Annotated in this window: 34 protein-coding genes and 1 riboswitch (1 of these 35 cut by a window edge); of the genes, 18 read left to right on the top strand and 16 right to left on the bottom strand. The window is 72.9% G+C overall.

The window, feature by feature from the left end:
• Positions 1 to 182: 182 nt before the first annotated feature.
• The 7 genes from ACFRAV_RS08775 to glgX all read right to left on the bottom strand — a co-directional run bounded on the left by ACFRAV_RS08775 (position 183) and on the right by glgX (position 13,073).
• Positions 183 to 695 (bottom strand): DUF1990 family protein, encoded by a 513-nt coding sequence (locus ACFRAV_RS08775; protein ID WP_382552837.1) that lies wholly within the window; start codon positions 693 to 695, stop codon positions 183 to 185.
• Positions 696 to 784: 89 nt separating this feature from the next.
• The gene (locus tag ACFRAV_RS08770) at positions 785 to 2,434 is read right to left on the bottom strand and encodes a M4 family metallopeptidase (RefSeq protein ID WP_382552835.1); all 1,650 of its coding nucleotides are present in this window, start codon (positions 2,432 to 2,434) and stop codon (positions 785 to 787) included.
• Positions 2,435 to 3,206: 772 nt separating this feature from the next.
• Complete coding sequence (locus ACFRAV_RS08765) at positions 3,207 to 5,087, bottom strand: ABC transporter ATP-binding protein (protein ID WP_382552833.1); 1,881 nt, start codon at positions 5,085 to 5,087, stop codon at positions 3,207 to 3,209.
• Positions 5,084 to 6,892 carry an ABC transporter transmembrane domain-containing protein gene (locus ACFRAV_RS08760; protein WP_382552831.1) on the bottom strand — a complete coding sequence of 603 codons (1,809 nt, stop codon included), beginning with the start codon at positions 6,890 to 6,892 and terminating at the stop codon, positions 5,084 to 5,086. The genes ACFRAV_RS08765 and ACFRAV_RS08760 overlap by 4 nt, the downstream gene beginning before the upstream one ends.
• Complete coding sequence (locus ACFRAV_RS08755) at positions 6,889 to 8,808, bottom strand: ABC transporter ATP-binding protein (protein ID WP_382552829.1); 1,920 nt, start codon at positions 8,806 to 8,808, stop codon at positions 6,889 to 6,891. The genes ACFRAV_RS08760 and ACFRAV_RS08755 overlap by 4 nt, the downstream gene beginning before the upstream one ends.
• The gene (locus ACFRAV_RS08750) at positions 8,805 to 10,685 is read right to left on the bottom strand and encodes an ABC transporter ATP-binding protein (protein ID WP_382552827.1); all 1,881 of its coding nucleotides are present in this window, start codon (positions 10,683 to 10,685) and stop codon (positions 8,805 to 8,807) included. The genes ACFRAV_RS08755 and ACFRAV_RS08750 overlap by 4 nt, the downstream gene beginning before the upstream one ends.
• Before the next feature lie 132 nt (positions 10,686 to 10,817).
• Positions 10,818 to 13,073 (bottom strand): glycogen debranching protein GlgX, encoded by a 2,256-nt coding sequence (gene glgX, locus ACFRAV_RS08745; protein ID WP_382552825.1) that lies wholly within the window; start codon positions 13,071 to 13,073, stop codon positions 10,818 to 10,820.
• Positions 13,074 to 13,473: 400 nt separating this feature from the next.
• On the opposite strand from glgX, the gene ACFRAV_RS08740 reads away from it, so the two are divergent.
• The 5 genes from ACFRAV_RS08740 (at position 13,474) to ACFRAV_RS08720 (ending at position 17,651) form a co-directional block, all read left to right on the top strand.
• Entirely contained in the window at positions 13,474 to 14,637 is a 1,164-nt protein-coding gene (locus tag ACFRAV_RS08740; protein ID WP_382552823.1) for an Ig-like domain-containing protein, read from the top strand.
• Positions 14,638 to 14,741: 104 nt separating this feature from the next.
• A complete protein-coding gene (locus ACFRAV_RS08735) occupies positions 14,742 to 15,509 on the top strand; it encodes an enoyl-CoA hydratase/isomerase family protein (RefSeq protein ID WP_382552821.1) in 768 nt (255 codons plus the stop codon).
• Positions 15,510 to 15,722: 213 nt separating this feature from the next.
• Positions 15,723 to 16,229 carry an ATP-binding protein gene (locus ACFRAV_RS08730; protein WP_382552819.1) on the top strand — a complete coding sequence of 169 codons (507 nt, stop codon included), beginning with the start codon at positions 15,723 to 15,725 and terminating at the stop codon, positions 16,227 to 16,229.
• A 202-nt stretch (positions 16,230 to 16,431) separates the two neighbouring features.
• The gene (locus ACFRAV_RS08725) at positions 16,432 to 17,364 is read left to right on the top strand and encodes a MerR family transcriptional regulator (protein ID WP_382552817.1); all 933 of its coding nucleotides are present in this window, start codon (positions 16,432 to 16,434) and stop codon (positions 17,362 to 17,364) included.
• A 74-nt stretch (positions 17,365 to 17,438) separates the two neighbouring features.
• Complete coding sequence (locus ACFRAV_RS08720; RefSeq protein WP_108954299.1) at positions 17,439 to 17,651, top strand: EF-hand domain-containing protein; 213 nt, start codon at positions 17,439 to 17,441, stop codon at positions 17,649 to 17,651.
• Between the two features lie 135 nt (positions 17,652 to 17,786).
• Here ACFRAV_RS08720 and ACFRAV_RS08715 read toward each other — a convergent pair whose 3' ends face one another.
• Entirely contained in the window at positions 17,787 to 18,983 is a 1,197-nt protein-coding gene (locus tag ACFRAV_RS08715; protein WP_382552815.1) for a spore photoproduct lyase family protein, read from the bottom strand.
• Positions 18,984 to 19,082: 99 nt separating this feature from the next.
• A complete protein-coding gene (locus tag ACFRAV_RS08710) occupies positions 19,083 to 19,643 on the bottom strand; it encodes a glycoside hydrolase family 25 protein (RefSeq protein WP_382552813.1) in 561 nt (186 codons plus the stop codon).
• Positions 19,644 to 19,829: 186 nt separating this feature from the next.
• Here ACFRAV_RS08710 and ACFRAV_RS08705 point away from each other — a divergent pair, with 186 nt between their 5' ends.
• Positions 19,830 to 20,411, top strand: a complete 582-nt coding sequence (locus tag ACFRAV_RS08705; RefSeq protein ID WP_382552811.1) for a nucleosidase — start codon at positions 19,830 to 19,832, stop codon at positions 20,409 to 20,411.
• A 43-nt stretch (positions 20,412 to 20,454) separates the two neighbouring features.
• Here the strand turns inward: ACFRAV_RS08705 and ACFRAV_RS08700 are convergent, their stop codons facing one another.
• The 6 genes from ACFRAV_RS08700 to gcvT form a co-directional block, all read right to left on the bottom strand.
• Entirely contained in the window at positions 20,455 to 21,096 is a 642-nt protein-coding gene (locus tag ACFRAV_RS08700) for a hypothetical protein (RefSeq protein ID WP_382552809.1), read from the bottom strand.
• Positions 21,097 to 21,149: 53 nt separating this feature from the next.
• Positions 21,150 to 22,343, bottom strand: a complete 1,194-nt coding sequence (locus tag ACFRAV_RS08695) for a hypothetical protein (protein ID WP_382552807.1) — start codon at positions 22,341 to 22,343, stop codon at positions 21,150 to 21,152.
• 205 nt (positions 22,344 to 22,548) lie between these two features.
• Complete coding sequence (locus ACFRAV_RS08690; RefSeq protein ID WP_382552805.1) at positions 22,549 to 23,916, bottom strand: L-serine ammonia-lyase; 1,368 nt, start codon at positions 23,914 to 23,916, stop codon at positions 22,549 to 22,551.
• A gap of 173 nt (positions 23,917 to 24,089) precedes the next feature.
• Entirely contained in the window at positions 24,090 to 25,361 is a 1,272-nt protein-coding gene (gene glyA, locus ACFRAV_RS08685; RefSeq protein ID WP_382552803.1) for a serine hydroxymethyltransferase, read from the bottom strand.
• 5 nt (positions 25,362 to 25,366) lie between these two features.
• A complete protein-coding gene (gene gcvH, locus ACFRAV_RS08680; RefSeq protein WP_382552801.1) occupies positions 25,367 to 25,744 on the bottom strand; it encodes a glycine cleavage system protein GcvH in 378 nt (125 codons plus the stop codon).
• A 107-nt stretch (positions 25,745 to 25,851) separates the two neighbouring features.
• Entirely contained in the window at positions 25,852 to 27,024 is a 1,173-nt protein-coding gene (gcvT, locus tag ACFRAV_RS08675) for a glycine cleavage system aminomethyltransferase GcvT (RefSeq protein ID WP_382552799.1), read from the bottom strand.
• A 166-nt stretch (positions 27,025 to 27,190) separates the two neighbouring features.
• Positions 27,191 to 27,313, bottom strand: a riboswitch (glycine riboswitch).
• A gap of 284 nt (positions 27,314 to 27,597) precedes the next feature.
• On the opposite strand from gcvT, the gene ACFRAV_RS08670 reads away from it, so the two are divergent.
• From ACFRAV_RS08670 to ACFRAV_RS08620, 11 genes are all read left to right on the top strand, one after another.
• Positions 27,598 to 28,272, top strand: a complete 675-nt coding sequence (locus tag ACFRAV_RS08670; RefSeq protein ID WP_382552879.1) for an AAA family ATPase — start codon at positions 27,598 to 27,600, stop codon at positions 28,270 to 28,272.
• Between the two features lie 83 nt (positions 28,273 to 28,355).
• Positions 28,356 to 29,129, top strand: coding sequence for an enhanced serine sensitivity protein SseB (locus ACFRAV_RS08665; RefSeq protein ID WP_382552797.1), 774 nt, complete (start codon positions 28,356 to 28,358; stop codon positions 29,127 to 29,129).
• Positions 29,130 to 29,284: 155 nt separating this feature from the next.
• Positions 29,285 to 30,070, top strand: a complete 786-nt coding sequence (locus ACFRAV_RS08660) for an enhanced serine sensitivity protein SseB C-terminal domain-containing protein (protein WP_351111917.1) — start codon at positions 29,285 to 29,287, stop codon at positions 30,068 to 30,070.
• A 409-nt stretch (positions 30,071 to 30,479) separates the two neighbouring features.
• Positions 30,480 to 32,147 carry an ABC transporter substrate-binding protein gene (locus ACFRAV_RS08655; RefSeq protein WP_382552795.1) on the top strand — a complete coding sequence of 556 codons (1,668 nt, stop codon included), beginning with the start codon at positions 30,480 to 30,482 and terminating at the stop codon, positions 32,145 to 32,147.
• 108 nt (positions 32,148 to 32,255) lie between these two features.
• Positions 32,256 to 33,260: an ABC transporter permease gene (locus ACFRAV_RS08650; protein WP_351111921.1), complete on the top strand. Its 1,005-nt coding sequence runs from the start codon at positions 32,256 to 32,258 to the stop codon at positions 33,258 to 33,260.
• A gap of 8 nt (positions 33,261 to 33,268) precedes the next feature.
• Positions 33,269 to 34,219, top strand: coding sequence for an ABC transporter permease (locus ACFRAV_RS08645; RefSeq protein ID WP_382552877.1), 951 nt, complete (start codon positions 33,269 to 33,271; stop codon positions 34,217 to 34,219).
• 6 nt (positions 34,220 to 34,225) lie between these two features.
• Positions 34,226 to 35,248, top strand: coding sequence for an ABC transporter ATP-binding protein (locus ACFRAV_RS08640; RefSeq protein ID WP_382552793.1), 1,023 nt, complete (start codon positions 34,226 to 34,228; stop codon positions 35,246 to 35,248).
• Positions 35,245 to 36,384, top strand: coding sequence for an ABC transporter ATP-binding protein (locus ACFRAV_RS08635; protein WP_382552791.1), 1,140 nt, complete (start codon positions 35,245 to 35,247; stop codon positions 36,382 to 36,384). The genes ACFRAV_RS08640 and ACFRAV_RS08635 overlap by 4 nt, the downstream gene beginning before the upstream one ends.
• A gap of 218 nt (positions 36,385 to 36,602) precedes the next feature.
• On the top strand, positions 36,603 to 37,280 hold the full coding sequence (locus ACFRAV_RS08630; RefSeq protein WP_382552875.1) for a trimeric intracellular cation channel family protein: 678 nt from the start codon (positions 36,603 to 36,605) through the stop codon (positions 37,278 to 37,280).
• Between the two features lie 62 nt (positions 37,281 to 37,342).
• The gene (locus ACFRAV_RS08625) at positions 37,343 to 38,203 is read left to right on the top strand and encodes a thioesterase family protein (protein ID WP_382552789.1); all 861 of its coding nucleotides are present in this window, start codon (positions 37,343 to 37,345) and stop codon (positions 38,201 to 38,203) included.
• 263 nt (positions 38,204 to 38,466) lie between these two features.
• Positions 38,467 to 39,636, top strand: coding sequence for a cysteine desulfurase family protein (locus ACFRAV_RS08620; RefSeq protein ID WP_382552787.1), 1,170 nt, complete (start codon positions 38,467 to 38,469; stop codon positions 39,634 to 39,636).
• Between the two features lie 48 nt (positions 39,637 to 39,684).
• Here the strand turns inward: ACFRAV_RS08620 and ACFRAV_RS08615 are convergent, their stop codons facing one another.
• Positions 39,685 to 40,365, bottom strand: coding sequence for an N-acetylmuramoyl-L-alanine amidase (locus tag ACFRAV_RS08615; RefSeq protein WP_382552785.1), 681 nt, complete (start codon positions 40,363 to 40,365; stop codon positions 39,685 to 39,687).
• Positions 40,366 to 40,426: 61 nt separating this feature from the next.
• Between ACFRAV_RS08615 and mnmA the strand changes: the two genes are divergently transcribed.
• Positions 40,427 to 40,644: the start of a tRNA 2-thiouridine(34) synthase MnmA gene (gene mnmA / locus ACFRAV_RS08610; protein WP_382552783.1), read on the top strand. The gene runs 913 nt beyond the window's last position; only the first 218 of its 1,131 coding nucleotides appear in the window; its start codon is at positions 40,427 to 40,429; its stop codon lies beyond the right edge, outside the window.

Below are 40,644 nucleotides of genomic sequence, written 5' to 3'. Positions count from 1 at the left end.
TCCCCCTGGGGGGGGGGCGGGCGGTTGGCCGCCGCCGGCGGGGCCCCGGGGGGGGCGCGGGGGGGCCCCCCCGCGGCCCCTCGGCACCTGAGCCGGCGGGTCGGCGCCGCGCCGCCGCGTCGCGCCGTCGGCCCCGCCGCCGCGGCGACGGGTCGGACCGGAACCCGGTCGGCGGGCTCGGCTCAGAACTCGGCCGGCGGGTCGGCGAGGCGGCGCAGCACCACGCCGCAGCGCCGGGCGTAGGCCTGCTGGAAGCCGCGGGTAGCCGGTCCGCCGGCCTTGGCGTACCACTTGGCGGGGCGGGAGAACGCGGTGACGGTGAGCCAGACGGTGCCGTCGCCGGTGCGGCTGACCACGAAGGCCTCCTCGCCGCTCTCGGGGTGACCGGGCAGCGTCCCGTAGGCCCAGCCGACGCGGCGCGGCTCGTCCACCGTCCACACCACCCGGCAGGGCGCCCTGACGATGCCCGCCAGGGTCACCGTGACGTCGACCCCGGGCGCCGCCCGCTCGGCCGAGGTGGTGATCCCCACGCCCATCTCGCGGTGCATCCGCCAGGTCGTCAGGGCCTCGGCGGCGCGGCGGAACACCTCCTCGCCCTCGCCGAGCCGGGCGCGCTCGTGCAGGGAGTGGAAGCCGGGCGGGCAGGGGACGCCGCCGTCGCGCGTGGCGCCGACGTCCTCGTAGGTGAACGACATGAGGCCCAAGACTAAGCGGCACCCGGGGGCATATGCCCTCCGGGTGCCGCTCAGTCGTTCGAGATTTTCCGGTCAGTTCCCGACCGGCGTCACTTGACGTTGATCGCGGCCCAGGCCGCGTTCACCGCGGTGTACTCCGCGCTGCCCGAGCCGTACAGCGAGGTGGCGGCGTTCAGCGTGGCGGTGCGGGCGCCTGCGTACTTGGTGCTGGACGTCATGTAGGTCGTCAGCGCCTTGTACCAGATCTGCAGGGCCTTGGCCCGGCCGATGCCGGTGACCGCGGTGCCGCTGTAGGTCGGCGAGTTGTAGCTCACGCCGTTGATCGTCTTGGCGCCGCTGCCCTCGGAGAGCAGGTAGAAGAAGTGGTTGGCCGGGCCGGACGAGTAGTGCACGTCCTTGGAGCCGAGGCTGGAGGACCAGTAGTCGGCGGAGGCGCCGTCCTTGCTGGGCTTGTCCATGTAGCGCAGCGGCGTGCCGTTGCCGTTGATGTTGATCTTCTCGCCGATGAGGTAGTCGCCGGCGTCGGTGGCGTTGGCGGCGTAGAACTCGGTGCCGGTGGCCAGGATGTCCGAGGTGGCCTCGTTGAGGCCGCCGGACTCGCCGCTGTAGGTGAGCTTGGCGGTGACCGAGGTGACGCCGTGGCTCATCTCGTGGGCGGCCACGTCCAGCGAGGTCAGCGGGTGGGTGTTGCCCGAGCCGTCGCCGTAGGTCATGCAGAAGCAGGAGTCCTGCCAGAAGGCGTTGACGTAGGCGCTGCCGTAGTGGACGCGGGAGTAGGCGGCCTTGCCGTCGTTCTTGATGCCGGTGCGGCCGAAGGTGTTCTTGTAGAAGTCCCAGGTCACCTGGGCGCCGTAGGCGGCGTCCGCGGCGGCGGTCTGGTCGGTGGTGGCGCTGGAGGCGGCGCCGGTGCCCCAGACGTCGTCGGCGTCGGTGAACAGGGTGCCGGTGCCGGAGGTGGCGCGGGCCAGGTTGTACGTCTTGTGGCCGCCGCGGGTGCCGTCGGTCAGCTGGTACGTCGAGCCGGAGAGCGTGGTGTTCAGCGTGACGCTGCCGGAGTACATGGTCTTGCCGGTGCCGGTGTGCACGCCCTGGAACTCGGAGATCTTCTCGCCGGAGACGGCGTCGGTGATCACGTGGAGTTCGTTGGGGGTGCCGTCGGCCTGCAGACCGCCGACCACCGTCTCGTAGGCCAGTCTCGGCTCGCCGTCGGCAGCCCAGATCACCTTGCGGGAGGACTCGACGGCCGACTTCTCGGCGTCGGCGGCCTCGGAGGCGGAGAGCGCCTGGCCCTTCGCCTTGGCCACGGAGACCTCGGCGGTCAGGTCGGCCTTGATCTCGGCCTTGACGTTCTTGGTGACGCCCAGGTGCTTGCCGGCGCCCGAGGTGTGGACGACGAGGTCGCCGCCGAGGACCGGGAGGCCGCCGAAGGTGCGCTCGTAGCGGGTGTGCACCGAGCCGTCGCCGTCCTGGACCACGTCCCGGACGACCAGCTCCTCCTGGGCGCCCAGGCCGATCTTCTCGGCCGTGTCGGCGGTGCGGCCCTCGGCCGCCTTGAGCAGGGCGGTGCGGGCGGCGGGGGACAGCTGCACCGGCATCGCGGCGGGGACGGCCGCGGTCTGCGCGGAGCCCGTGGTGGGGGAGGGGGCTCCGGTGGCGGTGCCGGCGGTGACGAGCAGCGAGCCGGTGGCGAGGGCGATGGCAGCGGCCATCGCGGTGCGACGCGCGTAGAAGGCGGACACGCGATCTCCTTGTGTGGATGTCCGGGCGGCGGCCGGGGTCGGGCCGGTCCGGACGGCTTGCAGGGGGAAGGCAAGGCGGGAGGTGCGGTGGTGCTGGTGCTGGTGCTGGTGCTGGTGCAGCGGGCTGCGGTGGAACTGTGACACCGGGGGCGCGTACATGTCATGACCGCGGAGTCAGGTTGGCCGGAAAGCGGCAGGCAGATGAATGTTTCGGGGGTGTGACGCGGAGCGGCGATCGGTAAAGCCGCAACCAAGAGCGACCCGGTCCCCCGCAAAGGAAGATCAAAGAGGTGGACCGCCGCCGCCCGCCCGCCCTTGGGGAAGGTGGGGCGAACGGGCCGGGGGCGTCACGGCCGGGTAAATGGGCCGGGGTCCGGAATCGGCGGGCGGACGGTGAGGGCCTTGGCCGAAAATCGCCGCAACCTGAGGGCCTGCCGGGAGGTCCGCGTCGCGCGGCGCGTGTGGTCCGGCCCCGGAGAGGCGGGCGCGGGGAGTCGCGGCGCGGCTCGACGAGGTGCCGCTGCCGTTCGCCCTGGCCGGCTCCTCGGCCCCGCAGGTCCGTCGGGGCACGACGCGGGCCGTCGTCCCCTTCTCCGCCCGCGTCTTCTCCGCCCACGTCGTGGTGGACGGGGACCGCCGTGGGCCTCGGAGGCCTGGGAGAGCGGTGCGGGGACGCGGGGCGGCCCGCCGCACCCGCGCGCTGAGGTGGGGGCGGTGACGGCGAGGCAGCGGGGCCGCCGGCGGGGTCGCCGGCGGCCCCGCGGGCGTGGCGTCAGCGCAGTGCGGGGGCGCCGTGCCAGGTGTGCCAGAGGGCGGCGTAGTCGCCGCCCGCGGCGACCAGTTCGTCGTGCGGGCCCAGTTCCGTGAGCCGGCCGTCCCGCATGACGGCCACCCGGTCCGCGTCGTGCGCGGTGTGCAGCCGGTGCGCGACGGCGATCACCGTCCGGCCCTCCAGCACCGCGGCCAGCGCGCGCTCGGTGTGCCGGGCGGTGGCCGGGTCCAGCAGCGCCGTCGCCTCGTCCAGGACCAGCGTGTGCGGATCGGCCAGCACCACCCGGGCCAGCGCCAGCTGCTGCGCCTGCGGACCCGACGTGCGGTACGCGTCCGCGCCGAGCACCGTGTCCAGCCCGTCCGGCAGCGCGGACGTCCACTCCGCGCCGACCGCCTTCAGCGCCGACCACAGCGCGGTGTCCGTCGCGTCCGGATCGGCGATCAGCAGGTTGTCCCGCACCGTGCCGAGGAAGACGTGGTGCTCCTGGGTCACCAGCACCACCTGCCGCCGCAGCCGCTCCGGCGTCAGCGACACCACGGGAACCCCGCCCACCGTCACGGAACCGGCCGTGGGCGCGTCGATGCCGGCGATCAGCCGGCTCAGCGTCGTCTTGCCCGCGCCGGACGGGCCCACCACGGCCAGCCGTTCACCCGGGCGCACCATCAGGTCCACGTCGTGCAGCACCTCGGCCCCGCCCGCGTAGGCGTACCGGGCGGCCCGCACCTCGATCCGGTTGTTGTCCGGCTCCGCCGCGCCGGACTCCGCGGCCGCGGGCGCGCGGGAGAGGCCCTCGACCCGGGCGAACGAGGCGCCACCGGACTGGAGCTGCTCCATGTGGCTGAGCACCTCGTCCAGCGGCCCCTCCAGCTGACGCATGTACAGCGCCGCGGTCACCACCGTGCCCAGCTCGACCGAGCCCCGGGACAACAGCCAGCCGCCCAGCAGCAGGACGGCGACCAGCGGCAGGGCGTAGGAGATCTCCACCGACGGGAAGAACACGTTGCGCAGGAACAGCGTCCGCAGCCGCGCGCCGCGGGAGACGGTCAGCGCCTCGCGGCCGGCGGCGGTCCGGGCCGCGCCGAGCCGGAACGCCTCGACCGTGCGGGCGCCCGAGGAGGTGGCGGAGAGGATCTCGGCCACCTGGGAGTTCGCCGCGCCCTCGGCGAGGTACGCGGTCCGGGCGCGGCGCAGGTACCAGCGCGCCGCCAGGTAGGAGGGGACCAGCCCGGCCAGCGCGCAGCTGCCGAGCAGCGGGTCCGTCAGGACCACCGCGCCCAGCAGGAGCACCAGCTGCGCCGAGGCGATGACGATCTGCGGCCCGGAGTCGCGCAGGGTGGCGCCGACGGCTGCCACGTCCGCGGTGCCCCGGGTGGCCAGATCGCCGGTACCGGCCCGCTCCACCATGGAGGCGGGCAGCGCCAGGCACCGGTCGACGAACGTCTCCCGGACCCGGGCCAGGGCGCGTTCGCCCATCCGGTGGGCGGCGTAGCGGGCCCAGCGGGACAGCAGGAGCTGGACCACCGCGGCGACCACGACGGCCAGGGCGAGGCGGTCCACGACCGACACCCCCGCCCCGTCCCGGACCTCGTCGACGATGCGGCCCACGAGCCAGGGCCCGGCGAGCCCGGCCAGCGCGGCGAGGGTGGTGAGGGCGACCACCCCGGCGAAGCCGCGCCGGTCCTCCCGCACCAGCCGGGCCGCCGCACGACGCACCTCGACGGGCCGGGCGACGGGCAGGTCACGGCCCCCCGACGGGGCGTCCGCCGGGACCGCGGCCGTGCCGGACGGCGGGGCGGCCGCGGCCGTGCCGGGCGGGGCGGCGGGGTCCGGCGCGGTGGCCGCCGACGCGGTCGACGGCGGGACGGTGGGCGGCGTGGTCATCGGACCGGCTCCTCGCTCATGGGCACGTCCTCGGGGCCGGCCACGGCGCCCGACTCGCGGGCGACCAGGTCGCGGTACCGGGGCTCGGTCACGAGCAGGTCCTGGTGCCGCCCGGTCGCCACCGCCCGTCCGTCCTCCAGCAGGTGCACCACGTCGGCCCGGTCGAGCATCAGCGGCGAGGTGGAGGTGACCAGCGTGGTCAGCCCGGCCCGCGCCGCGCGCAGGCGGCCGGCCACCAGGTCCTCCGTGTGGGCGTCCAGCGCCGAGGTGGGCTCGGCCAGCAGCAGGACCTCCGCGTCGGCGAGCAGCGCCCGGGCCAGCCGGATACGCTGCCGCTGGCCCCCGGAGAGGTTGCGGCCCTGCGCGTCGACCGCCGAGTCCAGGCCGTCGGGCAGCCCGCGCACCACGTCCTCCGCGGCGGCCGTCCGCAGGGCGCGGGCCCGCGCCTCGTCGGCTCCTTCGCGTGGGTCGCCGCCGAGCAGCGCCCGCAGGGACCCGGCGAACAGGTCCGCCTCGGCCTCGGCGAGCAGGATCCGCTCGCGCACCGGAGCCGGGTCGATCCGCTCGAGCGGCACGCCGCCCCAGACGGCGGACGTCGGGCCGTACCGGGCGAGCCGGTCCAGCACCGCGGTGCCGTCACCCGGGTCCGCGCAGACCAGGGCGGTCAGGACGCCGGGGCGGACGGTGACACCGGAGGCCGGGTCGTGCAGCTCGGCCGGCCCGTCGGGCGCGTCCAGCGCCTCGGCCGGGGCGGGGCCGGGGTCCGGCTCCAGGCGGAGGAAGGCGACCACCCGGCGGGCCGCGACCAGGCCGCGGCTGAGCAGCTGCACCCCCTCGACCAGGAAGAACACCGGGTAGACCAGGGCCACCACGTATCCGTACACGGACACCAGCTGGCCGACCGTGATCTCGCCGAGGGCGGCCGGCCGGGCGGCCGACCAGATCACCGCGGCGAGCAGCACCGTGGGCAGACCCAGCCCGAGGGACTGCATCCAACTGGTGACCGCGCCCACCCGGTAGCCCTGCTCCCGCTGGAGCGCCGAGTCGCGGCGGAACCCGTCGGAGAACAGGCCCTTGCCGCCGAGCCCGTTGAGGACGCGCAGGCCGCCCGCCAGGTCGCCGATACGCGCGGTGAGGGTGTTCTGCCGCTCCCGGTAGACCGTCTCCTCCGCCTGCAGCCGGGTCGTCAGCGGACCCAGCGCGAGCGCCAGCGCGGGCACCCCGAGCAGGGCCACCACGGCGGGCAGCGGCGACACCGAGAACAGCAGGGCGGCCACCAGCAGGTAGGTGACGACCGCGCCGAAGCCGGGTCCCACCACGGTGAGCGCGGCGGCGATGGTCTGCACGTCGCCCACGCCGATGGTCATGACCTCACCGGCCGAGACCCGGCGGGTGAGGGCCGAGCCGAGCCGCACCGACTGGCCCAGCAGCAGCTTCACGGTGCGGAAGTTGGCGTCCATCCGGACCTTGGTCATGGTGCGGTGCCGCAGCAGGCTGACCGCCGCGCCGGCCACCGCCGTCACCAGCAGGGTCGCCGTCCAGGTGAGCAGCGCGGCGGTGTCGACCACGGTGGGACCGCCGCCGGGGTCGCCCGCGCCGAACCCGTCGTCGAAGACCCGCTCGAGCAGGTAGGGCGCCACCGCGAACAGGCCCATCCACACGACGGAGTACACCGCCCCCGCCGCCGACCGGGCCGACTGGCGGGTGACCAGCCAGGTCAGGTAGCGGGCCCCGCCCCGCAGGTCCGGATCCCCCGGATCGCCGTCGACGTCGACGGCGCCCCCGCCGGGCCGCCACCGGCTCACGCGAGGCTCTCCCGCCAGGCGCGGTGCAGATCGGCGAACCGGCCCTCCCCGCCGATGAGCGCGGCGGGCGACCCGTCCTCGACGATCCGGCCCTTCTCCATCACCAGTACGCGGTCGGCGATCTCCACGGTGGAGAGCCGGTGCGCGATGACCACCGCGGTGCGGCCCTTCAGCACCGTCGACATGGCCCGCTGCACGGCCTGCTCGCCGGGAACGTCCAGCGAACTGGTCGCCTCGTCGAGGATCAGCACGGCAGGGTCGGCCAGCAACGCGCGGGCGAACGCCACCAGCTGGCGCTGGCCGGCGGAGATCCGGCCGCCGCGCTTGCGGACGTCCGTGTCGTAGCCGTCGGGCAGCGCGGCGATGAAGTCGTGCGCGCCGATGGCCTTGGCGGCGTGCTCCACGTCCTCGCGGGTGGCGTCCGGGCGGCCGATGGCGATGTTCTCGGCGACCGTGCCGGAGAACAGGAACGCCTCCTGGGTCACCATGACGACACCGCGCCGCAGGTCCGCGTTGACGAGGTCGCGCAGGTCGACGCCGTCGAGCCGGACCTCACCCTCGGTCGGGTCGTAGAAGCGGGCGAGCAGCTTGGCCAGCGTGGACTTGCCCGCGCCGGTGGAGCCGACCACGGCCACGGTCTGTCCGGCCGGGATCGTCAGGTCGAAGCGGGGCAGCACCTCGCCGCCGGTGCGGTAGGCGAACCGGACGGAGTCGAAGACCACCTCACGGCCCGGGCGCCCGTCGGCCGTCGGCGGCAGCTCGCGCGGGGCGGCCGGCTCCGGGACGGCCGGGACCTGGGCCAGCAGGCCGGCGATCTTCTCCAGCGAGGCGGCCGCCGACTGGTACGAGTTGAGGAACATGCCCAGCCGGTCGATCGGGTCGTACAGGCGGCGCAGGTAGAGCACCGAGGCGGCGAGCACGCCCAGCGCCAGCGAGCCGTCCGCCACCCGGTAGGCGCCCCACAGCACGATGCCCGCGACGGTGACGTTGGCGACCAGCCGCGACCCGACCACGTACCGGGCCATCTCGATCAGCGCGTCGCCGTTGGTCCGCTCGTGGCGCTTGTTCAGCGGCGCGAACTCGGCCTCGTTGGCGTCCTCCCGGCGGAAGGCGCGCACCGGCCGGATGCCGTTCATGGTCTCGGTGAACTTGACGATCACCGCGGCGATCGCGGTGGAGCGCTCCCGGTAGATCCGCCCCGCGCGGTCCTGGTAGCTGCGCACCAGCAGCGCCAGCGGCACGAAGGAGGCCAGCGCCACCGCGCCGAGGCCGAGGTCCAGCCACAGCAGCAGGGCGGAGATGTAGACGAAGGAGACGACCACCGTGATCAGCTCCTGCAGCCCCTCGCTGAGCAACTCGCGCAGCGACTCCACGTCGGTGGTGGACCGGGAGATCAGCCGGCCCGAGGTGTACCGCTCGTGGAAGTCGACGCTCAGGGCCTGCGCGTGCCGGAAGATCCGGCCCCGCAGGTCCAGCAGGGCGTCCTGGTTGACCCGGGCGGAGCAGGTGATGAAGGCGTACTCCAGGCCGCCGCTGGAGGCGGCGGTGATCAGGTAGGCCACCGCGACCAGCAGCAGCGGGCCGTGGTCGCTCACCCGGAACGCCGGCACGGCGGTGTCGATGGCGTACGCCACCAGCAGCGGACCGGCCTGCACCGCGGCCTGCTGGAGCAGCAGCAGGACGACGGCGAGCGCCACCCGGCCGCGGAGCGGCGCGAGCAGCGAGCGCAGCAGACCGGCGGTGGCGCCGGGCGGGGTGGGCAGGACGTCGCGGTCGAAGTCGTCGTCCGCGACCGGCGCGGCGGGCGCGGCGGCGAGGTCCTCCGGCCCGTCGGGCCGCGAGGGGTCGCCCCCGGTGTCGTGCTTGCCGATCCGGTCGTCGCGCTTGTCGCGCTTCTGTGCGGCGGGAGCCGTCATCGGCGGGCCTCCTCGGGCTCCAGGGTGGCGCCCGACATCAGCCAGGCGTACTCGGCGTTGGTCCGCAGCAGTTCGTGGTGGTCGCCCACGGCGGCGATCCGGCCGCCGGACAGCAGCGCCACCCGGTCGGCGAGCAGCACCGTGGACGGGCGGTGGGCGACGATCAGGGCGGTGGTGTCGGCCAGCACCTCGCGCAGGGCGGCCTCCACGGCCGCCTCGGTGTGCACGTCGAGCGCGGACAGCGGGTCGTCGAGGACCAGGAAGTCGGGCCGGCCGACGACCGCGCGGGCCAGCGCGAGGCGCTGCCGCTGCCCGCCGGACAGGCTCAGGCCCTGCTCGCCGACCTGGGTGTCGACGCCCTGCGGGAGGGCGTGCACGAACCCGGCCTGGGCGACGCCGAGGGCGCGTCCGAGGGCCTCGGGATCCGTTTGCGCGTCCCGGTCGGCGACGCCCATCAGGACGTTCTCGCCGACGGTCGCGGAGAACAGCGTCGGGTCCTCGAAGGCGACCGCCACCCGCGCGCGCAGTTCCTCGCGCGGCATCGCGGTGATGTCGACGCCGTCCAGGGTGATCCGGCCCTCGGTGATCTCGTGCAGCCGGGGGACCAGGGCGGTCAGGGTGGTCTTGCCGCAGCCCGTGGTGCCCACCAGGGCCAGCGACTCGCCGGGACGCACGTGCAGGTCGACGCCGTCCAGCACCGGCGGGGAGTCCGCCGGTGCGTCGGGGTACCGGAAGCGGACCCCCTCGAGCCGCAGCCCGCCCTCCTCCAGCACGGCGGCGGCCTTCACCGTCGTTCCGGAGACCGAGGCGGTGGCGGCGGCCGGGGGGACCGAGGCGGTCGTGGAGACCGAGGCGGTCGTGACGGCCGACCGGTCGTCGGCCGCGGACTCGGGCTCGGTGTCCATGACCTCGAAGTAGCGCGCGGTGGCGGTGGCCGCCTCCTGGCTCATCGCGAGCAGGAACCCGATGGAGATCACCGGCCAGTGCAGGGCCAGCGCCGTGGACAGGAAGGCCACCAGGGTGCCCGCGGAGAGCGTCCCGTCGGCGACCCGCACGGTGCCCAGCACCAGACAGGTGCCGATGGCCAGCTCCGGCAGCACCACGATGACGGCCATGATCCCGCCCAGCAGCCGCGCCTTGCGCAGTTCGGTCCCGCGCAGCCGGTGCGTCAGCTCACGGAAGGCGCGGGCCTGGCTGCGGTGGCGCCCGAAGCCCTTGATCACCCGGATGCCCAGCACGCTCTCCTCGACCAGGGTGGTCACGTCGCCCACCTGGTCCTGCGCGGTGCGGGACGCCTCGGCGAAACGCTTCTCGAAGACCGTGCAGACGACGATCACCGGGATCACCGGGATCAGGACGAGCAGGCCCAGCGCCCAGTCCATGCTCAGCATGACGATCACGCCGGCCAGGATGGTCACCCCGTTGACCAGCAGGAACGTCAGCGGGAAGGCGAGGAACATGCGGATGATCATCAGGTCCGTGGTGGCCCGGGAGAGTAGCTGCCCGGACGCCCAGCGGTCGTGGAAGGCGATCGGCAGCCGCTGGAGCCGCCGGTAGAGCGCCTCGCGCATGTCCGCCTCGACGGAGGAGAGCGGACGGGCCACCAGCCAGCGGCGCAGGCCGAACAGCAGCGCCTCGGTCAGGCCGAGCAGCAGCACCCACAGCGCGCCGAGCCACACCCCGGCGGTGTCCCCGTCCGCGATCGGACCGTCGACCAGCCACTTGAGGACCAGCGGGATGACCAGGCTGGTCAGCGAGGCGAGGACGGCGACGACAGCGGCGGTGAGCCATCGCGCCCGGACCGGGCGCAGGTGCGGCCACAGGCGCAGAAGGGTGCGGACGGCTGGGGAACGCTCGGTGGCGGCGGTACTGGGCATCAGGAGCGAGCCTAAGCTTCGATACTGACATCGCCCAGCGATTTTCCGTGCGGCCGGGAGCCCCGGCGGGCGCACCGGGAGCGGGGCGGGGAGCACCGCGCGCACTCCCGTGACCCCGCCTTTCCTCCCCGCTCAGGCCACCCGCAGCAGCAGCACCGTGCGCGCGGGCACCGTCACCGTGGTGCCCGCCCGGTACGTCTCGCCGGGTTCCTCCCGCTGCTCCTCCATCCCGGTGTCCACCACCACCTCGTACCGCTCGGCCCAGGGCGCGTCCGGCAGGGTGAAGGCCACCGGCTCGTGCCCGGCGTGCAGCACGGCGAGGAAGCTGTCGTCGACGACCGGCTCGCCCCGCGCGTCCCGGCCGGGGATGTCCCGGCCGGAGAGGTACATCCCCACCGTGGTGGTGGAGGCGAACCAGTCGTCCTCGGTCATCTCCGCGCCGTCCGCGGTGAACCAGGCCAGGTCGCGCAGGCCGTGGTCGGCGTGCGGACGGCCGGAGAAGAACGCGCGCCGCCGCAGCACCGGGTGGCGGTGGCGCAGCGCGATCAGCCGCGAGGTCAGCTCGAACAGCTCGCGCCAGGCGCCCTCCTCCAGCAGCGACCAGTCCACCCAGCCGATCTCGTTGTCCTGGCAGTAGGCGTTGTTGTTGCCGCCCTGGGTACGGCCCATCTCGTCACCGGCCACCAGCATCGGCACGCCGGTGGACAGCAGCAGGGTGGTCAGCAGGTTCCGCAGCTGCCGGCGCCGCAGGGCGTTGACGTCCTCGTCGGCCGTCTCGCCCTCGGCGCCGCAGTTCCAGGAGCGGTTGTCGCTCGTCCCGTCGCGGTTGCCCTCGCCGTTGGCCTCGTTGTGCTTGTGGTGGTAGGAGACCAGGTCGCGCAGGGTGAAGCCGTCGTGCGCGGTGACGAAGTTGACCGAGGCGTACGGCCGGCGGCCGCCCCAGGCGTAGAGGTCGCTGGAGCCGGAGAGCCGGTAGCCGAGGTCGCGGACGTCCGGCAGAGCGCCGCGCCAGTAGTCGCGCACGGCGTCCCGGTACCGGTCGTTCCACTCGGTCCACAGCGGCGGGAAGGCCCCCACCTGGTAGCCGCCCGACCCGACGTCCCAGGGCTCGGCGATCAGCTTCACCCGGCGCAGCACCGGGTCCTGGGCGATCACCGCGAGGAACGGCGAGAGCATGTCGACGTCGTGCATCGAGCGGGCCAGCGCCGCCGCCAGGTCGAAGCGGAAGCCGTCCACGCCCATCTCGGTCACCCAGTAGCGCAGCGAGTCGGTGATCAGCCGCAGCACCTGGGGGCGCACCACGTGCAGGGTGTTGCCGCAGCCCGTGTAGTCGGCGTAGCGGCGGGCGTCGGACTGGAGGCGGTAGTAGCCGCGGTTGTCGACGCCCTTGAGGGAGAGCGTGGGGCCGAACTCGCCCGCCTCGGCGGTGTGGTTGTAGACCACGTCGAGGATCACCTCGATGCCCGCCGCGTGCAGGGCGCGCACCATCCGCTTGAACTCGCCCACCTGCTGCCCGTCGGTGCCGGTGGCCGCGTAGCCGGCGTGCGGGGCGAAATAGCCGATGGAGTTGTAGCCCCAGTAGTTGGTCAGGCCCCGGCGCAGCAGGTGGTCCTCGTGCGCGAACTGGTGCACCGGCAGCAGCTCCACGGCGGTCACGCCGAGACGGGTGAGGTGCTCGATCGCCGCCGGGTGGGCCAGGCCCGCGTAGGTCCCGCGCAGCTTCTCGGGGATGCCGGGGTGGCGCATCGTGAAGCCGCGGACGTGGAGTTCGTAGATGACCGAGTCGGACCACGGCGTCTTGGGCCGCCGGTCGTCCGCCCAGTCGTCGTCGTCGTGGACCACCACGCCCTTGGGCACGAAGGGCGCGGAGTCCCGGTCGTCGCGGACGGTGTCGGCGACCTGCTGGTCGGGCCAGTCACGGACGTGCCCGTACACCTCCGGCGGCAGGGCGAACTCCCCGTCGACGGCCCGGGCGTAGGGGTCGAGGAGCAGCTTGGCGGGGTTCCAGCGCGCACCGGTCCACGGGTCCCACCGGCCGTGCACCCGGTAGCCGTACCGCTGACCGGGACGGACCCCGGGCACGAAGCCGTGCCAGATCTCGTGGGTCAGCTCGCCCAGCGGAAACCGCCGCTCGGCGCCGTCCGGGTCGAAGAGGCAGAGCTCGACCGCCTCCGCGCCGCCCGCCCACAGGGCGAAGTTGGTCCCGGCCACACCGTCGGGCCCCACCCGGTACCGGGCGCCCAGCGGGGTGGACGACCCCGGCCACACCAGGGGCGCGGGCGCCGCGACGGGCGCGGTCCCGGACGGCACGGGGGCCCGGCGGGCGTCGTGGCCCACGTCGGCGGCGTAACTGTCCGCCACTGCCTCCTGCTCGGCTGCGCTCGACACCGGTCCGCCTCCTGCGGCTCGTGGGGCGACAACGGGCGGAGTGCCGCGCGTCCCGCGCGACCGCTCCGGTGCGTCGTCCTACCCCAGGTTTCTGCCCATCCCGGGCGTCCAGCTCACGTCCCCGGACAGCGTGCCGACGGGAACGCTCCGGAAGTATTCGTCGTCTGACAGGTTTGGAGCCGAACTTGGGACGAAACGGTGACCTTCCGGCCGGGGAAGGGGAACGATCCTGCCCTTACGATTCGTCATGGCGCGCGTGACGCGCCGGGAGGGGGTCTGACCAGGCCCGATGAGGGGAAAAGGGGGAGCACACGTGAACGTGTGGTCGACGAGGGGAACCGCGACCGGACGGCGTTCCGGGGGGAGGCGTACGGCCGCCGCGTCCCTGCTGGCGAGCCTCATGCTGATCACCGTGACCGCCTGCGGCGGCGGTGACGACACGGGCGCCGAGGGCAAGGGTGCCGGGAACGGCGGCGCCGCGAGCGCCGCGCCGGCGAGCAAGCAGTCGGACGCCGTGGTGACGGTCAGTCCGAAGAACGGCGCCAAGTCCGTGAAGACGACCGGAGCCCTCAAGGTGGTCGTCGAGAAGGGCAAGCTGACCAAGGTCGAGGTCGAGGACGACGAGGGCGGGAAGGTCGCGGGCGAGATCTCCGCGGACGGCGCCGCCTGGATCCCCTCCACCCACCTCGCCTCCGGCGCCCAGTACAGCGTCCACGCGGAGGCCAAGGACGCCGACGGCCGGGTCGCGGTGAAGGACACGAAGTTCACCACGCTGACCCCGGCCAACACCTTCATCGGCCACTTCACGCCGGAGGACGGCTCCACCGTCGGCGTGGGCATGCCGTTCTCGATCCGCTTCACCCGCGGCATCACCGACCCGGCCGCCGTGGAGAAGGCGATCGAGATCAAGACCGAGCCGCAGGTCGAGGTCGAGGGGCACTGGTTCGGCAACGACCGTCTGGACTTCCGCCCCGAGGAGTACTGGAAGTCCGGCACCAAGGTCACCGTCAAGCTCAACCTCGACGGCGTCGAGGGCCGGCCGGGCGTGTACGGCAGCCAGGCCAAGACCGTCTCCTTCACCATCGGCCGCAGCCAGGTGTCCTACGTGGACGCCAAGAAGCTGACCATGAAGGTCGAGCGGGACGGCAAGGTCCTCAAGACCATCCCGGTCACCACCGGCGCCCCGGGGTACGAGACCTGGAACGGCGCGATGGTGATCAGCGAGAAGTACCGGGTCACCCGCATGAACGGCGACACCGTCGGCTACGACGGCGAGTACGACATCGAGGACGTCCCCAACGCCATGCGCCTGACCCAGTCGGGCACCTTCATCCACGGCAACTACTGGGGCGGCGACGCCTTCGGCAACTACAACGCCAGCCACGGCTGCGTCGGCCTGCGCGACACCCGCGGCGGATGGGACAAGAGCGCGCCCGCCCGCTGGTTCTTCGACAACTCGCTGCTCGGCGACGTGGTCGAGGTGAAGAACAGCGCGGACGGCACGGTCGCCCCGGACAACGGCCTCAACGGCTGGAACATGTCCTGGGAGGACTGGAAGAAGTAGGCCTCCCGCCCCTCCTTCCCCGCTCACGTTCCCAGCTCACGGCGGACCCGGTGTGACACAGCGCACCGGGTCCGCCGCCGCTTCGCCCCCGTAATCTGCTGGGCATGACCGTTCATCTCGAAGTCGCCGAAGGCGTCGGCACCCTGCGCCTGGACCGCCCGCCCATGAACGCCCTGGACATCGCGACCCAGGACCGCATCAAGGAACTCGCCGAGGAGATCACCCGGCGCGACGACGTCCGCTCCGTGGTCGTGTACGGCGGGGAGAAGGTGTTCGCCGCCGGCGCGGACATCAAGGAGATGCGCGCCATGGACCACGCGGCCATGGTGGCCCGGGCCAGGGGCCTGCAGGACTCGTTCACCGCGGTCGCCCGCATCCCCAAGCCGGTCGTCGCCGCGATCACCGGCTACGCGCTGGGCGGCGGCTGCGAGTTGGCGCTGTGCGCGGACTACCGCATCGCCGGCGACAACGCCAAGCTCGGCCAGCCGGAGATCCTGCTCGGCCTGATCCCGGGCGCCGGCGGCACCCAGCGCCTGTCCCGCCTGATCGGCCCGTCCCGCGCCAAGGACCTGATCTTCACCGGCCGTCACGTGCGCGCGGACGAGGCCCTGACGCTGGGTCTGGTGGACCGCGTCGTCCCGGCCGCCGACGTGTACACCGAGGCCCACGCCTGGGCCGCGAGGCTCGCCCAGGGCCCGGCCATCGCGCTGCGCGCCGCCAAGGAGTCGGTGGACGCCGGTCTTGAGACCGACCTGGACACCGGCCTGGCCATCGAGCGGAACTGGTTCGCGGGCCTGTTCGCCACGGAGGATCGCGAGCGGGGGATGAAGTCCTTCGTCGAGGAGGGCCCGGGCAAGGCCAAGTTCCTCTGAGCCGGTCCGCCGGCTTTCGGGGCGGTGATTCCGGATCCGGGTGATCCGGCCGGAATCACCCCCTCCGGCGGTTCCCTCCGTAAAAGCTCTGGCCAGCGCTGAGTAATGTTTCCTTGGCATATGTCGCCCGAACGGACGGAATCGATCGCTCCGGTGTGCGGATTCCTGCGGAACCGCCCCCGGAGCTCTCTCCGGCCGGTCATGATGGGGGACATGGCGGGGCTGGAAGGCATCGAGCAGTCACGGGCACCGGGCGGCGTACCCGTGACGCGCTGGTCGCCCGCGGTGGAGGACGAGCGGGCGCTGACGGCCCTCGTGCACTACGGCAACCCGGCCGAGACGGAGGTCGTCCTGCCGACCTGCCCCGAGTCCCGGGGCACCGCGCGGCGGCTGGTCCAGATCGTCGTCCTGCGCCACTGGGCGCTGGGTCCCAAGCTCGCCGAGGACTGCACCCTGCTCGTCTCCGAACTCGAGGGCAACGCCGTCCGGCACACCGGCGCCGCCCAGTACGGGCTGCGCATGCGCCGCCGCCGCGGTTGGATCCGCCTCGAACTCCGCGACCCCTCCCGGGGGCTGCCCTGCCTTCTGCCCGTGCAGGCGCTGGACGAGAGCGGCCGCGGCCTGTTCCTCGTCGACCGCATGGCCGACCGCTGGGGCGTCGACCTGCTGCCGCGGGGGAAGCGGACGTGGTTCGAGATGCGGGTCGCCGACCGGGTCTGACCGACGGGGTCCGGCCGACGGGGTGCGACCGACGGGATCCGGCCGACAGGGTTCGGCGTGTGATCGACGGCGTCCGGTCGACCTGGTGTGACCGACGGGGCTCGGTCGACAGGGTTCGGCCGACAGGCCTCCGGAGCCGGGCGGACGGATCGGGCGCGTGCCGGTTGAGTCTCCAGCGGGTGGAGACCCCAGACTCGGCGGCATGACCGACGACAGCACCTTGGGCGGCGACGACAGCCTGCTGACCATCGGCGACCTGGCCCGCGCCACGGGCCTGACGGTACGCACCATCCGTTACTGGTCGGACGAGGGCGTCCTGCCGCCGGTGGCCCGTTCCACCGGCGGCTACCGCCTGTACGACGCCGCCTCGGTCGCCCGCCTGGAGCTGATCCGCACCCTGCGCGAACTGGACCTCGGTCTGGGGGACGTGCGCCGGGTGGTGACCGGGGAGGCCACGGCCGCGGAGGTGGCCGCACGCCACGTCGCCGCCCTGGACGCGCAGATCCGCGCGCTGCGGATCACCCGGGCGGTGCTGTCGACCGTCGCCGACCGCGGTTCGACCACCGAGGAGATGACCCTGATGAACAAGCTCGCCCGACTGTCCGCCGCCGAACGCGCCCGCGTCATCGAGGAGTTCGTGGAGGAGACCTTCCAGGGCCTGGACACCGCGGACCCGGTGATCAGGGAGCGGATGCGCGGCGCCGCGGCCGACCTGCCCGACGATCCCACGCCCGAGCAGGTCGACGCGTGGGTCGAGCTGGCGGAGCTGCTGCAGGACCCCGAGTTCCGCGCGAGGATGCGCGCCGCCGCCGAGTTCAACGCCGCCGACCGTACGGGGGAGACCCCGGCCGGCGCCTCGATGTGGTTCATGCGGCGCCTGGTCCAGCTCGCCTCCGACGCGCGCCGCCGGGGCGTCGCCCCCGAGTCGCCCGAGGCCGGGGAGGTGCTGCGTGAGCTGCTCGGCGAGGAGGCCGACCTGACCGCGGTGCTGGCCCGCCTGGAGGCCAACACCACGGACGCACTCTCGCGTTACCGCGAGTTGCTGGCCGTGGTGAAGGGCCGGGGGCCGGACGCCGACCACCGGGAGGAGTTCGGCTGGGTGGTCGCCGCTCTGCGCGCGCGTGCGGCCGGATAATCTTTCTGCGTCAACCAGACATGGACGCAGACGTCATCACGGACGCGCGCACGGCACGAAGGGGAGGGTCCGGCATGGCGGACATCCAGGAAGCACGCAAGGAGTTCGACCGGCTCGACGCCGACGGGGACGGCTTCGTCACCGCCGCCGAGTTCAAGAAGGCGCTCGCGCAGGCCGGCGACTGGAACGTCACCGAGACGGTCGCCGCGACGATCATCGCCCAGCGCGACCTGGACGGCGACAAGCTCCTCTCCTTCGACGAGTTCTGGGCGTACCTGTCCAAGTGACGACGTCCTGATCAACCGGCCCACCGGCCGTCGGAACCGCCCCGCGCCCTCGCCGGCCGGGGCGGTTCCGCGTTCCCCGGGGCGGCTCCGCGTTCCGGGGGCGACCAGGGCCACCTCCGGCCCCGCCCTCCACGGTCAGAACGCGTAGCGGACGCGCAGCCACGGGGCGTGGACCGCGATGATCTCGCGCAGCCGGAGCAGGGCGTCGCGCTTGACCTCGCGGGCGTAGCGCACGTTCACGGCGCCGTTCTCGGAGCGCTTGGTCTCCTGGGCGGCGGGCTGCCACAGCAGGTCCTCGGCCCGGGGATGCCAGCCCAGGTTGACCTCGTGCAGCTGCTGGTTGTGGGTGAGCATGATGATCTCGGCCGCCGCCTGCTCCTTGACCCGGGCGGGCAGCACGTCGTCCATGTGGTCGAGCAGCTCGGCCCAGTCCCGCTGCCAGCCGGGACGCAGCACCACCGGGGACAGGTTGAAGTGGACCTCGTAGCCGGCGTCGAGGAAGTCGGCCGCGGCGGCGACACGGTCCGCGACCGGGCTGGTGCGGATGTCCAGCAGCCGTGAGTCGGAGGCCGGCATCACCGAGAAACGCACCCGGGTCCGGCCCTGCGGATCCAGGGCCAGCAGGTCGGGGTTGACGAACTTGGTCGCGAACGACGCCTTCGCGGTGGGCAGCCGGCGGAACGCGGCGACCAGGTCGGCCGTGTTGTCGCTCACCAGCGCGTCGACGGAGCAGTCGCCGTTCTCCCCGATGTCGTACACCCACGCCAGGGGGTCGCACTGGTTCGGCTCCCGCTTGGGGCCCTGGGCCCGCACGTGACGGCCGACGTGGGCGACGATCGCCTCGATGTTGGTGAACAGCGTGATCGGATTGGCGTAGCCCTTGCGGCGCGGCACGTAGCAGTAGGCACAGGCCATGGCGCAGCCGTTGGAGGCGCCCGGCGCGATCCAGTCGGCCGATCTGCCGTTGGGGCGGGTGGCCAGGGTCTGCTTGACGCCCAGCACCAGGGTCTCGGTCTTCACCCGGGCCCACCGGGCGACGTTCCCGTCGTTGCCGTGCAACGAGGGGATGCGCCAGTGACCGGGCACCTCCGTGACGGGCACCCCCGGCAGGCGGGCCAGGATCTGCCGGCCGCGGGGGGAGGCGAGGGCTGCGGGCTCCGCGTACACCTCGCGCACGTCCAGCATCCGCCGGGCCTCCGGACCGTCCCGGAAGGCGCCGCCCGGCGGCGGCGCGGCGGGGGCCGCGTCCTCCACGTCCGCCCAGTCGAAGAGCGATTGCTGCTCCGGTGTCTCCGAGGTCCTCGGGGAGGACCCGGCCGGGGTCCGGTCCACAGCCCTGCTCCTGTCCCTGTCGCGATCGGCTCTCCTTCGACCTTACGCGGAGTGCTGCCGGGTGAGACGACGGTGACTCAGGGTGAGGGAGGGGGTCGCTCAGGCGCTCTCCGCCCACTCGCGCAGGGCGTCCGCGCTGCGGAACCGCGCCACGTTCTTGTCCACCGGGTCGTCGGTGTACTGGTGGACCAGCCACTTCGCCTTGACCCCCGGTTTCCCCTTGGCCACGCCGTAGTGCGCGATCCACAGCCCGTCGCCGGCGTACGAGGTCCGGTCGTGCCGCAGCCAGAAGGTCCGGTTGCAGTACAGGAGGGTGCGATTGCGTGGCTTGAGCGACTTGACCTTCCGGATGAACCGGTCCTTCTCCGCGTTGCTCGCCCGCGTCCCGCGGCTGGTGGTCTCCCAGTCGCAGGCCAGCAGATCGCCCGGCTCCACCAGGTCCTGCTCCGCGAAGTGCTCGGCCTGCTCGGTGATGTGGCCGGGCCACAGGAAGTGGTAGAAGCCGACCACCAGTCCGGCCTCCCGGGCGCGTTCGACCTGCGCCTCCATCTTGGGGTTGACGTAGGAACGTCCTTCGGTCGCCTTGACGATCACGAAGGCGAGCCCGTCGGTGTCGTACGACGCGGACTGGTGCGAACTGACGTCGATGCCATGAAGCATGTGGGGGGTCTCCCTCAAGTTGCTCCGGGATGAGAGGGGTTGAGGGGAGCATTCCCCTTGCGGACATGACTGACGCGTGCAACCGGCATCTATCGGGAGGTTTACGGGCATCCCGCTTCGCGCGGCATCCGTGAGCGCACACGACCCCGGAAGATCCTGCCCAGAGCTGCACGTACCGTTGACGTCATGGAACTGATCGGCGAGATGTCCCCCGACCGCCCCCTGTTCGTCCTGGCGGTCAAGGAGGAGGCGGCGGAGCTGCTGCGCACCGGGGCTCCGGTGCTGCTGACCGGCATGGGCAAGGTCAACGCCGCCGCGGCGCTGGCCGGGGTGCTGGGGCGCGGGGTGCTGCCGCGCGAGGTCGTGAACCTCGGCACGGCGGGGGCGCTGCGGCCCGGGTGGACCGGCACGCACGTGATCGCCGAGGTGATCCAGCACGACCTGGACTCCCGGCTGCTCGCGGGCCTGACCGGCGAGGTCTACGGCGCGCCGATCACCCTGCGCGAGGGCGAGGGCCCCGTGCTCGCCACCGGGGACAGCTTCATCTCCGACGACGCCGCCCGCGACCGTCTCGCCGAGCAGGCCGCCCTCGTCGACATGGAGGGCTACGCCCTGGCCCACGTGGCCCGGCAGGCCGGAGTCCCGATCCGCCTGGTGAAGCACGTCAGCGACGACGCCGGCGACGGCGCCGCCCGCACCTGGCGCGAGTCGGTCGCCGCCTGCGCGGTGGAACTGGCCCGCTGGGCGGAGGACAACGTCGAGGCGTAGCCGGAACCAGGCACCCCGCCGCGCCCCGCCGTGGCCGCGGCCGTCAGACGGAGCGGCCCAGGAGCTCCGCGCACGCCTCCGAGCAGCTGCCCGCGACGAGGGGCCCCGGCAGCCCGGGGGCGGTAAGGGTGACGATCAGCACGGGGTAGTCAGCGGCGTCGTTGCTGCGGGGCGGGTCGCTGAGCATGAGGTCCTCGAAGGAGATTCCCGGCCGCAGCGCCGACTTCGGCAGGGTGACGCGCAGGTCGGTCCACCCGCCGGACCTGAGGCGGAGTCCGCCTGCCTCGTCGGCCTTCCGGTCCTCGCCCTCTTTGGTGACACGGGGCGTGAGCCCCTCGGCCCGGGCCAGCAGCCCGTGGGTGTGCGGGGCGCACACGGTGACGGTGGCCTCCAGCGCCCCCAGCACCAGCGGCCGCTCGCCCGTGCCGAGCCGCAGACTCGCGCGGAAGCGCACCGGGCCGCCCTCCCCGTCGTTCGAGGTGCCGTGCGACGAGATCAGCAGGGTCGGGGTGTCGTCCGGGCCGGCGAAGTCCAGTTCCCGCAGCTCGGCGCACTCCTCGGAGGCCGGACCGGCGGCGACCGGACCGCCCGCGCCCTGGTTCCTCTGCCCAGTGGTCCCCGCGTACACGAGGACGAGCACGCCCACCACGAGCGCGGCCACCGTCGCCCACGTCCGTGGTCTCACCCGGCCGGGTGTCCCGTTTCCGTTCATCCGCCCTCTTCTCAGTCGCGACCTTCTCAGCCGCGACGCTTCAGGCGCACCACGACGGGCGCCCCGAAGGGATCGCCGGACTGGTTGACCTGGACGTGTCCCGCGCCGAACCACTCCTCGGTGCCGGGCACCCTGCGGATCTCCTCCAGCGACAGCGACTGCCGGGAGTCCTTGCGGGCGCCGGTCGACAGGGGCAGACGAGGGGACCGCAGCTTCAGGCAGCGGCCGTCTTCGGTCAGGTACCGGCTGCCGTTGAGGAGGAACAGACCCTCACCGTCCTGGGCGGCCGGGATCCCGTCACAGCGGTCGGGCAGGGTCTGCCGCTCCACCCACTTCTCCCCGTCCCAGCGCAGGCGGACGGCCTCGTCCGGCGGCTCGTTCTCCACCTCGCCGTGGTTGTAGCTGTGCCGTCCATGGGCCAGGATCTCGCCGCCGTCGAGCACGAAGACCTGGTCGAGGCTCGCGCCGGCCTCCGGCGGGACCGGGTCGTCGAAGCGGTACAGCGGTGTGGCCACCGGCTTCCAGGTGGCACCGTCCCAGTGCATGGTCGCCGGCTGGGTGTAGGGCAGGCCGCCCTCCGGCTCGGTGCCCGGACCGGTGCCGCGGTGGCCGACCGCCCAGGCGTCGTCCGGCCCCGCCACCGCGAGGTCGGCTGCGGGGTACGGCAGCGGGACCGAGTTCCAGCGGGCGCCGTTCCAGTGCAGGGCGGTCTGTCCTTCGGAGAGGGCCCAGATGTCGTCGGGACCCGCCGCCTCGAGGTCCCCGACCGGGGCGGGCGGGGGATTCGGCACGGCGGACCAGCGGGTGCCGTCCCACCTGGCCCAGGAAGCGGCCTCGTCGGCCCGGTCCGCGGGCCCCAGCCACAGCTCCCGCTCACCGATCACCTCGAACCGCAGCCTGAACTTCGCCTCACCGAGGGCGTCGGGCAGCGGCTCGTCCTTCCACCTGGTGCCGTCGAAGTGCAGCAGATGAGGGTCGGCCGGGAGGACGTTCTCGCTGCCCACCGCCCACACGTCGTCCTCCGCGAGCGCGGCGAAGCTGGTGAGGGTGCCGTCGAAGTCCGCGAGGTGCGTGAACTCCCACGAGAGAGGGGAGGGGGGGACCCCCGACGCCCTGCCGTCCGAGCCCGACGGGGCGGGCGCGCCCGGTCGCGGGTCGGCCGCGCATCCCGCCGCCCCGAGGGCCACGGCCAGCGCGGCGGCCACCAGTCGCCCGCGCACGGATCCCGCGGGTCGGCCCACCGCCCCCCTGCGCATGGCTCCCGCGGGTCGGCTCACCGCCCCCCTGCGCACGGCTCCCGCGGATCGGCCCACGATCGTCCCCTCCCTCGCCGCCCCGCGAGGAGCGGCACCCCGGCCGCCCCCTCCCCGGAGCGGCCTCAGGCGGGTGAGCCTAGCCGTGCCCGACCGGCCGCCCGACGCCCGGTCAGCACTCGATGATGTTGACCGCGAGCCCGCCCCGCGCCGTCTCCTTGTACTTGACCGACATGTCCGCGCCGGTCTCCTTCATGGTCTTGATGACCTTGTCGAGGGAGACCTTGTGCGAGCCGTCGCCCCGCAGCGCCATCTTCGCGGCGGTCACGGCCTTCACCGCGGCCATGCCGTTGCGCTCGATGCAGGGGATCTGGACCAGGCCGCCGACCGGGTCGCAGGTGAGGCCCAGGTTGTGCTCCATGCCGATCTCGGCGGCGTTCTCGACCTGCTCGGGGGAGCCGCCCATCACCTCGGCGAGCGCGCCCGCGGCCATCGAGCAGGCGGAGCCGACCTCGCCCTGGCAGCCGACCTCGGCGCCGGAGATGGAGGCGTTCTCCTTGAAGAGCATGCCGATCGCGCCGGCCGCGAGGAGGAAGCGCACCACGCCGTCCTCGTCCGCGCCCGGGACGAAGTTCAGGTAGTAGTGCAGGACGGCGGGGACGATGCCGGCCGCGCCGTTGGTGGGGGCGGTGACGACCCGGCCGCCGGCCGCGTTCTCCTCGTTGACCGCCATGGCGTACAGGGTGATCCACTCCATGGAGTGGGCCAGCGGGTCGCCGGCCGCGCGCAGCTGGCGGGCGGTGACGGCGGCCCGGCGGCGGACCTTGAGGCCGCCGGGGAGGATGCCCTCGCGGGACATGCCGCGGTCGACGCACTGGCGCATCACCCGCCAGATGTCGAGCAGGCCGCCGCGGATCTCCTCCTCGGTACGCCAGGCCTTCTCGTTCTCCAGCATCAGGGAGGAGACGGACAGCCCGGTCTCCTTGGTGAGGCGCAGCAGCTCGTCACCGGTGCGGAACGGGTACTTCAGCACCGTGTCGTCCAGCTTCACGCGGTCCGCGCCGACGGCCTCCTCGTCGACGACGAAGCCGCCGCCGACCGAGTAGTAGGTCTTGTGGAGCAGCTGGGCGCCCGCGTGGTCGTAGGCCGCGACCGTCATGCCGTTGGCGTGGTACGGCAGGGCCTCGCGGCGGTGCAGCACCAGGTCGGCGTCGAAGTCGAAGGGGATCTCCTGCTCGCCGAGCAGGCGCAGAGTGCCGGTCTGCCTGATCTTCTCGACGCGCTCGTCGGCGGACTCGACGTCGACCGTGCGGGGCGAGTCGCCCTCCAGCCCGAGCAGCACCGCCTTGGGGGTGCCGTGTCCGTGGCCGGTGGCGCCGAGCGAACCGTAGAGCTCGCAGCGGACGGAGGCGGTGGCCTCCAGCAGGTCCTCGTTGCGCAGACGGGCGGCGAACATGCGTGCGGCGCGCATCGGGCCCACGGTGTGGGAGCTCGACGGGCCGATGCCTATCGAGAACAGGTCGAAGACCGAGACGGCCACGTCGACTCCTCATTGAATCGTTGGCTGGCGGTACAGGTGCACGGGACGTGCGGGGGAAGGGCGCGGGGGCGCCGCGCCCACCGGGTGATGGTGGACGGACGCCCCCGAGACGTACAGGAATCGTACGGAACACCCCAGGTGGTACGAAAATCGTACCTACCGTGTCCGAGTGGTCACAGCGACGGGTAGAGCGGGTGCTTGGCGGCCAGCGCCTCCACCCGCACCCGCAGGGCGGTCGCGGTGTCGGCCGGGAACGGCGTCGGGGCCATGAGGGCCTCGGCGATCACGTCCGCGACCTCGGCGAAGTCCTCCGCGCCGAAGCCGCGGGTGGCCAGCGCCGGGGTGCCGACCCGCAGACCGGAGGTCACCATCGGCGGGCGCGGGTCGTTGGGGACCGCGTTCCGGTTGACGGTGATGCCGATCTCGTGGAGCCGGTCCTCGGCCTGCTGACCGTCCAGCTCCGAGTCGCGCAGGTCGACCAGGACCAGGTGGACGTCCGTGCCGCCGGACAGGACCGAGACCCCGGCCGCCGTCACGTCGCCCTGGACCAGGCGCTCGGCGAGGATCCGCGAACCCTCCAGCGTCCGGCGCTGGCGGTCCTGGAACTCCTCGGAGCCGGCGACCTTGAAGGCCACCGCCTTGGCGGCGATCACGTGCTCCAGCGGGCCGCCCTGCTGGCCGGGGAAGACCGCGGAGTTGATCTTCTTGGCCAGCTCGGCCGTGGAAAGGATCACACCGCCGCGCGGGCCGCCGAGCGTCTTGTGCGTCGTGGTGGTGACGACGTGCGCGTGCGGGACCGGGCTGGGGTGCAGGCCCGCGGCCACCAGGCCCGCGAAGTGCGACATGTCGACCATCAGGTACGCGCCGACCTCGTCCGCGATCCGGCGGAACGCGGCGAAGTCCAGCTGACGCGGGTAGGCGGACCAGCCGGCGATGATCAGCTTCGGCTGCGACTCCTTGGCCAGGCGCTCGACCTCGGCCATGTCGACCTGGCCGTCCTCGCCGACGTGGTACGGGACCACCTCGTAGAGCCGGCCGGAGAAGTTGATCTTCATGCCGTGGGTCAGGTGCCCGCCGTGGGCCAGGTTGAGGCCCATGATCGTGTCGCCCGGCTTCAGCAGCGCGTGCATCACGGCGGCGTTGGCCTGGGCCCCCGAGTGGGGCTGCACGTTGGCGTGCTCGGCGCCGAAGAGCTCCTTGAGACGGTCGATCGCGATCTGCTCGATCACGTCGACGTGCTTGCAGCCGCCGTAGTAGCGGCGGCCGGGGTAGCCCTCGGCGTACTTGTTGGTCAGCACCGAGCCCTGGGCCTCCATGACGGCGACCGGAGCGAAGTTCTCCGACGCGATCATCTCGAGGGTGGACTGCTGGCGCGCCAGCTCGGCGTCGATCGCCGCGGCGACGTCGGGGTCGAGCTGGTGCAGGGGAGTGTTCAGGGTCGACATCAGGCTCAGTTCCCGGCGAACTCGGTGTACTCGTCGGCCGTCAGCAGGTCGGTCGGCTCCTCGGAGAGGCGGACCTTGAAGAGCCAGCCGCCCTCGAAGGGCTCCGAGTTCACCAGGGACGGGTCGTTGACGACGTCCTCGTTGATCTCCGTGACCTCGCCGGACACCGGCGAGTAGAGGTCGGAGACCGACTTGGTCGACTCCAGCTCGCCGCAGGTCTCGCCCTCGGAGACGGACTCGCCGACCTCGGGAAGCTGGGCGTAGACGACGTCACCGAGGGCGTCGGCCGCGAACTTGGTGATGCCGATGGTGGCGACGCCGTCCTCGACGGGCGAGAGCCACTCGTGCTCCTTGCTGTAGCGCAGGTCCGTGGGGTTGCTCATGGCAGAGATTCTCCTGTACGCGGGGAGTTTCCGAAGGTCCGGAAGAACCGGGAAAGGGAGGAAAGGGGGGTGTCGGACGGGATGTGCGACGTGTGCGACGGAAAGGGTTACTTCTGGCGCTTGTAGAACGGCAGGGCCACGACCTCGTACGGCTCGTGGGTGCCCCGGATGTCCACGCCCACGCCGGCCGTGCCGGCGCCGGCGTACGCCGCGTCCACGTAGGCCATCGCGATCGGCTTGCCCAGGGTGGGGGAGGGGGCGCCGGAGGTGACCTCGCCGATCACCTCGCCGCCCGCGACCACGGAGTAGCCCGCACGGGGGACCCGGCGGCCCTCGGCGATCAGGCCGACCAGCTTGCGCGGCGGCTTCTGCTCCGCGCGGGCCGCGGCCGCGGCCAGCGCCTCGCGGCCCACGAAGTCACCTTCCTTCTCGAACTTCACGACCCGGCCGAGCCCGGCGTCGAAGGGCGTGAGCGAGGTGGAGAGCTCGTGGCCGTACAGCGGCATGCCGGCCTCCAGGCGCAGGGTGTCCCGGCAGGACAGGCCGCAGGGGATCAGCCCGGCGGGGGCGCCCGCCTCGGTCAGTGCCAGCCACACCTTCTCGGCGTGCTCGGGGGCGGTGAACAGCTCGAAGCCGTCCTCGCCGGTGTAACCCGTGCGGGCGATCAGCGCCGGCACGCCGGCCACGGTGCCCGGCAGGCCGGCGTAGTACTTCAGGCCGTCGAGGTCGGCGGTGGGGGCACCTCCCTGGTCGAGCGAAGTCGAGAGCTTGGGGGAGAGGGAGGCCAGGATGCCGGCGGAGGCGGGGCCCTGGACGGCGATCAGGGCGTAGGCGTCGCGGTCGTCGCGCACCTCGGCGTCGAAGCCGGCCGCCCGCTCGGTGAGCGCGTCCAGGACCACCTGGGCGTTGGAGGCGTTGGCGACGACCATGAAGACCGGGGAGCCGTCCTCGGCGTCGGCGAGGCGGTAGACGATCAGGTCGTCGAGGATGCCGCCGTCCTCCTGGCAGATCATCGTGTACCGGGCGCGGCCGGCGCCGACGGTGGCGATGTTGCCGACCAGGGCGAAGTTCAGCAGCTCGGCCGCCTGCGGCCCGGTGACCGTGATCTCACCCATGTGCGAGAGGTCGAAGAGGCCGGCGCCGGTGCGCACGGCGTTGTGCTCGTCGCGCTCGGAGCCGTACCGCAGCGGCATGTCCCAGCCGGCGAAGTCGGTCATGGTGGCGCCGAGCGAACGGTGCACGGCGTCGAGCGCGGTGTGGCGGAGGTCGGAACTGCTCATGGGCGGACTCCCGGTACGGGCGAGGACATGACGGTGGAGTGTTCCTCCCCATCTGTCATCGGAACCTGAGAGGTTCGCCATGAACGCCGGACGGGATGACGGTCCGGGGCCAGAGCTTGCACCGTGGGTGGGACCGCCCCGGGGGCGGACCGCTTTTCAGATGTGCCTCGCCCGCGCGGTGACTGGGCCTGAGAGATTCAAGGGAGGGACTTGCTCCTTCGGCGCCCGGGCCGACGCCACGTCCGAGAAGACATGGGTCCGGTCCCCGGGACTCTCCCGCGCGGATTCAAGCGGCCGGTATGCAGTTGACCCGCACATCATCGCACGGCCCTCCGGGGCCCTGGCGGACCCCCGTGTGTTGCGGGACTGTGGCGGGAACCGGGCGTAAATGAGACGACCGCGCATTACCTTCTCTTTACACTCGAGGGGGATGCTCCAGGTCCCGAACCTGAGGGGGAGGACGACCACGTGAAGAGGACGATCGCCGGCGCCGCGTACGCCGTGCCCGTGACCGGCCCCGGGGCGCGCCACCGGGCGCGCTCCTGGGCGGGCGAGCGGACGCGGACCGGGCGGGTGCGGACCGAGGGCGCGGACCGGCCGGGGTGCTGCGCGGCGGGGGAGACGGCCGCGGGAAGTGTCCGCGACCTGCGGGGCGGCCCCGGCGGCGTGGCCCGTGGCGCGGCCGGAGAGCGGCTGACCTTCGGGGCGAACGACGTGGTGGTGGTCACCGGGCTGCCGGGCAGCGGCAAGTCGACCATGATGCGGCGGGTGGTCGGAGAGGACGCCGTACGGGTCGACAGCCAGGACACCCGGGACCGCTGGGACGCCCGGATGCCCCGCTCGCTGCCCTACGCCGTCTACCGGCCGCTGGTGCGGCTCGACCACTACGCGGGCCTGCGGCGCGCCCTGCGCGGCCCGCGCCCGGTGGTGGTGCACGACTGCGGCACCCAGCGCTGGGTCCGCTCCTGGCTGGGGCGCGCGGCGCGGCGGCGCGGCGGGGCGATGCGCCTCGTGCTGCTCGACGTCAGCGCGGGCGAGGCCCTTCAGGGACAGCGGGCGCGGGGGCGCGGCGTCTCCCGGTACGCCTTCGCCCGGCACCGCAGGGCGGTCGGGCAGCTGCTCGCCGACGTCCGGGACCGGGGGCTGCTGCCGCGGGACTGCGGCTCGGCGGTGCTGCTGGACCGCTCCGCCGCGCGCTCGCTGCGGGGCATCGGGTTCGCCCCCGAACGGCCCGCGGCCGTCCCGTAGTCTGACCAACCGCAGTCCGGCCGGCCGTGGCGGGACGGACCGCGACGACGGCAGCGGACAGCGCAGAACCCCAGGCGGTAGGCATGAACTTCGCGGCGGACGAACAGGCCCGTGCGGGCGGATGGCCCGGCAACGAGCTGGAGGAGGTGCTGACGGCCTCGGCGGCCGCCCCGGCGTCCCCGGCCACCGGCGCCAGGGTGCTCGAGGTGCTCACCCGCAGCTTCGTGTGGATCCCGCTGCCCGAGGGCGGCGGCCGCGACAGCGTCAGCCTCGACCTGCCCACCGTCGACCTGGGCGGCCAGACCTTCGTGCCGGTCTTCAGTTCCCAGGAGCAGTTCCAGCGCGTGGTCGGCTCCCACATGTCGTTCACCATCGCCCCGGTCGTGGAGTTCGCCCGCGGCCTGCCGCCCGAGGTCGGCATCGTCGTCAACCCGGACGGCGCGGTGGGGCTGCCGCTGACCCCGGAGGCGGTCGCCGAACTGTGCCGCGCCGCCGGACCCGGCGGCGCCGGCAGCGGCGGCCGGGTCCGCCTCCGGGAGCCGGACTGGCAGGAGGACCCGGTCGACTTCCTGCGCGCCGCCTCCGAGGAGTTCGCCGCCCTCGGGGTGGTCGCGAGCGCCCGCCGCTGCCTGGCCGCGGTCGAGACGGCGGAGCCCGCGCTGTTCGTCGGCGTCGAACTCACCACCTGGGACGCCCCCTCCGGCGACGCCCGCGCCCTGCCGCTGGAGGCGCTGGGCCGCGCCCTGGGCCGCCACCCGGTGCCCTGGCCCGTCAACCTGGTGCTGCTGGACGCCGTGCCGGACCCGGTCTGCGACTACCTGCGCACCAAGGTGCGGCCGTTCTTCGGCGCCCTGTGACCGGGCGCCCTGACGGGGCAAATCGCCCGGGACCTCACGGCTCGGTCAAGGTGGTGTCTCTCACCCGGCTTAAGCTGGTTTCATAATCCCGGTCGAACACTCGCTGTCGGACATCGATGGGGCGGAACCAATGTCTTCGCGAAGGGCTGGTTGAGGTGAGCGCGTCGGGCACGGCCGCCGCCGGGCAGGTGGAGCAGATGCTGCGCCAGGTGACGCCCGGGCGCTATGACGCCTACGAGGCGCTGCTGCGCGCCCTCGCGAACCCGTCCGCCGGCCGGCTGTGGATGCTGCTGTGGCAGGGCCGGTCCGGCGCCCCCGACGCGCGCTACGGGAGCATGGAGGTCGACGGGTACTTCTACGTCCCCTGCGTGACCTCCGACCAGGAGCTGTCCGCCAGCGGCTGGACGCGCGGCTACGAGGTGACCGACGCCCTCGAGGCGGCCCGCGGCCTCTACCCCGACCACCACGGCCTGTGGCTCAACCCGCACGCCCCCGGCGGCGGGGTCGGCATCCCGTGGCTGGACCTGCGCCGGATCGTCGCCGGCCTCGACCGTCAGCCGGCCGGGCCGCTGCGGCTGTCCGAACCGGCCATCGAGGTGCCCCAGTTCTACGCCCTGCTGGTGCAGAACGCCCACCGCACCCCGGCGGTGCGGGCGCTGCGCCGCGCCTGGGTGCAGCCGGCGCTCGGCGCGCCCTACCTCGCCGTCGGCCTCGACGTGTACGAGACGTCGCCGGCGGCGGTGGAGTCGGTGCGGGCGATGATGAGCCAGTCGGTCGGCGTGGTGCCGGACGGGCTGGCCGTCTCCACGGTCGCCATGGCCGACGAACACGACCCGGTCGCGCTCTGGATGCGGGCCAACGCCCGTCCCTTCTACGACCGCGAGGCCCACGGGCCGGCCGGCTCGGGCCGCGGCGGGTACGGCTACCCGGCCGTGCGCTGACCGCCGCCGTTACCCTCGCCCCACCGTTCGTTCCCCTCGCTCCACCGTTCGACGCCCGTCGGCGTCGCCGTCGTCCGTCGCGACCCCCGTCGGCGTCTGCCGTGAGACAGCCGGGTGTTCGGCCCGTCGCCCGGACCGCCGGGCCCCGCGGCCGCGAGACGCCCGGCAACTCCCGCGCACGGCCAGGGAACCCGCACGTTCGTGCAGCTCGCGGGCGACATCCCGGACGTTTCCATCGTGTAACGCGGCCTCCGAACGGCCCACCGCTACAGGTGATTTGCCGGGTTCGTCAGCTGTTCAGATCTCAGCTAGGTATCACCACTATGCGGACTGTTCTCCTCGCGTAGAGCCCTGAGTAATGTTCGATCGGTCAGCAGGCACCCACCAGTGAACCCCGGAGTGGCCCCGTATGCGCATAGTCAAATCCCGCGTCGCTCGGGCGATAACGGCCGCCTTGGCGGTCGGAATGATCGCGTCGGCGTGCACCAGCGAGCGCGACAATGAAGGCTCCGGCGACGGCGCCAAGGACACCTTCGTCTTCGGCGCCCCGGGCGACCCGAGCTCGCTCGACCCGGCGCTCGCCAGCGACGGCGAGACGTTCCGTGTGACCCGCCAGGCCTTCGAGGCCCTGCTGGAGCACGAGTCCGGCGGCAGCAAGCTGGTGGGCGGCCTGGCGGAGACCTGGGAGAGCAACCCCGAGGGCACCGTCTGGACCTTCAACCTCCGCAAGGGCGTGAAGTTCCACGACGGCGAGGCGTTCAACGCCGCCGCGGTGTGCGCCAACTACGACCACTGGTTCAACTGGGCCGGCACCTACCAGTCCAGCGCGGTGTCCTACTACTGGCAGACCGTCATGGGCGGCTTCGCCAAGAACGAGGACAAGGAGGCCCCCGAGGCCAACTACAAGTCCTGCACCGCGAAGGACGAGAACACCGCCGTCATCGAGGTGAAGAAGCCGACCGCCAACCTCCCCGGCGGCTTCTCGCTGAACGCCCTGGCGATCCACTCGCCGAAGGCGATCAAGGAGTACGAGAAGCAGGACGCGACCGCCAAGGGCGACGCGATCACGTACCCCGAGTACAGCCAGAAGGCCGGCACGGTCGCCGGTACCGGCCCGTACAAGATCAAGGGCTGGAACAAGGGCAACAAGGAAGTCACCCTCGAGCGTTTCGACGACTACTGGGGCGACAAGGCCAAGGTCAAGAACATCGTCATCCGTACGCTGGACACCGAGGAGGGCCGTCGTCAGGCGCTCCAGGCCGGTGACATCGACGGCTACGACCTGGTCGCGCCCGCGGACGTGAAGACCCTCGAGAAGGAGGGCTACCAGGTCCCGACCCGTGGCGTCTTCAACCTCTTCTACGTGGGCATGTCCCAGGGGGCCGAGCCGGCCCTGAAGAAGAAGGAGGTCCGCCAGGCGATCGCGCACGCCGTCGACCGCGAGAACCTGGTCGCCACCCAGCTGCCCGAGGGCGGCAAGGTCGCCACGCAGTTCATGCCCGACACCATCGCGGGCTACTCGGACAAGGTCAAGCAGTACCCGTTCGACACCGCCAAGGCCAAGGACCTGCTGAAGAAGGCCGGGGAGGAGAAGCTCAAGATCGAGTTCTGCTACCCGACCGAGGTCACCCGCCCGTACATGCCTGCCCCGCAGGACCTGTTCGAGCTGATGAAGGCCGACCTGGAGAAGGCCGGCATCACCGTCACCCCGAAGCCGATGAAGTGGGCCCCGGACTACCTGGACGCCACCGAGGCCGGTTCCTGCGCGCTGCACATGCTCGGCTGGACCGGTGACTTCAACGACGGCTTCAACTTCATCGGCACCTGGTTCGCCGAGTACGACAAGCAGTGGGGCTTCAAGGACAAGAAGCTCTTCGAGACCGTCAACGCCGGTTCCACGCTGACCGGTGACGAGCGCACCGAGGCCTACAAGAAGGCCAACGAGGCGATCATGGAGTACCTGCCGGGTCTCCCCGTCTCCTCCTCGCCCCCGGCCATCGCGTTCGGCAAGAACGTCGTCCCGCCGAAGGTGTCGCCGCTGACGCAGGAGAACTTCGCCGAGGTCTCCTTCAAGTAAGCCGCGGTACCCAGGCACCGCATCCCCGCTCCGCCCGGCCGCCGCACCCAAGGCGGCCGGGCGGACGCGTCCATCAGGCAACACGTACGTCAGAAAGGGGCATGCGCGGTGCTGCGTCTCGTCGCACGAAGACTGCTCCAGCTCATACCCACGCTGCTGGGCCTGTCGGTCCTGCTCTTCATCTGGCTCAACCGGCTTCCCGGCGGCCCCGCCTCAGCGATCCTGGGCGAGCGCGCGACCGATGCCGAGGTCGCGAGAATCAACCGGCTGCTGGGCCTCGACCAGCCGCTCTACGTCCAGTACTGGCGCTTCCTCAAGCGCATCGTGGAGCTGGACCTGGGCACCTCGGTGCAGACCGGACAGCCGGTGTGGGACGAGTTCACCCTCCGCTTCCCGGCCACCGTCGAACTGTCGCTGCTGGCCATGCTGATCGCCGTCGCCGTCGGCGTTCCGCTCGGCTACCTCGCCGCCAAGCGGCGCGGCGGATGGCTGGACGTCAGCGCCGTCTCCGGCTCGCTGATCGGCATCTGCATCCCCGTCTTCTTCCTGGCCCTGCTGCTCAAGCAGGTCTTCGCCGTCCACCTGGGCTGGTTCCCCAGCTACGGCCGCCTCTCCACGGGTCTGAACGCCACCGACGTGACGGGGTTCGCCACCCTCGACGGCCTCCTCACCGGTGAGTTCGACGCCACCTGGGACGCGATCATGCACCTGGTGCTGCCCGCGCTGGCGCTCGCCTCCATCCCGCTCGCCGTGATCGTGCGCATGACCCGGGCCAGCGTCCTGGAGGTGCTCGGCGAGGACTACGTCCGCACCGCCGAGTCCAAGGGCCTGCACCCGAAGGTGGTGCGCGGCCGGCACGTGCTGCGCAACGCCATGCTGCCGGTCATCACCGCGGGTGGCCTGCTCACCGGTTCCCTGCTCTCGGGCGCCGTGCTGACCGAGACCGTCTTCTCCTTCAACGGCATCGGCCAGTTCATCCGCACCGCCATCGACGGCCGTGACTACCCCGTCCTGGTCGGCTTCATCATGTTCATCGCGATGACGTACGTCCTGATCAACCTGCTGGTGGACCTGGCGTACAGCCTCATCGATCCGAGAGTGCGGGTGCACTGACCGTGAGTATGACCAAGACCGAGAAGATCCAGCGGCTCGCGGAGCTCACCGCCCGGGACGAGACCACCAGCGGCGCCAGCCTCTGGAAGGAGGCGCTGCGCCGGCTGCGGGGCAGCAAGATGGCGCTCATCGGCGGCGCGATCATTCTGCTCTTCCTGATCGTCGCCGTGGTCGGCCCGTGGGTCGCCCCGTTCTCGCCCACCGCCCAGACCTGGCGCAGCGAGGTCTTCCCGAACCAGGGCAGGTTCGTCAACCCGCGGGCCGAGAACTGGTTCGGCCTCGACCACCTCGGCCGCGACCTGTTCTCGCGCTTCCTGGTCGGCGCGCGGCAGACCCTGCTGGTCGGTGTGGTCTCCACGCTGATCGGCCTGATCGTCGGCGCGCTCATCGGCGGGGTCTCCGGCGCCGCGGCCACGCTCGGCGGGGACGCCGGCCGCCGCTTCGACTCGGTGATCATGCGCTTCATCGACATGATGCTGGCGCTGCCGTCGCTGCTGCTCGCCGTGTCCGTCGCCGCCGTGATGGGCCAGTCCCTGACCACGGTGATGATCGCGGTCGGCGTCGTGCAGGTGCCGATCTTCGCCCGGCTGCTGCGCGGCTCGATGCTCGCGCAGGGCGGCGCCGACTACGTGCTGGCCGCCCGTGCCCTCGGCATCCGCAAGCGCCGGATCGTGCTCACGCAGATCGTGCCGAACTCCCTGAGCCCGGTGATCGTGCAGACGACCCTCACCCTGGCCACCGCGATCATCGAGGCCGCCGCCCTGTCCTACCTGGGTCTCGGCAACCCCGACCCCGCGGTCCCCGAGTGGGGCGTGATGCTCTCGACGGCGCAGCGTTTCTTCGACAACGCGCCGCTCATGGCGGTCTTCCCGGCCGTCGGCATCATCATCACCGCCCTCGGCTTCACCCTGCTCGGTGAGTCCATGCGGGAAGCCCTCGACCCGAAGCTGCGAGGCTGAACCACCATGCCACTTCTCTCAGTCGACGAACTGACGGTCACGTTCACCGGAGCGCACGGCCGCAGGACGAACCGCGCGGTCGACGGCGTCTCCTTCCAGGTCGACCAGGGTCAGGTCGTGGGCCTGGTGGGCGAGTCCGGCTGCGGCAAGTCGGTCACCTCGCTCGCCCTGATGGGCCTGCTGCCCTCCAAGGGCGTCGAGCTGGGCGGCCGCGCCGACCTCGACGGCGACAACCTGCTCACCATGAGCCGCGGCAAGCTGCGCGACCTGCGCGGCCGGCGGATGGCCATGATCTTCCAGGACCCGCTGTCCTCGCTGAACCCGGTGATCCCGATCGGCGTGCAGGTCACCGAGATCCTGGAGCGGCACCGCGGTCTGAAGGGCGAGGCGGCCCGCAAGCGCGCCGCCGAGCTGCTCGACCGGGTCGGCATCCCCGACCCGACCCGGCGGCTCAAGGAGTTCCCGCACCAGTTGTCCGGCGGCATGCGGCAGCGCGCCATGATCGCCATGGCCGTCGCCTGCGCCCCCGAGCTGCTGATCGCCGACGAGCCGACCACCGCGCTCGACGTGACCATCCAGGCGCAGATCCTGGAACTGCTCAAGGAACTGGTCGACCAGGAGGGCACCGCCCTGCTGATGATCACCCACGACCTGGGCGTGGTCGCCGGCCTGTGCGACCAGGTCAACGTGCTCTACGCGGGCCGGGTCGTCGAGTCCGCGGCCCGCCGCGAGCTGTTCGCCCACCCGTCGCACCCGTACGCCAACGGGCTGCTGGGCTCCATCCCGCGCCTGGACGCCCCCCGCGGCGAGCCGCTCACCCCGGTCCGCGGCTCCATCAACGACCGGATCGCCTGGACCGACGGCTGCGCCTTCGCGCCCCGCTGCGACCGCTACGAGCTGGACTGCCTCGGCGGCGCCCCCGGCCTGCGCGAGCCCCGGGCCGCCGGTCACCAGGTGCGGTGCGTGCACCCCGTGGTGCACGGCAACGGCGAATCCGACGATCTCCGGACCGAGGAGGTCCCCGCATGAGCCTGCTCGAACTCGACGGAGTGAAGGTCCACTTCCCCGTCAAGAAGGGCGTGATCTTCGACCGCGTGGTGGGCCATGTGCACGCCGTGGACGGGGTGTCCCTGAAGGTGGAGGCCGGGCAGACCTACGGCCTGGTCGGTGAGTCGGGCTGCGGCAAGACCACCCTCGGCCGGGCCGTGCTGCGGCTGGTCGACATCACCGAGGGCGAGGTCGTGCTCGACGGCACCGACCTCGCCAAGCTGCCGCCGGAGGAGATGCGCCGCTTCCGCAGCCGGCTCCAGATGGTGTTCCAGGACCCGCTGGGCTCCCTCAACCCGCGGCAGAACATCGAGTCGATCCTCTCCGAGGGCATGGCCGCCCACGGCATCGGCGCGAGCCGCGAGGAGCGGCGGGAGAAGATCAAGGCCATCCTGACCAAGGTCGGCCTGCCCGCCGACGCGCTCTCCCGCTACCCGCACGAGTTCTCCGGCGGCCAGCGCCAGCGCATCGGCATCGCCCGCGCGCTGGTCCTCGAGCCCGACGTGATCATCTGCGACGAGCCGGTGTCCGCACTGGACGTGTCCATCCAGGCCCAGGTGATCAACCTCCTGGAGGACCTGCAGGAGGAGCTGGGCCTGACCTACCTGGTCATCGCCCACGACCTCGCGGTGGTCCGGCACATCTCCGACGTGGTCGGCGTGATGTACCTGGGCGCGCTGGTCGAGGAGGCGTCGAGCGACGCGCTCTACGCCGAGCCGCGCCACCCGTACACCAAGGCGCTGATGTCGGCGGTGCCGGTGCCGGACCCGGAGGTCGAGGAGAAGCGGGAGCGCATCCTGCTCACCGGCGACCTGCCCTCCCCGGCCAACCCGCCCTCCGGCTGCCGCTTCCACACCCGGTGCCCCTGGGCGCGGGAGCGGTGCGCGACCGAGCGTCCCGAGCTGCTGGACACGGGCGACGGGCACCGGGTGGCCTGCCACTTCCAGGCGGAGATCGCCGCGGGCGAGCTGGAGCGGACCGGCGGCGAGGTGGTCGCGGCGGCGCGGCCCGAGGAGCCGGTGACGGCGCCGGTGCCGGCCCCGGCGACGGGTGACGAGCCGGGCTCCGCGCCGGACGCGCCGGACGCGCCGGACGCGGGGGTCGTCGGCACGAAGTGAGCCGTGAGCCGGGCCGGTGATCCGGCCTGCGGTTCAAGGGGGACGGCGTCCACGGGGCGCCGTCCCCCTTCGTGTGTCCGGTCCACGTCCCCGGTTCACTGGTCCGGGGACGTCAACCGGGGACGCAAACTGGGGACGTGACGCATTGAACTCCAGGCATCTCGCATGCTGGACCTTCCAATGCAAGGTCGATGGCGGACACCAGGCACAATGTCGAGGTGTACCCGCAACTGTTCAGCCCGGGCGTCCAGCACACGCTCGAACTGGTCGGCATCTTCGTCTTCGCCATATCCGGCGCGCTGCTCGCCGTGCGCAAGAACTTCGACGTCTTCGGCATGGCCGTGCTCGCCGAGGTCACCGCGCTCGGCGGAGGGCTCATCCGTGACGTGGTGATCGGCGCCGTGCCGCCGGTCGCCTTCACCGACCTGGGCTTCTTCCTCACGCCGCTGGCGGCCACCGCCCTGGTCTTCTTCCTCCACCCCCAGGTGGAGCGCATCCAGACCGCGGTGAACGTCTTCGACGCGGCGGGCCTGGGCCTGTTCTGCGTGGCCGGCACGCTCAAGGCGTACGAGTACGGCCTGGGGCTCACCGCCTCGGCCACGCTGGGCATGGCCACCGCCGTCGGCGGCGGTGTGCTGCGGGACATGCTCGCCAACGAGGTGCCCTCGCTGCTGCGCTGGGACCGCGACCTGTACGCGGTGCCGGCCATCGTCGGTTCGGCGATGGCGGCGGTCTGCATCAAACTGGACACGCTCACCCCCGCCACCCTGGGACTGGCCGTGACGGTCGCCTTCGTGCTCCGGCTGCTCGCCATGCGGTTCCACTGGAGGGCTCCGCGTGCCTGGCACCGCCGGTCGACCGTCAAGGAGGTCCAGCCGGAGGAGGTCGCGGTGTGAGGTGGGTCACTGTCGGCGGTGGAAAAGCTACCGCTTAGTAACGTACGGGGTATCGTTCTCCCATGCCAGATGCAGCCTCCGCCCAGGCGACCCGGGCCACGATCGGTGACAGCGAGTTCGACCGGGACAGCACGGTCACCTGCCGGGAGCCCGGCGTGTACGACATCGACCTGCCCGCCGGCTGGACGATCTTCAACGCGGTCAACGGCGGCTTCCTGCTGGCCGTGGCGGCCCGCGCGCTCTCCGACGCGCTGCCGCACGCCGACCCGTTCTCCGTCACCGCGCACTACCTGACGGCCTCCACGCCGGGCCCCGCCGTGGTGCGCACCGAGGTGGTCCGCACCGGCCGCACCCTCTCCACCGGCCAGGCCTCGATCTACCAGCAGGACGCGGAGGGCAACGAGGTCGAGCGGATCCGGGTCCTCGCCTCCTACGGCGACCTGGACTCGCTGCCCGACGACGTCCGGACCAGCGCCGTGCCGCCGGTCTTCCCGCCCATCGAGCAGTGCTTCGGGCCGGACGACTCGCCGGAGCCGCTGCCGGGCGCGTCCGCCATCACGGACCGCCTGTTCATGAAGATGGACCCCGCGACGCTGGGCTGGGCGCTGGGCGCGCCCTCCGGCAAGGGCGAGGTGCGCGGGTACTTCGGCCTCGCCGACGGGCGGGACGCCGACCCGTTCTCGCTCCTGCTGACCGTGGACGCGCTGCCGCCGACCGCCTTCGACCTCGGCCTCACCGGGTGGGTGCCGACCGTCGAGCTCACCGCCCACATCCGGTGCCGCCCGGCCCCCGGCCCGCTGCGGGTCTCCATCACCACGCGCAACCTCGCGCACGGCTTCCTCGAGGAGGACGCCGAGGTCTGGGACACGGCCGGCCGCCTCGTCGCCCAATCCCGCCAGCTCGCCCGCGCCCGCCTGGCCTGACCTGGGGTCCGCGGTCCCTCGTCCGCCCTGCGGGCGCGGCGAGCGGCTGGGCCTGCCTTTTCCGCGGGCGGCTGGGGCGCCCAGGGGGCGGCACGGGCGGGCGCAGGCCCGAGCGCCACGGGGGACGGCTCGCTCAACAAGACCCGGGGTCCGGGGGGAGCTCCGGTTTCGGGAAGGGGCGGGGTGGGGGAACAGCCCGCGCAGCGGCCCCGGACCACCACCGCCCCGGGCCCTCGCGCGTCGCCCCGTAGAATCGAGGCACCATGGCATACCTCGACCACGCGGCGACGACCCCGATGCTGCCGGAGGCGGCCGCCGCGCTGACCGCTCAGCTGGCCGTCACCGGCAACGCGTCCTCCCTCCACGCGGCCGGCCGCCGCGCGCGCCGCACCGTCGAGGAGGCCCGCGAGACCCTCGCCGAGGCCCTCGGCGCCCGCCCCAGCGAGGTCGTGTTCACCTCCGGCGGCACCGAGGCGGACAACCTCGCCGTGAAGGGCCTGTACTGGTCCCGCCGCGACGCCGACCCCGCCCGCACCCGCGTCCTGGCCAGCCCCGTCGAGCACCACGCCGTCCTGGACGCCGTGCACTGGCTCGCCGAGCACGAGGGCGCCACCGTCGAGTACCTCCCCGTCGACGCCTTCGGCAGGGTCCACGCCGACGCCCTGCGCGCGGCGATCGCCCGCAACCCCGACGACGTCGCCCTGGCCACCGTGATGTGGGCCAACAACGAGATCGGCACCCTGATGCCGGTCCGCGAACTCGCCGACGTCGCCGCCGAGTTCGGCGTCCCGCTGCACGCCGACGCGGTGCAGGCGTTCGGGCAGGTGCCGCTCTCCTTCGAGGAGTCCGGCCTCGCCGCCGCCACCGTCTCGGGCCACAAGATCGGCGGCCCCTACGGCATCGGCGCCCTGCTGCTGCGCCGTGAGCACACCCCCGTCCCCGTGCTGCACGGCGGCGGACAGGAACGCCATGTCCGCTCCGGCACCCTCGACGTCCCCGCCGTGGCCGCCTTCGCGGTCGCCGGGGCGCACGCCGCCGAGTACCAGCCGCTGTTCGCCCAGCGGATCGGCGCCCTGCGCGACGAGCTGGTGGACGCCGTCCGCTCCGCCGTGCCCGAGGCGATCCTCGGCGGCGATCCCGACCGGGCCGGTCGGCTCCCCGCCAACGCGCACTTCACCTTCCCCGGCTGCGAGGGCGACTCCCTGCTGCTCCTGCTGGACGCCCAGGGCATCGAGTGCTCCACCGGCTCCGCGTGCACGGCCGGCGTCGCCCAGCCCAGCCACGTCCTGCTGGCCACCGGCACCGACCCGGACCTGGCCCGCGGCACCCTGCGGTTCTCCCTCGGCCACACCTCGACGCCCACCGACGTGGAGGCGGTCGCCAAGGCGATAGGCCCCGCGGTGGAACGCGCCCGCGCCGCCGGCCTCACCTGACCGGAACGGCGGCCGACCCCGGCTCCCGACCCGGCACCCGCCCCGGCGTCAGGCCCGGTTCTTGAGCGCCCCGCGCACCAGCTTCATGTACCGGTCCCAGTCCCAGTGGGGCCCGGGATCCGTGTGGTCCGCGCCCGGCACCTCGTGGTGGCCGATCACGTGCTTGCGGTCCACCGGTATGCCGTGGCGCTCGCATATCCCGGCCGTCAACCGCGCCGAGCCCTCGTACATGGCCGCGGTGAAGTCCTGCGGGCGGTCCACGAAGCCGACGTGCTCGATGCCGACGCTGCGCTCGTTGTAGTCCCGGTTGCCCGCGTGGTAGGCCACGTCCAGCTCACGGATCATCTGCGTGACGTGGCCGTCCCGGTCGACGATGTAGTGCGCCGCCGCCTGGTGGCCGGGGTCCTTGAACACCTTCACCGCCGTGCGGTACTCGCACTGGGTGATGTGGACGACGACCAGCTCCACCGGGTAGTCGTCGGGCCGGTCGGCCCGGCGGTAGTTGGCCTCCGAGGCGGCCGTCCACCGGGCGCCCGGGTAGTCCACCGCGCCCTCGACGCGGGGCTTCTCGACGCCCGGCACCCGCCACCACGCGCGGCTGAGGTCCTCGCGTGCGACCAGGCCGGCGCCGGCGGCCGTCGCGAGGCCGCCGATCAGCAGGGTCCGGCGCCTGACGCGCCGGCCCCCGTCCTTGCCCTTGTCCTTGCCGGACCCGGTGGTGGCGTTCACGTATCGCACAACGCATATCCGGGGACGGCGGTTCCCGGGCGCCCCGTACCCTGGAGGGGCTATGACCGATTCCCCGCAGCGCCCCCTCCGCGTCCTCGCCGCCATGTCCGGCGGTGTCGACTCCGCCGTCGCCGCCGCCCGTGCCGCCGAGGCGGGACACGAGGTGACCGGAGTGCACCTCGCGCTCTCCGCCAACCCGCAGTCCTTCCGCACCGGAGCCCGCGGCTGCTGCACCGTCGAGGACTCCCACGACGCCCGCCGCGCCGCGGACGTCATCGG

The sequence above is a fragment of the Streptomyces sp. NPDC056600 genome (genome assembly GCF_042792855.1).
Classification (GTDB): domain Bacteria; phylum Actinomycetota; class Actinomycetes; order Streptomycetales; family Streptomycetaceae; genus Streptomyces.
The sequence above is the reverse complement of the archived record's forward strand: the minus strand, read 5'-3'. Positions and strand labels throughout refer to the sequence as shown.

Bases quoted from the DNA above. Each gene is read 5' to 3' on its own strand.
- ACFRAV_RS08775 (WP_382552837.1), bottom strand. From the start codon at position 695: ATGTCGTTCACCTACGAGGACGTCGGCGCCACGCGCGACGGCGGCGTC.
- ACFRAV_RS08765 (WP_382552833.1), bottom strand. From the start codon at position 5,087: ATGACCACGCCGCCCACCGTCCCGCCGTCGACCGCGTCGGCGGCCACC.
- ACFRAV_RS08755 (WP_382552829.1), bottom strand. From the start codon at position 8,808: ATGACGGCTCCCGCCGCACAGAAGCGCGACAAGCGCGACGACCGGATC.
- ACFRAV_RS08750 (WP_382552827.1), bottom strand. From the start codon at position 10,685: ATGCCCAGTACCGCCGCCACCGAGCGTTCCCCAGCCGTCCGCACCCTT.
- ACFRAV_RS08740 (WP_382552823.1), top strand. From the start codon at position 13,474: ATGCTGATCACCGTGACCGCCTGCGGCGGCGGTGACGACACGGGCGCC.
- ACFRAV_RS08735 (WP_382552821.1), top strand. From the start codon at position 14,742: ATGACCGTTCATCTCGAAGTCGCCGAAGGCGTCGGCACCCTGCGCCTG.
- ACFRAV_RS08730 (WP_382552819.1), top strand. From the start codon at position 15,723: ATGGCGGGGCTGGAAGGCATCGAGCAGTCACGGGCACCGGGCGGCGTA.
- ACFRAV_RS08725 (WP_382552817.1), top strand. From the start codon at position 16,432: ATGACCGACGACAGCACCTTGGGCGGCGACGACAGCCTGCTGACCATC.
- ACFRAV_RS08720 (WP_108954299.1), top strand. From the start codon at position 17,439: ATGGCGGACATCCAGGAAGCACGCAAGGAGTTCGACCGGCTCGACGCC.
- ACFRAV_RS08710 (WP_382552813.1), bottom strand. From the start codon at position 19,643: ATGCTTCATGGCATCGACGTCAGTTCGCACCAGTCCGCGTCGTACGAC.
- ACFRAV_RS08705 (WP_382552811.1), top strand. From the start codon at position 19,830: ATGGAACTGATCGGCGAGATGTCCCCCGACCGCCCCCTGTTCGTCCTG.
- glyA (WP_382552803.1), bottom strand. From the start codon at position 25,361: ATGTCGACCCTGAACACTCCCCTGCACCAGCTCGACCCCGACGTCGCC.
- gcvH (WP_382552801.1), bottom strand. From the start codon at position 25,744: ATGAGCAACCCCACGGACCTGCGCTACAGCAAGGAGCACGAGTGGCTC.
- gcvT (WP_382552799.1), bottom strand. From the start codon at position 27,024: ATGAGCAGTTCCGACCTCCGCCACACCGCGCTCGACGCCGTGCACCGT.
- ACFRAV_RS08665 (WP_382552797.1), top strand. From the start codon at position 28,356: ATGAACTTCGCGGCGGACGAACAGGCCCGTGCGGGCGGATGGCCCGGC.
- ACFRAV_RS08655 (WP_382552795.1), top strand. From the start codon at position 30,480: ATGCGCATAGTCAAATCCCGCGTCGCTCGGGCGATAACGGCCGCCTTG.
- ACFRAV_RS08645 (WP_382552877.1), top strand. From the start codon at position 33,269: ATGACCAAGACCGAGAAGATCCAGCGGCTCGCGGAGCTCACCGCCCGG.
- ACFRAV_RS08640 (WP_382552793.1), top strand. From the start codon at position 34,226: ATGCCACTTCTCTCAGTCGACGAACTGACGGTCACGTTCACCGGAGCG.
- ACFRAV_RS08635 (WP_382552791.1), top strand. From the start codon at position 35,245: ATGAGCCTGCTCGAACTCGACGGAGTGAAGGTCCACTTCCCCGTCAAG.
- ACFRAV_RS08625 (WP_382552789.1), top strand. From the start codon at position 37,343: ATGCCAGATGCAGCCTCCGCCCAGGCGACCCGGGCCACGATCGGTGAC.
- ACFRAV_RS08620 (WP_382552787.1), top strand. From the start codon at position 38,467: ATGGCATACCTCGACCACGCGGCGACGACCCCGATGCTGCCGGAGGCG.